52 protein-coding genes and 1 riboswitch (1 of these 53 running past the window's edge) are annotated in these 55,229 nt (G+C 64.3%); of the genes, 26 read left to right on the top strand and 26 right to left on the bottom strand.

Annotated elements, in window-relative coordinates:
* On the bottom strand, positions 1 to 796 hold the 5' portion of the coding sequence (locus U5A65_RS00260) for an NAD(P)-dependent alcohol dehydrogenase (RefSeq protein ID WP_321945102.1). It extends 221 nt beyond the left edge of the window; 796 of the gene's 1,017 nt are visible here — the first part of the coding sequence; its start codon is at positions 794 to 796; the stop codon falls past the left edge of the window.
* Positions 797 to 906: 110 nt separating this feature from the next.
* On the opposite strand from U5A65_RS00260, the gene U5A65_RS00255 reads away from it, so the two are divergent.
* The 4 genes from U5A65_RS00255 (at position 907) to U5A65_RS00240 (ending at position 5,216) form a co-directional block, all read left to right on the top strand.
* Positions 907 to 1,863, top strand: a complete 957-nt coding sequence (locus U5A65_RS00255) for a LysR family transcriptional regulator (protein WP_321945101.1) — start codon at positions 907 to 909, stop codon at positions 1,861 to 1,863.
* Between the two features lie 108 nt (positions 1,864 to 1,971).
* Entirely contained in the window at positions 1,972 to 3,066 is a 1,095-nt protein-coding gene (locus tag U5A65_RS00250; protein WP_321945100.1) for a fatty acid desaturase family protein, read from the top strand.
* 19 nt (positions 3,067 to 3,085) lie between these two features.
* A complete protein-coding gene (locus U5A65_RS00245) occupies positions 3,086 to 4,333 on the top strand; it encodes an NAD(P)/FAD-dependent oxidoreductase (RefSeq protein WP_321945099.1) in 1,248 nt (415 codons plus the stop codon).
* 16 nt (positions 4,334 to 4,349) lie between these two features.
* Positions 4,350 to 5,216: a sugar phosphate isomerase/epimerase gene (locus tag U5A65_RS00240; protein WP_321945098.1), complete on the top strand. Its 867-nt coding sequence runs from the start codon at positions 4,350 to 4,352 to the stop codon at positions 5,214 to 5,216.
* Positions 5,217 to 5,226: 10 nt separating this feature from the next.
* Here the strand turns inward: U5A65_RS00240 and U5A65_RS00235 are convergent, their stop codons facing one another.
* A complete protein-coding gene (locus tag U5A65_RS00235; protein ID WP_321945097.1) occupies positions 5,227 to 6,291 on the bottom strand; it encodes a LacI family DNA-binding transcriptional regulator in 1,065 nt (354 codons plus the stop codon).
* A 214-nt stretch (positions 6,292 to 6,505) separates the two neighbouring features.
* On the opposite strand from U5A65_RS00235, the gene U5A65_RS00230 reads away from it, so the two are divergent.
* From U5A65_RS00230 to iolG, 5 genes are all read left to right on the top strand, one after another.
* Positions 6,506 to 7,351 (top strand): TIM barrel protein, encoded by an 846-nt coding sequence (locus U5A65_RS00230; protein ID WP_321945096.1) that lies wholly within the window; start codon positions 6,506 to 6,508, stop codon positions 7,349 to 7,351.
* A gap of 159 nt (positions 7,352 to 7,510) precedes the next feature.
* Positions 7,511 to 8,437 carry a sugar ABC transporter substrate-binding protein gene (locus tag U5A65_RS00225; protein WP_321945095.1) on the top strand — a complete coding sequence of 309 codons (927 nt, stop codon included), beginning with the start codon at positions 7,511 to 7,513 and terminating at the stop codon, positions 8,435 to 8,437.
* A 57-nt stretch (positions 8,438 to 8,494) separates the two neighbouring features.
* On the top strand, positions 8,495 to 10,039 hold the full coding sequence (locus tag U5A65_RS00220; protein ID WP_321936997.1) for a sugar ABC transporter ATP-binding protein: 1,545 nt from the start codon (positions 8,495 to 8,497) through the stop codon (positions 10,037 to 10,039).
* A 50-nt stretch (positions 10,040 to 10,089) separates the two neighbouring features.
* The gene (locus U5A65_RS00215; protein ID WP_321913308.1) at positions 10,090 to 11,112 is read left to right on the top strand and encodes an ABC transporter permease; all 1,023 of its coding nucleotides are present in this window, start codon (positions 10,090 to 10,092) and stop codon (positions 11,110 to 11,112) included.
* A gap of 68 nt (positions 11,113 to 11,180) precedes the next feature.
* Positions 11,181 to 12,203 (top strand): inositol 2-dehydrogenase, encoded by a 1,023-nt coding sequence (gene iolG, locus U5A65_RS00210; RefSeq protein WP_321945094.1) that lies wholly within the window; start codon positions 11,181 to 11,183, stop codon positions 12,201 to 12,203.
* A 136-nt stretch (positions 12,204 to 12,339) separates the two neighbouring features.
* Here the strand turns inward: iolG and U5A65_RS00205 are convergent, their stop codons facing one another.
* Positions 12,340 to 13,851: a CoA-acylating methylmalonate-semialdehyde dehydrogenase gene (locus U5A65_RS00205; protein ID WP_321913310.1), complete on the bottom strand. Its 1,512-nt coding sequence runs from the start codon at positions 13,849 to 13,851 to the stop codon at positions 12,340 to 12,342.
* Positions 13,852 to 14,036: 185 nt separating this feature from the next.
* Between U5A65_RS00205 and U5A65_RS00200 the strand changes: the two genes are divergently transcribed.
* Positions 14,037 to 14,978 (top strand): LysR family transcriptional regulator, encoded by a 942-nt coding sequence (locus U5A65_RS00200; protein ID WP_321945093.1) that lies wholly within the window; start codon positions 14,037 to 14,039, stop codon positions 14,976 to 14,978.
* A 109-nt stretch (positions 14,979 to 15,087) separates the two neighbouring features.
* Positions 15,088 to 16,275: a phytanoyl-CoA dioxygenase family protein gene (locus U5A65_RS00195; RefSeq protein WP_321945092.1), complete on the top strand. Its 1,188-nt coding sequence runs from the start codon at positions 15,088 to 15,090 to the stop codon at positions 16,273 to 16,275.
* A 130-nt stretch (positions 16,276 to 16,405) separates the two neighbouring features.
* Here U5A65_RS00195 and U5A65_RS00190 read toward each other — a convergent pair whose 3' ends face one another.
* Positions 16,406 to 17,299, bottom strand: a complete 894-nt coding sequence (locus U5A65_RS00190; RefSeq protein WP_321913313.1) for an SDR family oxidoreductase — start codon at positions 17,297 to 17,299, stop codon at positions 16,406 to 16,408.
* A gap of 80 nt (positions 17,300 to 17,379) precedes the next feature.
* Between U5A65_RS00190 and U5A65_RS00185 the strand changes: the two genes are divergently transcribed.
* Entirely contained in the window at positions 17,380 to 18,225 is an 846-nt protein-coding gene (locus U5A65_RS00185; RefSeq protein ID WP_321945091.1) for a helix-turn-helix transcriptional regulator, read from the top strand.
* Between the two features lie 141 nt (positions 18,226 to 18,366).
* Here U5A65_RS00185 and U5A65_RS00180 read toward each other — a convergent pair whose 3' ends face one another.
* Both U5A65_RS00180 and U5A65_RS00175 read right to left on the bottom strand, forming a co-directional pair.
* Positions 18,367 to 19,335, bottom strand: a complete 969-nt coding sequence (locus U5A65_RS00180) for a hypothetical protein (protein WP_321945090.1) — start codon at positions 19,333 to 19,335, stop codon at positions 18,367 to 18,369.
* A gap of 285 nt (positions 19,336 to 19,620) precedes the next feature.
* The gene (locus U5A65_RS00175) at positions 19,621 to 20,112 is read right to left on the bottom strand and encodes an LEA type 2 family protein (RefSeq protein ID WP_321913316.1); all 492 of its coding nucleotides are present in this window, start codon (positions 20,110 to 20,112) and stop codon (positions 19,621 to 19,623) included.
* A gap of 275 nt (positions 20,113 to 20,387) precedes the next feature.
* Here U5A65_RS00175 and U5A65_RS00170 point away from each other — a divergent pair, with 275 nt between their 5' ends.
* The 4 genes from U5A65_RS00170 to U5A65_RS00155 all read left to right on the top strand — a co-directional run bounded on the left by U5A65_RS00170 (position 20,388) and on the right by U5A65_RS00155 (position 24,211).
* Entirely contained in the window at positions 20,388 to 21,518 is a 1,131-nt protein-coding gene (locus U5A65_RS00170; RefSeq protein WP_321937006.1) for a GGDEF domain-containing protein, read from the top strand.
* Positions 21,475 to 21,957, top strand: a complete 483-nt coding sequence (locus tag U5A65_RS00165; RefSeq protein WP_321945089.1) for a hypothetical protein — start codon at positions 21,475 to 21,477, stop codon at positions 21,955 to 21,957. Before U5A65_RS00170 ends, U5A65_RS00165 begins: the two co-directional genes overlap by 44 nt.
* 155 nt (positions 21,958 to 22,112) lie before the next feature.
* A complete protein-coding gene (locus U5A65_RS00160; protein WP_321913319.1) occupies positions 22,113 to 23,144 on the top strand; it encodes a GGDEF domain-containing protein in 1,032 nt (343 codons plus the stop codon).
* A 287-nt stretch (positions 23,145 to 23,431) separates the two neighbouring features.
* The gene (locus U5A65_RS00155) at positions 23,432 to 24,211 is read left to right on the top strand and encodes an ABC transporter substrate-binding protein (protein WP_321913320.1); all 780 of its coding nucleotides are present in this window, start codon (positions 23,432 to 23,434) and stop codon (positions 24,209 to 24,211) included.
* Positions 24,212 to 24,308: 97 nt separating this feature from the next.
* Here the strand turns inward: U5A65_RS00155 and U5A65_RS00150 are convergent, their stop codons facing one another.
* On the bottom strand, positions 24,309 to 25,205 hold the full coding sequence (locus tag U5A65_RS00150) for an AraC family transcriptional regulator (RefSeq protein ID WP_321945088.1): 897 nt from the start codon (positions 25,203 to 25,205) through the stop codon (positions 24,309 to 24,311).
* Positions 25,206 to 25,357: 152 nt separating this feature from the next.
* Here U5A65_RS00150 and U5A65_RS00145 point away from each other — a divergent pair, with 152 nt between their 5' ends.
* The gene (locus U5A65_RS00145; RefSeq protein ID WP_321945087.1) at positions 25,358 to 26,137 is read left to right on the top strand and encodes an SDR family NAD(P)-dependent oxidoreductase; all 780 of its coding nucleotides are present in this window, start codon (positions 25,358 to 25,360) and stop codon (positions 26,135 to 26,137) included.
* Between the two features lie 9 nt (positions 26,138 to 26,146).
* On the opposite strand, the gene U5A65_RS00140 is transcribed toward U5A65_RS00145, so the two are convergent.
* Positions 26,147 to 26,350, bottom strand: a complete 204-nt coding sequence (locus U5A65_RS00140; RefSeq protein ID WP_321913323.1) for a DUF3079 domain-containing protein — start codon at positions 26,348 to 26,350, stop codon at positions 26,147 to 26,149.
* 203 nt (positions 26,351 to 26,553) lie between these two features.
* Between U5A65_RS00140 and U5A65_RS00135 the strand changes: the two genes are divergently transcribed.
* The 3 genes from U5A65_RS00135 to U5A65_RS00125 all read left to right on the top strand — a co-directional run bounded on the left by U5A65_RS00135 (position 26,554) and on the right by U5A65_RS00125 (position 32,358).
* Complete coding sequence (locus U5A65_RS00135) at positions 26,554 to 29,064, top strand: penicillin acylase family protein (RefSeq protein ID WP_321945086.1); 2,511 nt, start codon at positions 26,554 to 26,556, stop codon at positions 29,062 to 29,064.
* A gap of 66 nt (positions 29,065 to 29,130) precedes the next feature.
* Positions 29,131 to 29,202: riboswitch (Fluoride riboswitch) on the top strand.
* A gap of 91 nt (positions 29,203 to 29,293) precedes the next feature.
* Entirely contained in the window at positions 29,294 to 30,583 is a 1,290-nt protein-coding gene (locus U5A65_RS00130) for a voltage-gated chloride channel family protein (RefSeq protein ID WP_321945085.1), read from the top strand.
* 221 nt (positions 30,584 to 30,804) lie between these two features.
* On the top strand, positions 30,805 to 32,358 hold the full coding sequence (locus U5A65_RS00125; RefSeq protein WP_321937015.1) for a methyl-accepting chemotaxis protein: 1,554 nt from the start codon (positions 30,805 to 30,807) through the stop codon (positions 32,356 to 32,358).
* Positions 32,359 to 32,375: 17 nt separating this feature from the next.
* Here U5A65_RS00125 and U5A65_RS00120 read toward each other — a convergent pair whose 3' ends face one another.
* The gene (locus U5A65_RS00120; protein WP_321913327.1) at positions 32,376 to 33,968 is read right to left on the bottom strand and encodes an EAL domain-containing protein; all 1,593 of its coding nucleotides are present in this window, start codon (positions 33,966 to 33,968) and stop codon (positions 32,376 to 32,378) included.
* Between the two features lie 273 nt (positions 33,969 to 34,241).
* Between U5A65_RS00120 and U5A65_RS00115 the strand changes: the two genes are divergently transcribed.
* Positions 34,242 to 34,754, top strand: coding sequence for a hypothetical protein (locus U5A65_RS00115; RefSeq protein ID WP_321937018.1), 513 nt, complete (start codon positions 34,242 to 34,244; stop codon positions 34,752 to 34,754).
* Positions 34,755 to 34,812: 58 nt separating this feature from the next.
* Here the strand turns inward: U5A65_RS00115 and U5A65_RS00110 are convergent, their stop codons facing one another.
* The 7 genes from U5A65_RS00110 to U5A65_RS00080 all read right to left on the bottom strand — a co-directional run bounded on the left by U5A65_RS00110 (position 34,813) and on the right by U5A65_RS00080 (position 41,765).
* Positions 34,813 to 35,703, bottom strand: coding sequence for a transporter substrate-binding domain-containing protein (locus U5A65_RS00110; protein WP_321945084.1), 891 nt, complete (start codon positions 35,701 to 35,703; stop codon positions 34,813 to 34,815).
* A complete protein-coding gene (locus tag U5A65_RS00105; RefSeq protein WP_321913330.1) occupies positions 35,696 to 36,574 on the bottom strand; it encodes an ABC transporter permease in 879 nt (292 codons plus the stop codon). The genes U5A65_RS00110 and U5A65_RS00105 overlap by 8 nt, the downstream gene beginning before the upstream one ends.
* Positions 36,567 to 37,397, bottom strand: coding sequence for an ABC transporter ATP-binding protein (locus U5A65_RS00100; RefSeq protein ID WP_415764025.1), 831 nt, complete (start codon positions 37,395 to 37,397; stop codon positions 36,567 to 36,569). The genes U5A65_RS00105 and U5A65_RS00100 overlap by 8 nt, the downstream gene beginning before the upstream one ends.
* A complete protein-coding gene (locus U5A65_RS00095; protein WP_321945083.1) occupies positions 37,394 to 38,479 on the bottom strand; it encodes an ABC transporter substrate-binding protein in 1,086 nt (361 codons plus the stop codon). The genes U5A65_RS00100 and U5A65_RS00095 overlap by 4 nt, the downstream gene beginning before the upstream one ends.
* Positions 38,480 to 38,701: 222 nt before the next feature.
* Positions 38,702 to 40,141, bottom strand: a complete 1,440-nt coding sequence (locus U5A65_RS00090; RefSeq protein WP_321945082.1) for a 3-deoxy-D-arabino-heptulosonate 7-phosphate synthase — start codon at positions 40,139 to 40,141, stop codon at positions 38,702 to 38,704.
* A gap of 116 nt (positions 40,142 to 40,257) precedes the next feature.
* Positions 40,258 to 40,785, bottom strand: a complete 528-nt coding sequence (locus U5A65_RS00085; protein ID WP_321945081.1) for a DUF6496 domain-containing protein — start codon at positions 40,783 to 40,785, stop codon at positions 40,258 to 40,260.
* Positions 40,786 to 40,853: 68 nt separating this feature from the next.
* The gene (locus tag U5A65_RS00080; RefSeq protein WP_321937026.1) at positions 40,854 to 41,765 is read right to left on the bottom strand and encodes a LysR family transcriptional regulator; all 912 of its coding nucleotides are present in this window, start codon (positions 41,763 to 41,765) and stop codon (positions 40,854 to 40,856) included.
* A 121-nt stretch (positions 41,766 to 41,886) separates the two neighbouring features.
* Here U5A65_RS00080 and U5A65_RS00075 point away from each other — a divergent pair, with 121 nt between their 5' ends.
* Entirely contained in the window at positions 41,887 to 42,825 is a 939-nt protein-coding gene (locus U5A65_RS00075) for an alpha/beta hydrolase (RefSeq protein WP_321937027.1), read from the top strand.
* Between the two features lie 7 nt (positions 42,826 to 42,832).
* On the opposite strand, the gene U5A65_RS00070 is transcribed toward U5A65_RS00075, so the two are convergent.
* The 6 genes from U5A65_RS00070 to U5A65_RS00045 all read right to left on the bottom strand — a co-directional run bounded on the left by U5A65_RS00070 (position 42,833) and on the right by U5A65_RS00045 (position 47,403).
* A complete protein-coding gene (locus U5A65_RS00070) occupies positions 42,833 to 44,380 on the bottom strand; it encodes a transglycosylase SLT domain-containing protein (protein WP_321945080.1) in 1,548 nt (515 codons plus the stop codon).
* Between the two features lie 140 nt (positions 44,381 to 44,520).
* Positions 44,521 to 44,898, bottom strand: coding sequence for a hypothetical protein (locus U5A65_RS00065; protein ID WP_321913337.1), 378 nt, complete (start codon positions 44,896 to 44,898; stop codon positions 44,521 to 44,523).
* 131 nt (positions 44,899 to 45,029) lie between these two features.
* On the bottom strand, positions 45,030 to 45,431 hold the full coding sequence (locus U5A65_RS00060) for a hypothetical protein (protein ID WP_321913338.1): 402 nt from the start codon (positions 45,429 to 45,431) through the stop codon (positions 45,030 to 45,032).
* 145 nt (positions 45,432 to 45,576) lie between these two features.
* Entirely contained in the window at positions 45,577 to 45,840 is a 264-nt protein-coding gene (locus tag U5A65_RS00055; RefSeq protein ID WP_321913339.1) for a pentapeptide MXKDX repeat protein, read from the bottom strand.
* Between the two features lie 91 nt (positions 45,841 to 45,931).
* Positions 45,932 to 46,708, bottom strand: coding sequence for a molybdopterin-dependent oxidoreductase (locus U5A65_RS00050; protein WP_321913340.1), 777 nt, complete (start codon positions 46,706 to 46,708; stop codon positions 45,932 to 45,934).
* Between the two features lie 56 nt (positions 46,709 to 46,764).
* Positions 46,765 to 47,403 carry a cytochrome b/b6 domain-containing protein gene (locus U5A65_RS00045; RefSeq protein WP_321913341.1) on the bottom strand — a complete coding sequence of 213 codons (639 nt, stop codon included), beginning with the start codon at positions 47,401 to 47,403 and terminating at the stop codon, positions 46,765 to 46,767.
* A 418-nt stretch (positions 47,404 to 47,821) separates the two neighbouring features.
* Between U5A65_RS00045 and U5A65_RS00040 the strand changes: the two genes are divergently transcribed.
* Positions 47,822 to 48,367 (top strand): sigma-70 family RNA polymerase sigma factor, encoded by a 546-nt coding sequence (locus U5A65_RS00040; protein WP_321913342.1) that lies wholly within the window; start codon positions 47,822 to 47,824, stop codon positions 48,365 to 48,367.
* Positions 48,364 to 49,005, top strand: a complete 642-nt coding sequence (locus tag U5A65_RS00035) for a DUF1109 domain-containing protein (RefSeq protein ID WP_321913343.1) — start codon at positions 48,364 to 48,366, stop codon at positions 49,003 to 49,005. The genes U5A65_RS00040 and U5A65_RS00035 overlap by 4 nt, the downstream gene beginning before the upstream one ends.
* A gap of 33 nt (positions 49,006 to 49,038) precedes the next feature.
* Here U5A65_RS00035 and U5A65_RS00030 read toward each other — a convergent pair whose 3' ends face one another.
* The 3 genes from U5A65_RS00030 to U5A65_RS00020 form a co-directional block, all read right to left on the bottom strand.
* Positions 49,039 to 50,346: a chloride channel protein gene (locus U5A65_RS00030; protein ID WP_321945079.1), complete on the bottom strand. Its 1,308-nt coding sequence runs from the start codon at positions 50,344 to 50,346 to the stop codon at positions 49,039 to 49,041.
* 128 nt (positions 50,347 to 50,474) lie between these two features.
* A complete protein-coding gene (locus U5A65_RS00025; RefSeq protein ID WP_321913345.1) occupies positions 50,475 to 51,221 on the bottom strand; it encodes a glucose 1-dehydrogenase in 747 nt (248 codons plus the stop codon).
* Between the two features lie 220 nt (positions 51,222 to 51,441).
* Positions 51,442 to 52,437: an aldo/keto reductase gene (locus U5A65_RS00020; RefSeq protein ID WP_321945078.1), complete on the bottom strand. Its 996-nt coding sequence runs from the start codon at positions 52,435 to 52,437 to the stop codon at positions 51,442 to 51,444.
* A gap of 297 nt (positions 52,438 to 52,734) precedes the next feature.
* Between U5A65_RS00020 and U5A65_RS00015 the strand changes: the two genes are divergently transcribed.
* Both U5A65_RS00015 and U5A65_RS00010 read left to right on the top strand, forming a co-directional pair.
* Positions 52,735 to 53,052, top strand: coding sequence for a microviridin/marinostatin family tricyclic proteinase inhibitor (locus tag U5A65_RS00015; protein WP_321945077.1), 318 nt, complete (start codon positions 52,735 to 52,737; stop codon positions 53,050 to 53,052).
* 96 nt (positions 53,053 to 53,148) lie between these two features.
* Positions 53,149 to 54,150 carry an MvdC/MvdD family ATP grasp protein gene (locus tag U5A65_RS00010; RefSeq protein ID WP_321945076.1) on the top strand — a complete coding sequence of 334 codons (1,002 nt, stop codon included), beginning with the start codon at positions 53,149 to 53,151 and terminating at the stop codon, positions 54,148 to 54,150.
* A 42-nt stretch (positions 54,151 to 54,192) separates the two neighbouring features.
* Here the strand turns inward: U5A65_RS00010 and U5A65_RS00005 are convergent, their stop codons facing one another.
* The gene (locus U5A65_RS00005; protein WP_321945075.1) at positions 54,193 to 55,017 is read right to left on the bottom strand and encodes a hypothetical protein; all 825 of its coding nucleotides are present in this window, start codon (positions 55,015 to 55,017) and stop codon (positions 54,193 to 54,195) included.
* Between the last annotated feature and the right edge of the window lie 212 nt (positions 55,018 to 55,229).

The raw sequence follows: 55,229 nt of genomic DNA, 5'->3' as shown, positions 1-55,229 counted from the left end.
CCGCGAAACTCGTCACGCCGCCGATGATCGAAACGAGCCCGCCCATCTTCGCGGCGGCCACCGAGCGCGGCAGCGTATCGCGGCCGCCCACCTCCACGACGATATCCGCGCCTTCGCCGCCTGTGAGCTTCAGCACTTCGTTCTGCCATTCGGGGTGCGAACGATAATTGATCGTCTCGCTCGCGCCAAGCGAGCGCGCGCGCTCGAGCTTCTCGTCGCTCGACGAAGTGACGATGGTCCGCAAGCCCGCCGCGTGGGCGAGCTGCAGCGCCCAGATCGACACGCCGCCGGTGCCGAGCAGCACGACGGTCGCGCCGGGCTTCGCCTCGCCATCGACGAAGATCGCGTTCCAGGCCGTGATGCCTGCGCACGAGATCGTCGCGGCCTCCTCGTAGCTCAGGTGCGCGGGAATCGAAACGAGCGAGGTTTCGTCAGCGACGAAGCGTTCGGCCAGCACGCCGTCGAATTGCGCGCCGGGCGTCTCGCGCACTTTCGAGGGCGTGGGCGCGCCGTCCACCCAATGCGGGAAGTAGGTGTTGATCACGCGGTCGCCGGCTTTGAAGCGCGTGACCGCCGCGCCGACTTCGACCACTTCGCCGGCGCCGTCGGCAACCGGCACGAGCGCCGCGTCGCCGAGCCCCAGGTAATCGCCGCGCGCGAACATCAAATCGCGATAGTTGAGCGAAGCCGCGTGAATCTTCACGACCACGTCATGCGGGCCGGGCGCGCGCGGCGTGAAGTCGGTGCGCGCGAGTGCGCCATGGCCGCTGCCGGCCTTGAGTTTCCATGCGTTCATGACTGCTCCAGTACGAGTGGGAGCACCTATGATAGTGTTGCTTGTGTGGCGACATTGGTGAGATTTTTGACCTTCGTTGTTGCTGAAAGGGATACAAAGGAGTCAGCGTAATGGATGATCGTCTGAGCGGCGTGGCCGAATTCGTGGACGTGGTGGACGCGGGCAGTTTCTCTGCCGCGGGCGAGCGCCTTGGCGTGACGCGCTCTGCGGTCGCGAAGATCGTGGCGCGGCTCGAGCAGCGCCTGGGCGTGCGTTTGCTGCAGCGGACCACGCGCAGTTTGAGCCTCACCGACGAAGGCCACGCCTACTACGAGCAGTGCCGCCGCGTGCTGAGCGAGCTGAGCGCGGTGGAAGCCGCCTTCGACCATGGCCGGCGCGAGCCTTCGGGGCGCTTGCGGATCAGCGCACCGGTGCTGTTCGGGCGTCAGTGCGTCGCCCCCGTGGTGCGGCGGCTCGTGGAGGACTATCCGCGTCTGAATGTCGAACTTTCGTTTAGCGATCGCGTGGCCGATCTCGTCGAGGACGGCTTCGATCTGGCCGTACGCATCGGCACGCTGCCCGATAACGGCACGCTCGTCGCGCGTAGGCTCGGCGTGCAGCGCATGGGCATCTGCGCGTCGCCTGCGTATCTCGCGCAGCACGGCAAGCCCGCGGACGTCGCCGCGCTCGCCACGCATACCGGCATCGCGTATGGCCGCGCCGGGCAGAGTCCGCCGTGGCGTGTGCGCGGCCCCGGCGGCGAAGTCGAGGAGTGCCGGCTCGCGTCGCGGCTGTACTTCGACGACCTGCTGGCGATTGCCGATGCGGCGGCCGCCGGCGCCGGTGTCGCGTGGCTGCCGTGCTGGCTTATGGCCCCGTACTTGAGCGACGGACGGCTCGAACTCGTGATGGACAGCAAGAGCGTGCTGGGCGGCGAAGTTCACGTCGTGCGGCAGAAGGCGCGGCACATGCCGTCGAAGGTGCGCGTGGCCGTGGACGCGCTCGTCGCGGATATCTCGCGCATGCTCGGCGCCGAACAGGAGCACGTGGATTTCACCCACAAGCTCGCCCACCTGGACGCAAGTTGACGAAATTTCATCAAGGTTTCCGTTGAGCGCGACCGGCGCGCCGCTTATGTTTGATCCCAGAAAGACGTTGCTGCTCGAAGCACGGACAACCGGATCAAGGAGACATCGGTGTCGAACACGGAAACCAGCGCAAGCGGAGCCGGTCGTGACGCGTACAGGCTGATCGGCGGAGCAGGGGAAGCGGCGCGCGCCGCGGGGCTCGTCAATGCCGAGTGGTACAAGTGCCCGGTGCCGCGCGCCACGATGAAAGCGCTCATGCAGCGCGGCGACGCCCGCGCCATGCGCGACACGTTAATCTGGTACGCGGCCATCGTCGCGAGCGGCGTGCTCGCATGGTTCGCGTGGCACGCCCATTCGCTGTGGGCGATTCCCGCGTTCTTCCTCTACGGCACGCTCTATTGCAGCCCCGCCGATTCGCGCTGGCACGAATGCGGACACGGCACGGCGTTCAAGACGCGCTGGATGAACACCGTGGTCTACCAGCTCGCCTCGTTCCAGGTGTTCCGCCGCCCGACCGTCACGCGCTGGACCCATGCGCGCCACCATACCGACACGCTCGTCGTCGGCCGCGACCCCGAGATCGCCGCGCCGCGCCCCACCGACTGGGCCGCGCTGCTGCTCAACGTTTTCGCGATCAAGCATGTGGCGGGCGAAGTGCCGAAGATCGTCGCGTGCGCGTTTGGCCGGATCGGTGCGGAAGAAAGGACCTATGTGCCCGCTTCCGAGTGGCCGAAGGTCGTGCGCGAAGCACGGCTCACGCTGCTCGTCTATGCGATGGTGATCGGCGCGTGCATCGCGCTGCGCTCGCCGCTGCCGCTCCTCTATATCGGTCTGCCGAGCCTGTACGGCGCGTGGCTCTATCTCTACTTCGGGCTCACACAGCACGCGGGGTTGCCCGAGAACGTGCTCGACCATCGCAAGAACTGCCGCACGGTCATGATGAATCCCGTGTTCCGCTTTCTCTACTGGAACATGAACTATCACGTCGAGCACCACATGTTTCCGATGGTGCCGTTCCACGCGTTGCCGCGACTGCATGAGGTCGTCAAGCCTGACATGCCGCCTTCATACAGCAGCACGATCGCGGCTTACGCGGAGATCTTGCCCGCGCTCGTACGCCAGACTCGCGATCCCTCACATCACGTGAAGCGGCCTGTGCCGGGCGCCGAGTGGAACGCATTCAAGCAGCCGGAAACGGTGTGAAAACCGGGGGAGACACAAGATGACGGCCACGGAACGAGTGATGGCGATCGTCGGGGCGGGCCATGTTGGCGGGCGCGCCGCCCAGACGTTGCGCGAAGCGGGGTGGCGCGGCCGCATTGCGCTGATCGGTTCGGAGCCGCATTTGCCGTATGAGCGCCCGCCGCTTTCCAAAGCACTCCTGACGGGTGAGCGCAGCCCCTCGCAATGCGGCCTGCGCTCGCCCGAAGCCTGGCGCGAGGATAACGTCGAGCACATCGTGGCGACTGTGCAGGCGATCGATCCCGTGGCGCGCGCGCTGCAACTGGGCGACGGCGCGACGCTCGCCTACGAGGCGCTGCTGCTGGCAACGGGCGGTCACGCGAGGCGGCTCACGATTCCGGGTGCGACGCTCGCGAATGTGCTGACCCTGCGCACGCTGGACGACGCAGCGGCAATCGGGCCTCGGCTTGCGGCGGGGTCGCGCATCGTCGTCGTGGGCGGCGGGTTCATCGGGCTCGAAGTTGCGGCCTCGGCCCGCGCGCGCGGCTGCGGCGTCACGCTTATCGAAGGTGGTGCGCGACTCATGGGCCGCGCCGTGCCCGCTGTGATCGCGGCGCGCGCTCATGCGCTGCATGAGCGCAATGGCGTTCGCGTGCTGCTGAACTGCGCGCCGCAGGCAATCGAGCGGCTGAGCGACGGCACGCTCGACATGCTGCTGGAAAACGGCGATACGCTGCGCGCCGATACGGTGATCGTCGGTATTGGCATCGAGCCTGCCGATGGGCTCGCACGTGCGGCCGGCATCGAAGTCGAGCGCGGGATAGTCGTGGACGAGGAACTCGCGACCTCCGTGCGCGGCATTTATGCCGCCGGTGACGTGGCGCTGTTTCCGAGCCGCTTCGGTTCGCATCGCATTCGCCAGGAGACCTGGCACAACGCGGAAACCCAGGCACGCGTAGCGGCGCAAAACATGCTCGGTGCTCACGACGCGTATCGCGAGTTGCCCTGGTTCTGGTCCGATCAGTACGATCACCAGTTGCAGGTTGCGGGCGAGCCGGCGCTTGGCGTGAGTTCGGTCGTGCGCCCCCTGGCTGGCGACGCGGAAATCCACTTCGAACTCGCTGGCGACCAACGCCTCGTTGGTGCGAGCGGATTCGGACCGGCCAGTGCGCTTGCCAAAGAAATGAAGCTGGCGCGCATGCTGGTGGAGCGCGGTGTGGCGATTGCGCCGGCGCAGTTGCCCGATGCGTTGGCCAACCCCGAGGTCAAGCTCAAGAGCCTGCTTTGATACAAAAAACGGAGACATGATGGCGCAACGACTGCTGGTGTTCCAGTCGCTCTGGTCGATGGAACGCCGCCACACCGATGGCTACGAGCGCACGCTCGAAGACAACGTGCGGATGATCGCCGAAGCGGGGTTCGACGGCGTGAGCGCGCATTGCACGAATCGCGAGGACGTAAAACGCCTCGCGGAACTACGCAAGACATACGGGCTGGCGGCGGAGGGCCAGTGCTTCCCTGCGACCGTGGACGACCTGCAGCCGGTGCTCGAGCTTGCCACCGAATTCGGTCTGCACCATGTCGACCTTCAACCCGACGTGCGCCCGCGCACGCAGCGCGAGGCGCTCGCGTTGCTGGACGGCTGGCAGCGCCTGGCCGACCAGGTGAACATACCCGTCTACATCGAAACGCATCGCGACCGCATGACGACGGACCTGTATTTCACGCTCGATCTGCTCGACGCGCGCCCCGACCTCAAGCTGCTCGGCGACATATCGCACTACCTCGTGGGGCGCGAATTCGCATGGCCGGTTTCGGAGGAGAATCACGCGCTCATGCATCGCATCCTCGACGCTTCCTGGGCGTTTCATGGCCGCGTGGCGAGCCGCGAGCAGGTGCAGATCGAGCTATCGTTCGCGCCGCACCGCAAATGGGTCGATCTCTTTCTCGACTGGTGGCGCTATGGCTTTCACTCGTGGCGCAAGCGTGCGGGCGCGGACGAGACGCTCGCGTTCACCTGCGAGCTGGGGCCGCAGCCTTACGCGATCATCGGTCCGGACGGCAACGACACGACCGACCGCTGGCGCGAATCGCTGCTCATGCGCGACTGGATTCGCGAGCTGTGGCTAGAGGTCGAAAAGGAATCTGCGCGCGAAAGCGCCGCAGCCTGAAACGGGAAAGTCAATTCCCGACACCCAGATACGGATTGCGTCGCACATTCGCCGAGCAGAAAATGCGGAACTCCACCGGCCCCGGAGGCGCGGGCGTTTCGAGCACGCCGCATGCGTTGAGCGCATGCTGCAGCGCTGAGATGACCTGGCCGTCCGGGTCCTGGTCGATGGCGATATCCATCGTCCCCTGCTCGATGTACTGGCGGTGCAGGTCGAGCATTTCGTGGCCTGCCCATACGATTTTTCCCACCGCGCCCACCTTGCGCAACGCGGCCTCGATGCCCGCCGACGCATAGCCGCTGTTGTAGATGCCGACCACGCCGCCGCGTTTGAGCGACTTGAGCACCGCGCGATGGCATTGGTCCACGTCGTCGAGCGTTTCCACCGCTTCCTCGTCGCAAACGAGGTGCGGAAACGATTCGGCCAATTGCTCGCGGCACCCGCTGATCCGCTCGATATGCGCGTGATAGTCCTTGCGCGAGCAGATCAGCAGCACGCGGCCCGGCGCTTTCGCAAGGCGCCCGACGAAATAGCCCGCCGTGCGTCCCGCAAGCCGGTTGTCGATGCCCGCGTAATGCACGCGCTCGACCGCATCGATATCGGTGACCATCGTCACCACGGCCTCGCCCTGGGCGATCACGGTGCGCAGCGCGTCGCGCACTTCCGCCGTATCGTGCGTCGTGACGATCAGGCCCGCGCGTTTGTAATTCGGCTTCAGGATGGCGCGGGTAATCACGGTGTCGTCGGCTTCGGGCAGGAACTGCCGGTGCAACACGATGCGCCGGTCGAGCATTTGCATGGAGCGTTCAAGGCCCTGCGTCAGCCGCTGGAAAAACGGCGTGTTGTTTTGCGGCAGCAAAACGTCGATATGCACGAGCCCGTGATGCGTTTCGGGTAACACACGCGGCACGCCGAGCTGGCGCGCGGCCGCGACGACGCGCGCGCGCATCGCGGCGGACACGCTGCCGCGCTCGTTGAGCACACGGTCGACCGTGGCGGGGCTCACGCCCGCGGCTTCGGCAATCTCCACGAAACGCGCCGTGCGCTTGCGGCGCGGCGAAGCGGTGTCCGTCATGGGGCGTCTCCATCTGTTTTGTTTTCCTGCCGGCATTTGAAAACTCGCGCGCGGCGTTGTGGCATTGCAGCACGAAGTGCAGTTTTTTGCCGCGCTGCCGCTGACGAAAAATCATCAATCTTTTCGTTGAGGCGCGTCAATGGGTCGCCTACCTTTTCTACATCGCGCAGGCAGATGAAGAAACCAACAGCTTGGCAATCGACAGGAGACAACGATGCGAGACGTGCAGCAGTTTTCCCTCAACCGCATGAGCGCGCCGAAGCTCGGCTTTCCCGAGTATGTGGGGCTGTGCCAGCGACTGGGCATCGATGCGATTGAGATCCGCAACGATCTGCCGGGCATTGAAATGACCGATGGCACGCCCGCCGCGCAAATCAAGGCGGCATGTGAGGCGGGCGGGCTCACCATTCTCTCGATCAACGCGCTGCAGCGCTTCGAGCAATTCGATGCGACGCGCATGAGCGAAGCCGTTGCGCTCGCACGCTATGCCGCCGATTGCGACGCGAAGGCGCTCGTTCTGTGCCCCACCAATTCGCTGCTCGACAAACGCACGCCGGGCGAGCGTCATGCCGATCTCGTGGCCGCGCTCACGCAACTCAAGCCGGTTCTCGAAGACCACGGCCTCCTTGGACTCGTGGAAACGCTCGGCTTCGAAGAGTGCGCGCTGCGCCGCAAGTCCGACGCGGTAAAGGGCATTTATGACGCGGCAGGCGAGCGTCATTTCAAACTCGTGCACGACACCTTTCATCATCACCTTGCGGGCGAAGACATCTTCTATCCCGATCTCACCGGCCTCGTGCACATCTCGGGCGTGGAGATAAACACGCTGAAAGTCGACGAGATGCGCGACGGCCATCGCGTGCTCGTGGGCCGCGACGACCGCCTCGGCAACGTGCGTCAGCTTGCGGTGCTGCGTGCGCGTGGCTATCGCGGTTACGCCTCGTACGAACCGTTCGCCGATGAAATCGCACAGGCCAGCGATATCGAACAGCGCCTCGCGGCGAGCATGAGCCATATCCGCGAAGCACTCGAAGCCGCGAGCTTGCGCGAGGCCGCTTAAGGCTGATTCGCGGTTTATCTGCACCACCCCGCAGTACCGAAGTCGTCACTGACCGTGCGCAGTTGACCCTGCCTCGCACGGCAGCAGAGGTTTTGCGCGCCGGAAAAAGCGCTCGGCCATTAACCAGCGCGCGAAACCGACAAACATACGGAGACAGCCATGAACATCCTCACCCGCTCGCTGCTCGCGTTCGCGCTGGCAGCCGCCATCCCCCTTTCAGCTTCGGCCAACTCGACGATAGGCGTGACCATGGCGCACTTCGACGACAACTTCCTTACCACCGTGCGCGAGTCCATGGCCGCGGAAGGAAAGGCGAAGAACGTGACCCTCGACTTCGAAGACGCGCAAGGCGACGTGGGCCGCCAGGTGAGTCAGGTCGAAGCGTTCGTCGCGCAGCATGTGGCGGCCATTATCGTGAACCCGGCCGATGCGTCCGCAACGAAACGCATGACCAACGCCGCGCGCAAGGGTGGCATTCCGATCGTGTACGTCAACCGCAAGCCCGACGAGCCGATGGGCAACGGCGCGTATTTCGTGGGGTCGGACAGTCTCGTAGCGGGCCATCTGCAAATGGAGTACCTCGCGAAAAAGCTGGGCGGGCACGGCAATATCGCGGTCATGCTCGGCGAACTCTCGACCGACGCCACGCGCGACCGCACACGCGGCGTGAAGGACATCCTCTCGAAGAATCCGGGCATTCATATCGTCGCGGAGCAGACGGCGAATTTCGACCGCAGCCAGGCGATCAATCTGATGAGCCAGTGGCTCAGCGCGGGCAAGAAGTTCGACGCCATCGCCGCCAACAACGACGAGATGGCGCTCGGTGCGCTGATCGCGATGCGCCAGGCCGGGGTCTCGCCGAAGACGGTGCTGGTGGGCGGCGTCGACGCCACGAAGGACGCCTTGTTTGCGATGTCGAAGGGCGACCTCGCCGTGACCGTGTTTCAGGACGGCAAGGGCCAGGGCAAGGCCGCCGTCGACATGGCAGCGAAGGTCGCCGGCGGCGACAAGAGCGTGCAGAGCGAAGCGTGGATTTCCTATCAGCTTGTGACGCCTGATAACTACAAGGGCTTCGTGAACCGCTAAGCCGCGCTCGCTCCGGGCAGTTTGTCTTCTCAAGCAGTTTTCCAGGCGAGAGCGATCATGCCAGATTCGACTATCGCAGCACCGGCGGCGCACGCAACGCAGGCCGCCTTCTTCGTCCCGCTACTTGCGGCGCAGCACGTCCGCAAGGCATTTCCCGGCGTGATTGCGCTCCATGATGTTTCCATCGACATCCATGCGGGACGCGTTCATGCCTTGATGGGCGAGAACGGCGCGGGCAAGTCCACGATGATGAAGATCATCGCAGGCGTGTATGCGCCCGATGGCGGAACGTTGCGCTTCAAAGGCGAGCCCGTCACGCTGAAGTCGCCGCGCGACGCGCTCGACCGCGGCATTGCCATGATTCACCAGGAGCTGAACCTGCTGCCCGACATGACGGTGGCGGAAAACATCTGGATACGGCGCGAGCCGCGCAACCGCATTGGCCTGGTCAACCACGGCGCACTGAACCGGCGCACGCGCGAACTGTTCCAGCAGCTTGGCATCGAGATCGATCCGGAAATACAGTTAGGCAAGCTGAGCATTGCGAACCGGCAGATGGTGGAGATCGCGAAAGCCGTGTCGTTCGACTCCGACCTGCTGATCATGGACGAGCCGACTTCGGCGATCACGGACAAGGAAGTCGAGCACCTCTTTCGCATCATTGCGCAGCTGAAAGCACGCGGCAAGGCGATCATCTACATCACCCACAAGATGGACGAGGTGTTCCAGATCGCGGACGACATTTCGATCTTCCGCGACGGACACCATATCGTCACGCGCGCCGCGTGCGAATTCGACAAGCCGTCGCTGATCGCCGCGATGGTCGGGCGCGAACTGACGCAAGTGTTCCCGAAGGAGACGGTGCCGATTGGCGAAGTGGCGCTTTCGGTGCGCCATCTCGGCCGGCGCGGTGCTTTTGCGAATGTGAGTTTCGACGTGCGCTACGGCGAGATTCTCGGCGTGGCGGGGCTAATGGGCTCGGGCCGCACCGAGGTCATGGAATCGATCTTCGGCATGTACCCCGCAGATGAAGGCGAATTGCTGTTCGACGGTAAGGCAAAAGCAATCCGCTCGCCGGCAGACGCCATTCGCGCCGGCGTGGCGTTCCTGACCGAGGACCGCAAGGGCACGGGACTCTTCATGCAGCTTTCCGTGGGCGAAAACATGCAGATTTCATCGCTCAAGCGGCATTGCGCGTTTGGCTTCGTACGGCAGCAGCGCATGGACGAAGAGTGCGCGCGGATGTGCCGAAGCCTGAAAGTGAAAACGCCGGGACTCGCGCAGATCATCGAAAACCTGAGTGGCGGAAATCAGCAAAAGGTGCTGCTCGCCAGGTGGCTGCTCAATCAACCCAGGCTGCTGATTCTCGATGAGCCCACGCGCGGCGTGGACGTGGGCGCCAAAGCCGAGATTCACGCGCTCATCACGCAGCTTGCGCGCAGCGGCGCCGCAATCATCATGATTTCGTCGGAGTTGCCTGAGGTGATCGGCATGAGCGACCGCGTGGTGGTCATGCACGAGCGCACGGTGAGCGGCATTCTTCCGCGCGAGCGCGCCACGCAGGAATTCATCATGACGCTCGCATCGGGCGAGCGGATCTGAATCCGGCACATCGGCAAATCGACAATTCGACGCAAGAGAAGGAGACGGACATGCGAGTATCAGCGATCAACGGCGCCGCCGACGCGGCGGCCGCAGCGCCCCGCAAGTGGCGCTTCCCCCAGGAAACCAGCATTCTCGTCGTGCTCGTAGCCATTGCGCTCGTGTTCGAGGCGCTGGGCTGGATCGAACGCGGCCAGTCGTTTCTCTACAACCCGCAAGGATTGCTGATCATGGTCCTGCGCGTTTCGGAGATCGGGCTCATCGCGGTGGGCGTCACGATGGTCATCATCGCGGGCGGCATCGACTTGTCGTCGGGTTCGCTCGTCGCGTTGTCGGCCATGGTCGCAGGGAGCTTCGCCCAGGCCGGCGGCTTTGGTGCGACCGTGTTTCCCGGCGTGGCCGATTTGCCGGTGTTCGTTCCCGTGCTGGCTGGCGTGCTCGTGGGCGGCGTGTGCGGACTCCTGAACGGTGCGCTGATCGTGCGCTCGAATGTGCCGCCGTTCATCGTCACGCTGGGCATGATGGTGTCGGCGCGCGGCCTGGCGCGCTATTACACGCACGGCCAGCCGATCTCCATGTTCACCGACGCCTATTCGGCCATCGGCTCGGGCGCGCGGCCCGTGGCGATCTTTCTCGTAGCCGCCCTGATCTTTCATGTCGTGCTGCGCTATACGCGCTTTGGCAAATGTCTCTATGCAATCGGGGGCAACGTGCAGGCCGCGCGCGTTTCGGGTATTGGCGTGGGGCGCAACCTGATCGCCGTCTATGCAATCGCGGGGCTGCTGAGCGGGCTGGCGGGCGTGGTGGTGTCGGCGCGCGCACAAACCAGCCAGTCAGGCATGGGCCTTTCGTACGAACTCGACGCGATTGCCGCAGCCGTGATTGGCGGCACGAGTCTCGCGGGCGGAGTGGGGCGCATTACCGGCACCGTGATCGGCGCGTTGATTTTGGGCGTGATTTCGAGCGGCTTCATTTTCCTCGGCATCGACTCCTATATTCAGGAAATTGTGAAAGGCGGAATCATCGTTGCCGCCGTGATCGCCGATCAATATCGCAAGCGCCGCGCGCGTTGAGAGCGTATTCGTAGTTCATTGACATCGCAGTAGAGGCCACGTCTGGAAGAGACATAACGGAGAACGTAATGATTGAGTTTGCTTTGTTCGGTGCGGGTCGAATCGGCAAGATTCACGCTTCAAATCTGGTTCGCCAGCCGGGCGTGCGATTGAAATACGTCGTGGACAGGCATGCGCCTTCCGCGCAGGCGCTCGCGCACGCGCACGGCGCGCAGGTAGCCAGCGTGGCGCAGGCGCTCGAAGATCAGGCCATTGGCGCGGTGGTGATCGCTTCGAGCACGAATACGCATGCGGATTTGATCGTCGCCGCCGCGAACGCGGGCAAAGCCGTGTTCTGCGAAAAGCCGGTCGATCTGACGGTCGCTCGCTCGCGAGAAAGCGCCGAGGCGGTGCGGCGCAATGGCGTGGTTTGCATGATCGGGTTTCAGCGGCGTTTCGATCCGACCTTTGCGGCGCTCAAGGCGCGCATCGAGCAGGGCGAAATCGGCGAACCGGAAATGCTCATCATCACGAGCCGCGATCCGGGCGCGCCGCCCGTGGACTACATCAAGAGTTCGGGCGGCATTTTCAAGGACATGCTGATTCACGACCTCGACGTGTTTCGCTGGATTCTCGGCGACGAAGCGCTGAGCCTGCACGCCACCGGCAGTTGCCTGACCGACCCGAAAGTGGCGGCGGCGGGCGATATCGATTCGACGGCCGTGACCATTCGCACGCGGCGCGGCCTGCTTTGCCAGATCAACACGTCGCGGCGCGCCGCGTATGGCTATGACCAGCGCTTCGAAGTGCTGGGCAGCATGGGCATGCTCCAGGCGGGCAACGTGCGCCCGACGCAGGTAAGTGCGTGGACGGCGGCAGCGGTTTCGACAGACGTGCCCGAGCCGTTCTTCCTCGAACGGTATCGCGAGGCGTATGCCGCGGAAATGGCGCACTTCGTGCAGGCGCTGACGAAGGGCACGCCGGTTCGTACGACGATCGAGGACGGCGTGAAGGCGCTTGAGTTGGCGGAACTCGCGACGTCGTCGTGGAAGACGGGCGCGGCGCTCGATGTCGCAGTGGAAGAGCAGCGCCAGTTGGCCACGGCGGCGTAGGGTGTCTCCAATCGGCTCGCCGGTGTCACCTCTGCTTCCGGCGGGGGCAGCGGTAAAGCAGTGCCTACGTGCTCCTGCGCGACGAACCATAAAAAAAGCCCACATGAAGTGGGCTTTTTGCGCTCAACAACAATCTTTACTTCGCCACCGGCATCGAAAACTCCGCACCCTTTTCGGTGCTTTCCGGCCAGCGCTGCATGATCGACTTCTGCTTCGTATAGAAGCGCACGCCTTCTTCGCCATACGCGTGCATGTCGCCAAAGAGGCTGCGCTTCCAGCCGCCAAAGCCGTGCCATGCCATCGGCACCGGAATCGGCACGTTGATGCCCACCATGCCCACTTCGATCTGGCGGCCGAACTCGCGCGCCACGTTGCCGTCGCGCGTGAAGCAGGCCACGCCGTTGCCGAACTCGTGGTCGTTGATCAGTTGCACCGCTTCGGCAAAGTCCTTGGCGCGCACGCAGGCGAGCACCGGCCCGAAGATCTCTTCCTTGTAGATGCGCATTTCCGGCGTGACGTTGTCGAACAGCGTGCCGCCGGTGAAGAAGCCATTCTCATGGCCGGGGACCTTCAGGCCGCGCCCGTCGACCACGAGCGTCGCGCCTTCTTCCACGCCGGTCGCGATATAGCCTTCGATGCGCTCGAGTGCCTGCTTCGTGACGATCGGGCCCATTTCCGCGTCGGCTTCCATGCCGTTCCTGATCTTCAGCGTGCGGGCGCGCTCGGCAAGGCGCGGCACGATCTTGTCGGCCACGTCGCCCACCAGCACGGCCACCGAAATCGCCATGCAGCGCTCGCCGGCCGACCCGTAGCCAGCGCCGATCAGCGCATCCACGGTTTGTTCGATATCGGCGTCGGGCATCACGACCATGTGGTTCTTCGCGCCGCCCAGCGCCTGCACGCGCTTGCCGTGCTTCGCGCCGGTCTCGTAGATATAGTTCGCGATCGGCGTGGAGCCCACGAAGCTCACGGCCTTCACGTCGCGGTGCGCGAGGAGGGCGTCGACCACGACCTTGTCGCCCTGCACGACGTTGAATACGCCGTCGGGCAGGCCGGCTTCCTTGAGCAGGCGCGCCATGAAGAGCGAAGGGGAAGGATCGCGCTCGCTAGGCTTGAGGATGAACGTGCAGCCCGCTGCGAGCGCCACCGGGAACATCCAGCACGGCACCATGCAAGGGAAGTTGAACGGCGTGATGCCGGCTACGACACCCAGCGGCTGGCGCACGGTCCAGTTGTCCATGCCCGTGGAAACCTGTTCGGTGTAGTCGCCCTTGAGCAGTTGCGGAATGCCGCAGGCAAATTCGATCACGTCGATGCCGCGCGCGACTTCGCCCTGCGCGTCGGAGAACACCTTGCCGTGCTCGGCCGTGATGATGGCCGCGAGTTCGTCCTTGTGGCGGTTCATCAGCTCGAGAAAACGCAGCATGACGCGCGCGCGGCGAATCGGCGGCGTGTCGCGCCAGGCCGGGAACGCGGCTTTCGCGCTCGCCACGGCGGCGTCCACATCGGCCACTTCGCCCAGCACGAGGCGGCGCGCGGCGGCGCCGGTCGCGGGGTTGAAGACCGCTTGCGTACGGTCGCCCGTGCCGCGTTCGGTCTTGCCGCCGATGAAGTGGATCACGTCTGCGGAATCGGTGTAAGCCTGCATGTCATCTCCTCGTCTGGTGAGTACGTGCCGTCAGTCTACGGAGACCGCGGGGCCCGGGAAAGGCTCTGTCGCTGAATTGATTGTTTTCAGTGGTGAACAATCGCTTGCGAAGTCTGTGAAAGATTGCCAGGCGGCATGCTAGTATCGGCGCAGGAATTACGAGCTTTTGGGGCGGACTTTCATTCATGGATACGCAGCGAGTCGAGGCACTCTGGACGCATCTGCACTGGCTCAATGTGCTTGCCACCCAGGGCAGCTATACCGCGGCGGCGGCGCGCCTCGGCGTGAGCAAGGCGGCCGTGAGCCAGCGCATTGCCGAACTGGAGCGGGTAGCGGGGGTGCCGCTTGTGCAGCGCACCACGCGCAGCGTGCGCTTCACGGAGGCAGGGTTGCGCCTCGTGGAAGACACGCGCGCGCAATTCGACAGTATCGCCGCGAGTTTTGCGAGCGTGCGCGAGATGGCCGATGTTGCGCGCGGCACCGTGCGCGTTACCGCGCCCGTGGCCTTCGCGCGCCAGCAACTGGTGCCGCGGCTAGCGCAGTTTTCGCGCGCGCATCCTGAAGTGCGCGTGCAACTGGAACTCTCCGACCGGCTCACCTCGATTGCGAGCGAAGGGTTCGATCTCGCGATCCGCCATAGCGCGCAGGTGCCCGAAACCCACGTGGCGTGGAAACTGTGCGACACGCGCTCGGTCATCGTCGCCACGCGCGCTTACCTCAAGCAGCGCGGCACGCCGCAAACGCCCGCCGATCTCGCGCAACACGACTGTCTGTTCTATCCGCGCGCGTTGGGTGCGGGGGTGTGGTCGTTCGAAAGAGCCGGCCGCCGCGCGGAAGGCGCGCGCGAGACAGTGACGGTGAACGGCCCGGTCTCGGCGAACAACAGCGAAGCGCTGCGCGATGCGGCGCTCGAGCATCTCGGCATCGCGCTGCTGCCCGACTTCAGCGCGCAGGCCGCGTTGCAGGCGGGCAAGCTCGTAGTGCTGTTGCCCAGCTGGCGTCCGGTGGGCGCGTTTGCTTCGCAATTGCACGTCGTGCGGCCGTATGGGGCGCAGGTGCCGCGTGCGGTCAAGCACTTCACGGAGTTTCTGCGGCAGACGTTCAAGGACGGCTTTCCATTGTCGTGACAAGTGTGCGACGCCGTGCCTGCGCCTTGCTGATGTGTTTTCGATAGATTTTTGGTATCCACGGCGCCCGGTGCCAACGTTATGCTTGAGTCAAACTGGAGGCAGACGCATGAATCAGCACGAGACATCTTCGGCGGATTTGGGGCAGCAATGGTACGCCGAACGCGAATGCTCGCTCGATGCATTTGTGAACCGGCTGCGAGACGACGGCAGCCCGTTGCGTTTTGCCAGCGATGTGCGGCAGCGCATTCCCGTGTACGACTGCCAGGCACTCCAGACCGTGCTCGACGACGCGGCGCAGCGCGCGCAGTTGCAGGCCGAGTGGGCGTACGTGCTGTGCGACGGCGCTGGCGTGCTCGTGCTTGAACGCGCTTACGCAAACACGCGGCCCGTGGACGAAGCGACCGCCGTGTTCGAATCGATCATTCGCGACGAGCGGGAGCAGGGCGCAAGCGGTGCAGACCATTTTGCCAAGGCAGGCGCGAACGACCGCATCTGGAATGCGCAACAGAAGCTCTGCCTGAAAGCGCCCGGCGTATTCGTCGATTACTTCGCAAACCTGCCGCTCATGGCCATTTGCGAGGCGTGGCTGGGACCGTGCTATCAGACGACCTCGCAGGTCAACGTCGTGCGTCCTGGCGGCGCGGCGCAGGAGGCGCACCGCGATTATCACCTGGGATTCCAGACGATCGAAGAGGCGCAACGCTATCCGGCGCACGTGCATCGCGTGTCGCCTTTCCTCACGCTCCAGGGGGCGGTGGCGCACAGCGATATGCCGGTCGAGAGCGGGCCGACGAAACTCCTGCCGTACTCACAACGCTATGCAGAGGGCTATCTTGCATGGCGGCGCGTCGATTTCCGTGAGTATTTCGAAGCGCATTGCGTACAGCTGCCGCTCGCAAAGGGCGACGCGCTGTTCTTCAATCCCGCGCTATTTCATGCGGCGGGTGCGAACCGCACGGCCGACGTGCAGCGCATGGCGAACCTGCTGCAGGTTTCGTCGGCTATGGGGCGCGCCATGGAGGCGCTCGACCGCACCAGCATGTGCGAAGCGGTTTATCCCGTGCTGCGCGAGCGCCGCCAGGGCGTTGCAGTCGATCTCGCGACCGTTGCGGCGATCGCGTCCTGCGCGGAGGGCTACCCGTTTCCCACGAATCTCGACCGCGACCCGCCCGTGGGCGGCCTCGCGCCAGAAAGCCAGCAGGCGCTCATGCTGCGCGCGCTGCGCGAGGACTGGGATCCGGGCAGATTCGCGCAGGCGTTGCGCGCGCAGGACGCGCGACGCGACCCGGCATAAGCACTGCGACGGTCTTATCGTGCACGGGTGTGTCTCGTGGCCGCTATCGACCACGAGTCGGCAAGTCTACGAAACTTGAATGGTGAGGATATTCAGGATTGCATAGGAGGCATCCGGCTCGACCTGAGGCTCACACCTCAGCAAAGCGCGCTTCGTTCAGATCGGCAATGAGCGTCGGACCGGTCGGGCGCCAGCCGAGCCGCGCCTGGGTGAGCGCGCTCGAAGCAGGCATGTCCATGCCGACGAACATACCCATCCACCCGAAATGCGCGGCCGCGTCCTCCGGCGCGATCGAAACGGCCGGCAGGCCGAGCCCGCGGCCCAGCGACTCGGCTATTGCGCGGCTGCTCACGCCTTCTTCGCCGACCGCGTGGTAACGCGCGCCGGGCTGTCCTTTTTCCACGGCGAGCCGGTACAGGCGCACGACGTCGGACAGATGGCCAGCCGGCCAGCGGTTCAGGCCGTCGCCCACGTAGGCGCAAACGCCTTTTTCGCGCGCGATCGCGACGAGCGGCGTAATGAGCCCCTGCCGAAACGGATTGTGGACCTGCGGCAGCCGCACCGCGCCCACATTGAGCCCTTGTTCCAGCAGCACGTGCGCGGCCAGTTCGGACGCAATGCGCGGGTTGGGATGGCTCGCATTGAAGACATCTTCGCTCGCTAGTTCGCCGTGCGCGCCGCTGCCGACGCCGGTGCCGGACGTGATGAGCAACGGTCGATCGGAGCCGGCGAGCGCGGCGCCGAGCGCCGCGATGGCGCGCTGGTCCTTTTCGCAGTTCTCGACGAAGCGCGAGAAGTCGTGATCGAAGGCGGTATGGATCACGGCGTCTGCCTGCTCCGCGCCACGGCGCAATGTCTGCGGCTCCTCCAGCGTGCCGCGATGCACGCGCGCGCCCGCCTTGGCGAGCGCCTGCGCGCCGGCTTCCGAGCGGGTCATGCCGATCACCTCGTGGCCGGCTTCGATGAGTTCCGGCACGAGCGCCGAGCCGATGAAGCCGGTCGCACCGGTCAGAAAAATACGCATGGTCATCTCTCCAGGGTCATGACTGGCGTACTATCTCCAAATTTTCTATACCGTTAAAGTAGTGAGCTCATCATATTAAGATGACTAACAGGCTCTCCATTCCGATTCATTCGGCGGGCTCGCTCGGCGACTTCCTGAGGCGTTGCCGCACGCGGCTCGACCCGGCGAGTTTTGGCTTCAGCGGCCGCCGGCGCACGCCGGGGCTGCGCCGCGAAGAAGTGGCGCAGCGCGCCAACATCAGTCCGACCTGGTACACGTGGCTCGAACAGGGGCGCGGCGGCGCGCCTTCGCCGGAGGTGCTCGAGCGCCTATGCGGCGCGCTGATGCTCACCGATCCGGAGCGCGAGCACCTCTTCATGCTGGGGCTCGGGCGCCCGCCCGAAGTCCGCTACAAGGCCGTGGACGGCGTCAATCCTCGGCTGCAACGCCTGCTCGACTCGCTGCGCTTCAGCCCGGCCATCGTCAAGACGGCCACCTGGGAGGTCGTGGCGTGGAATCGCGCCGCCGCCATCGTGCTGACCGACTACGGCAAGCTGCCGCCCGGGCAGCGCAATATTCTGCGCTTTCTGTTCTGCAATCCGGACGTGCGCGCCAAGCAGCACGACTGGGACAGCGTGGCCCGTTTCGTGGTGGGCGCGTTCCGGGCCGACGTGGCGCGCGCGGGCCTCGTTTCGGCGGTAGGTGAACTCGTCGAGGAACTGTGCAGCGTCAGCCCCGAGTTCGACGCCCTATGGCGCGACAACGAAGTGCCTACGCACGCAGAAGCCGACAACGTCAAACGCCTGCACCATCCCACGCTCGGGCTGATCGCGCTGGAGCAGTCGGCGTTTTCCGTCGATGGGCGGCCGGACCTCCACATGATCGTGTACAACCCGGTCGATGCGGAGCAGGCCGAGCGCATCAAGGCGCTAATCGAGCAGTCGTAACGCCGCCGCTTCAATGCCATAAGAGCGCGATGAGAATGATGATCGGGATCGGAACGCCTAGCAGATAAAGAAGAATCGAGCGCATGTCAGCCTCCTCGCGGTTCGGATATTGGCGTCATTGCCATGTCGATAAAGGTCGCTTCAAAACTCGCGCATCCGGCCGCCGATCGTCGCCATCAGGCTCGCGGCAAATGCCCCGATCAGCAGGGAGATGAAGAGCCACAACGTCACGCGGACGCTCGCCTTGCGCGCCGTTTCCACCGCGGCGCGCGCGGCGCTTTCCTCGGCTTGCGCCTTTTCCTGCAAGCGCGACCAGGTGGTCGTGACGCGGGCGCGGGCATCGGCCGGCGCGAGCCCGGCTTTTTGCGCCACGATGCGCGCCACGTAGTCGCTGTCCTCGGGCGAAAGCGCGCCGCTGGCAGGCTGGCTGTTGAGAAAGATGCGCGCAATCTCCTGTTTCTGTTGCGCGGTCGCGAAGACCTGGTCGGCACCCGAGGTGTCTGAAGCGCCTGAAGCGCCCGCCGTTGCGGCGGGTGCCGCAGCGCCTGCGGCCGGGCGCAGCATGCCATCGATCAGATAGCCCATGGGCCAGGTGCTGTAGGCGGCGAGGGCATTGCCGCGGTTGAGCGTGCCAGTGCCGCTCGCCATGCGTTCGGCGCTTTGCGCGCCTACGTTCACGCCCTCGCGCGCGAGCCCTGAAATGGCCGACGTGAGGATAGCGGCGGAGAAGAGTGTGGCGAGCGCCCAGGCAAGAAAGCCGTGCGCGGTGTCGCGAAAGTGGGTCTCGTCGGTGCCGATGCCGGGCCAGTGCCGGCGCAGCCGCCCCGCAAGATAACCGCCAAGGCCGGCGGACATCACTTGCGTGACGCAGATCCAGATAATGGCCGCCACACCGAAGGTTTTCGCGTGCGCGCCGCTCCCGGGCCATGGCGAGAGGGACGAAAGGCCGAGGCCGGTGCCGAGCGTGAGCAGAATGAGGGAAAAGGCGGCCATGCCCACCGCGCCGGCCAGGATCGCGCTCCAGGAAACGGCGGCGCGTACGCGTCCAATTGGCTGCTCCGCGGCGCGTGCCGTGGCGTATTCAGCCGCAAGTCGATCGATGTCTTCCATGGCGCCCCCCTTTTCGGTCGTGAGCCTGCGCAGCGCAGTGAGGCGGTGGCAGGCGGGTCGAGAGTCGCAGCGCAGGAAGCGTGCCGCGCGTCGGGGGCTGGGTGTCGGTATGCTTGTCAGCAGCTTTTGGGCTGGGCGTGCAGATGCCAGTACGGCCGTGAACCGGTCAAGGCCGATGGGTTTCACGAGGTGCCGATAGAAGCCGCTCCGCGCCCGGCTGTGCGGGCGGCTGCGCTTGAGCGGGGCGGCTAGCCGCGGCGGCATATCGCGCCGCCGGCCGCTGCGTCACGGGCCGAGCAGGCCCCCGGTCGGCAGCGAAAGCTTGCCGTGGTCGACGAAGCGCGTGCCGCCGCCTATGCCGCCTGCCAGGCGCCCGCGTATTTCGTAGGGAATGCTGCCCGCCTGCGCCCCGCCCGCAAGAGCGAAAGCCTGGCGCACGGCGGAGAATGCCGGCACGGTCAACGGCACGACGAGCACCGTTTCTCCGAAGCGCGGCACGACGCCGCTTTGATCGCTTACGCCGCTGGCGAACGACTGACCGTTAAGATCGAGTTGCAGCGACACGCCGCTAAATTCGACCGGCGCGTCGTTGGGGTTCTGGATGCGCAGCTTCACGTTGAAGCGCATCTCCATGCCTTCGCCCTGTAGCGGCTCGAGCCCCGCCACGCTGACTTGCAGCGCGTCCTTGCCCAACCCCGCGCATGCGCCGAGCCAGAAGACCACGCAAAGCAGGGCGCAGATAAGTCGAACTGCGCGGCCGGTGTCATGTGCTGGCATGGGAAGTCCCTCGTTCGTAGCGTTCTCAGGAGCCATTTAGTGTAGCGTCGATCCGTCACGGGTTTCACGTAGCTGCATTGATCCAGGCGAAACCTGCGATACGATATGTCCCCGGCGCTTCTGTGTCATGCGTGACTCGCAGCTTAAATTATTTTCAATTAGCTTTCGTCGATCGCGCGCTCCCGCGCGCGTCCCGATTCTCTCCTTTCGTTGCCCGGCCCGTTCTCATGCTCAGCGCCTTCGCTCTATTCGGGATCTTGATCGTATCTTGCCTGATGAGCGTCGCCATTCTGGGCTCGTTGATTCGAACCGCCGTGCCGGGCGTGGTCCGCTGGTGTCTGGGCTATGCGCTGCTCGCCGCCGCCTCCACGTGGATTGTGACCTCCGCGCCGCACGCCGGCGGGATCACGATTGCCGGCGCTTCGATCGCGACCTTGGGCGCCGCGGTGCTGCTCGTGCAGGGCACGCGCCAGTTCTTCGGCCAGCGTGCGGTGTGGGGCGCGGAATCCGTGGCGCTTGTCGTCATTTGTGCGGCGCTCGTGTATTTCACGTGGGTGTCGCCCAACGTCGACGCGAGGGGCGTGCTCGTTTCGCTGGGCCTGATCTACGGGCGGCTCGCGGTGGCCACGCTGGCGCTTCGGCACGCCTCGCGCGAGGGCACGCGCTACGCATGCCGGTTCATCGCCGTGGCCGCCGGGCTCGGCGCGCTCGTGTATGTCGCGCGAATCGGTGCGATTGTCTTCGGCGCCGCGCCGTCACTTTCGTTTGTGCAGCCCTCGCCGTGGAACGTGGCGCTGCTCGGGCTCGCCATCCTCACGTTGCCCTGCATGTCGATCGGCATGGTGATGCTCGCTCACGACCGGATCCTCGGGAGAATGGAAAAGCTCGCGACGATCGACGAACTGACGGGCGCACTCACGCGCCGTGAGTTCATCGCCCGCGCGCAAGTCCTGCTTTCGCAAGCGCGGGAGAAGGGCGATCCCTTGTCGATCGCGATTCTCGACATCGACAATTTCAAGGCCGTCAACGACGGCTTCGGCCACGCGGTGGGCGATCGTATTCTTTCGCACGTTGCCTCGGTCGTCACTGGCCAGTTGAGATCGTGCGATCTGTTCGGCCGGCTGGGTGGCGAAGAGTTCGCGATCCTGTTCGCCTACGCGCAAAAGCACGACGCAGCGACGTTGACGAATGCGCTGAGGCTCGCTGTCGAACGGTCGTCCGCCGAAGGCGTGCACTGCACGCTTAGCGCAGGCGTTGGCCGGTTCGTGCCGGCCGATACACTGGGGAGCGCGATGGTGCGGGCCGACGCTGCGCTTTATGTCGCGAAGGCGGCGGGGCGCAATCGCGTCATCATGACATCGGATGCCGAAGAAGGCGAAGCGCGCTACCTGGCCGAATCCCGTTGAATCGCGCTGCATAAATGCTTGCCTGGTAAATTTATTCCACGGAGAATTCTCGCTGACGAAACCGGCATCGACGCCGGCTTCGTGCGGCCCGGCGCGTCGTACCGGGCAAGTCAATCACTTCTCGGGCAATGGCGTCCGCAACGGTGGTCATGCCGGATATCCGCCCATGTTCAAGCGCATTCTTTTCGAACTCACCCGTGTGTTCGTTCCCGATGAGCGAAACCCCGACTCGCCCGCTTTGATCGATCTTTCGCGCAGCGCTTTCGATACAGCGGCCATCGAGGCGGAAAGCACGCTGTCCCGATTGCGCGACAGTGCGGGCACACGTGCGGCCCGCTCGCGCCGCCGCGTCTGGAGGCTTCGCGAAGTCCGCCGCGAATTTCGCCGCGAAGTCCGTCGCGAATTCCATCACATCGTTCAGCCGGTGCCGCGCTTCTAATGCGCTAATACGCTCGCCCGCAATCAGGGAAAAAGCGAGGGATAAAGCGGCGTGGATTCGTCATAAAAAACCTGCTACTGTAATTCGCACAAAAACCCGGCTGGAAGGACCGTTGCCAAAACAGGGTTTCAATTGTTTTACAGTGAATAGCCAATATGGATGAATTGCTTGAGCGCCTTTCCCAGAAGGTTGTTGCGGCCCAGAATCTGGAAGGTCTCGTGCGGCCGCTTCTCGAGATGCTTGGAATATTGACCGGACTTGAGTCCACCTACCTGACATCGGTCGACTTCAGCCGCGAGGTGCAGACCGTCCTCTATTCGCGCAACGACGGCGACGTGGAGATCATGGAGGGCTTGCAGGTTCAGTGGTTCGACACTTTGTGCAAGCGCAGTCTGGAAAGCGGGCGGCGCGTGGTCAGCAACGTCAGGGACATTTGGGGCGACTCGCGCGCGGCCTCCGAACTCGGGATCTGCACCTATGCCAGCGCGCCGGTCTGCGCGCAAGGCGGCGCCGTCATCGGTACGCTATGCGGCATTAGCCGCGAGAGCCGCGAAGTCAGCTCACGGGCGCGCGGCGCGCTCAACGTCTTTGCCAAACTGATCTCGGAGCATATCGAGCGCGAACGGCTCATCGAACGACTCACGCTCACCAATGAGCACCTGGCGCAACGCGCCCTGATCGACGACATGACGGAGCTGCCGAACCGGCGCGCGCTGCATGAGGAACTCGGCCGCCTGATGGCGCAGGCCGCTTCGGACGGCTCGTATGTCGTGGTTTGCATGATCGACCTGGACGGCTTCAAGGAGCTAAACGATCAACGCGGCCACGCGGTGGGTGACCAGTTCCTGCAATCGTGCGCCGGGCGTTTGCTGGCGGCGACTGCCGATCGAGGTCTGCTTGCGCGCATTGGCGGCGATGAGTTCGCATTCGTTGCATCGGGGCCGGCCGATTACGATCAGGCGGCGAGCATGGCCGAAGCCGTCGCGAGCCATGTTTCCTCAGTGACGGCAGGGGAATACACCTTGCCGAACATGCGTCTGCAATATGGGGGGGCGGCCGCCGGATGCGTGGCGGTTCGCTTCGTGAGCGCGCAGCAGGCGCTCGACCAGGCGGACCATGAGATGTACCGTGTCAAGCGCTTGCGGCGCGCGGCTCGCGCGGGCAAGAGCAACTGGACGTTCGGATAAGCCGCCTTCACTCCTCCTGCGACCGGTTAAGGGTCTTCCCTGCCAGGCAAGCGGGTTGGCCCTATTCGGCCTGCGTTTCTCCCAGGGTTCTCCCGCGCCATAGGTGTTTCCGCGTGTTTTTGACATCTCGACGCGTGTATTCTGGACTGCTACCTTGCCCGGCGCAGGTGCACCCGCAGCGTCGACCACGCTTGCGGCGCGCGCCGCTGGGGAACGTCCGTGCCGCAACCCTGCGGGCGGAGTCCATGTCTTGACCACCCTGTATATCCAGAACCTAGGGGGATCCCATGAAAAAGTTGTTTGCAGCCGTGTCTATTGCCTTGATCTCCGTCACGGCCAGCTCCGGAGCATTTGCGGCGGACACCATTCGCTTTGGTGTCGATGCGAGCTATCCGCCGTTTGAATCGAAAGCACCGGACGGCAAACTGGTTGGCTTCGACATCGATCTCGGCAACGAGATCTGCCACCGTCTGAATGCGAAATGCGTCTGGATCGAAAACGACTTCGACGGCATGATCCCGGCGCTCAAGGCGCGCAAGTTCGACGGCGTGCTCTCGTCGATGTCGATGACCCCCGCACGCAAAGAGCAGATCGCGTTCTCGGACAAGCTGTTCAACACGCCGACGCGTCTCGTCGCCAAGACGGGCTCGGGCATCATGCCGACCGCGGAATCGCTCAAGGGTAAGCGCGTGGGCGTGGAGCAGGGCACGATTCAGGAGACCTACGCCAAGGCCCATTGGGCGGCGGCTGGCGTGGAGGTCGTGCCTTACCAGAACCAGGATCAGGTCTATCAGGACCTGCTGGCCGGCCGCGTAGACGCGGCGCTGCAAGACGCCGTGCAGGCCGAAGTGGGCTTCCTGAAGTCGCCGCGCGGCCAGGGCTACAGCTTCGCGGGCGGCGACCTCGACGATCCGGCGACGCTTGGCAACGGCGCCGGCATCGGCCTGCGCAAGGAAGACACCGCGCTCAAGACGAAGATCGACGGCGCGATTGCCAGCATCATCAAGGACGGTACGTACAAGAAGATCGAGAAGAAGTACTTCGACTTCGACGTGTACGGCAAGTGACGTTTGATCGATGACGCGCACGGCGCGAAAGCGGACGCATCGCTTTCGCGCCGCGTGTCACATACGCCAGTTAAGCCACCTAAGTCACCTATGTCACCTAAGCGGCCTCGCGCATTGCCTTCGCCTGGGTCGAGTCTTTTTTCGGTGGCGCGCCAAACATCCGCGTGTATTCCCGGCTGAACTGCGAGGCGCTCTCGTATCCCACTTCGAATGCGGCGGCCTGTACGCTCATCGAAAGCGAGAGCAGCAGTCGGCGGGCTTCCAGTAGCCGCAACTGCTTCTGGTATTGAAGGGGCGGCAGCCCCGTCAGCGCCTTGAACTGGCGGTGAAACGCCGACGCGCTGAGCTGGGCAAGCGCCGCCAGGTCTTCCACCCGCACGGGCTCGGCAAACCGCTCCCGCAACTTTTCCACCGCGCGCAGCAGGCTGAGAGAAGGGCTTTCGGTCGACGCGAGCCGCGCGATTTCAGATCCATTCGGACCCCTTAGCAGCCAGTAGCAAATCTCGCGCATGAGCATGGGGTACAGCATGGCGATGGCGTCGGGCGTCTCCAGCAGGCGCACGGCGCGCAGCGCGCAATCGGCAAGCGGGCCGTCGAAGTTCGCGACGAACACGCCGCGACTCGCCTCTGCCGCCGGCGCGGGCGCAGGCGACATCTCTTTCGCCACGGCGCGCAGCATGGCCAGGTCCAGTTCGAGAATCAGAACCAGGCAAGGTTTGTCCGGGCTCGCTTCGAACACCCGGCCCCGCGACGGCGTTTGAACGCCGACCACGAGCGCTTGACCTGCCCGGTATTCGAGTTGCGCCCCGCCGAAACTGGCCCATTTGGCGCCTTGAGCGACGATGCACAATGCCGGGCGCGCCGCGCGAAACGTGGGCGGCGCGGGGTGGTCGGAGCGCAGAATGAGCAGTCCGTCGACCGCGGTGCTGTATGGGCTCATGCCGGGCTGCGTTTGCGTGTAGCGCAGCAGGGCGGCGGCCAGTTCGTTCGTCATGGCGGCTCGCTAAGGATCGCTAGAGGGAAAGGGCGCCGAGGCATGTTAGTCAGCGAAGCAGGAATAGGCAAGAATCGGGCAGGTTCGGGTATTCACTCGCCGGTGGCGCCAGGCGGAGAATCGAAGCCATCCACACTAGCGAGAGGTGCTAAATGGCAACGAACAACGGCGGTCAGTCGGGCCCGAAAATCGCGGTTGTCACCGGCGGCAGCCGCGGCATTGGCCGCGACACCGTTCTACGGCTGGCAAGCCGCGGCGTCCGCACGGTCTTTACTTACAACACCAATCGGGCCGAGGCCGAGAAGGTTTGTGCGCAGGTTGCAGAGGCGGGCAGCCAGGCGATCGCCCTGCAACTGAACATGGCGGATTCTGGCGCGTTCGACGACTTCGTTGCGCGCCTGCGAGAAGCGCTCGGAACGCTGAGCGCCACGGGCTTCGATTATCTGGTGAACAACGCCGGAATTTCTTCCACAGCCACGCTTGCAGCCGGCACCGAAGCGGAACTCGACGCGCAGTTCGCGGTGCACTTCAAGGGGCCGTTTCTGTTGACGCAAAAGCTGCTGCCGCTCATTCATGACGGCGGCCGGATTGTGAACGTCTCCTCGGGGCTTGCGCGCTTCGCGTTTCCGGGCCGCGCGATTTATGGGCCGATGAAGGCGGCGGTCGAAGCGCTCACACGCTATATGGCGCTCGAGCTCGCGCCGCGGCGAATCGCGGTCAACGTCGTGGCGCCAGGCGCCATTGCGACCGACTTTAGCGGCGGCATCGTGCGGGACAATCCGGAGGTCAATAAAGCGGTGGCGGAACACACCGCGCTCGGCCGCGCGGGATTGCCGACTGACGTGGGGCCGGTTATCGCGGGTTTATTGTCGGATGACTTTGGGTGGGTGAACGCGCAGCGCATCGAGGTGGCTGGCGGCATGCATATTTGATTTCGCCAGTCACAGCGCGACGCTTTTGCCGGTCGCGTCGACTTCGATGCCCCAGTCGCCTTGTTCGAACCAGTCGTCGCCGAGCAGTTCGGCAGGATGCTGCGTGCGGCTCTGGCCGTTGCCGCATCGCATGTCGCCGGCGGGGCAGTAGTGGTCGCAGCCCCAGCACAGGCGCTCGGGGTGCTGGGGGTGGATCGGAAACTTCTTTGCCATGATGTCGTCCCGGTGCGATCCCGGAAAGGACGCAATATCAACATTGTCGTCCTCGCGCGCCACAGTGGCAGATGGCAGAGTGTCACGCCCAGCAAGCGCGGCTGCTGCAGATTGTCGCAGCGTCATGCTATGGTCGTAAGGCGGCCGGCCGATCCGGTCGCAGCGCCCGGAGGCGCTAATCAAAACGACCCGCATGCGCCGCCATGACCCGTTCGAGCCTTTCTCCGCAAAAGCGCCGCCGCGCGTGGCCGCTGATTGTGTTGTGTACTGTCGTCGTCGTTCTGGTTGCCGGGGTCCTGGCGGGCTGGCTGACATTGCGCGGCAGCTTGCCGCAACTGGACGGCACGCGTGCCGCGCCGCTCTCCGCGCCCGTGACGATCGAGCGCGACGCGCTGGGCGTGCCGACGATACAGGGCAACACGCGCGGCGACCTCGCGTATGCGAGCGGCTTCCTTCACGCACAGGATCGTTTCTTCCAGATGGATTTGCTGCGCCGGGTCGCCGCTGGCGAGATGGCGGCGCTCATCGGACCGGCGGCGTTGCCTCTGGACCGCCGCGACCGGCCCTTGCGCTTTCGCGAACACGCCCAGGCAGCGCTCGCCGCGCTCTCCGCTGACCAGCGGGAACTGATCGAACGCTATACGGCGGGCGTCAACGACGGCCTGCGCTCGCTTCGCGCGCGGCCGTTCGAGTACTGGCTGTTGCGCACGCAACCGGCGCCGTGGCGTCCCGAGGACACGGTGCTCACCGTCTACGCGATGTACTTCGATCTTCAGTACGACCAGGTGAGGCGCGTGCTCTCGCGTGCGGCGCTGCGCGAGCGCGTGCCCGCCGACCTGCTTGCGTTCCTGCTGCCTGAAACGAGCCATTGGGACGCCCCGCTCGACGGGCAGCGCGCATTGCCGCAACCGCCGGCGGCGTTGCCCGCCGCGCCGCCATCGTGGCTTCCGGCAACGCGGTCCGCCGCCGATCTCGATCCCGACGCCACTTCGCTTCTCAGCAGCGTGCCTGGTTTCGTCGGCGGCGAGAACGCGGTCGATTCGATGGTCGGCAGCAACGGTTTCGCGGTCGACGCCGCGCATAGCGCGCACGGCGGCGCGCTGCTCGCGAGCGACATGCACCTGGGACTCGCGCTGCCGAACGTCTGGTACCGCCTCTCGCTCGTGTATCCCGCCCCCGATGGCGGCGAGCGGCGTATCACGGGCGTCAGCCTGCCGGGTACGCCGTCCGTCGTGGCCGGCAGCAACGGCCATATCGCGTGGGGCTTTACGAACAGCTATGCGCGCTTCGTCGATCTGGTCGAACTTCAGCGTGATCCTGCCGATCCCTTGCGCTACCGGGTGCCGGGCGGCGGATGGGACAAGGCGCGGCTGATCCACGAGCGCCTCGATGTGAACGGCGGCGCGAGCGTCGATCTGCCGGTCGTGCAAACGCGCTGGGGGCCGCAACTCGTTGTCGGCGAGCACGCCTATGCATTGCATTGGGTCGCGCAGGATCCACAGGCGACCAACATGAACTTCATGCAGCTCGAAGGCGCCACGAACGTCGCCGACGCATTGCGCGCCGCGCAGACCTTTGGCTTGCCGACGCAGAATTTCATGGTGGCCGACGCGCAAGGCCATATCGGCTGGACGCTTGCCGGGCCGCTGCCGCGCTTCGCGGATGCCGACGGCGGCGCGGCGGCGCTCGCGAGCTTGCCGTACCGCTCCGAAACGTATGCCGGCTGGCAAGGGTACCGTTCGCCCGATGCGTATCCGGTGCGCGTCGATCCGCCGGCCGGGCGCATCTGGACCGCGAACAACCGTACCGTGCCGCTGGAGGACGTGGCGCGCATCGGCGACGCCGGCACGGATCTCGGCGCGCGCGCCACGCAGATTCGCAACGACCTGTTCGCGCTGCCGCATGCGAGCGAGCGCGACCTGCTCGCGGTGCAGACCGACGACCGCGCGTTCTGGATCGAGTACTGGCGACGTGTCGCGCTGGACGCGCTCGATGCGCGCGCACTCGACGGTCATCCCAAACGCACCGAATTCCAGCGGCTGGTCCAGGCGTGGGACGGCCGCGCCGATGTGGATGCCGTCGGCTACCGGCTCGTGCGCGCGTTTTACGACTCGCTCTACCAGGCATGGTTCGGTGTACTGGACAAACAGTTGGCCGCGATTGCGCCGGGCCTCAGCTATCGCGCGGCGAACTCGCGTTACGAAGCGACGATGGAGACACTCGCCGACGATCGCGCCTGGATACCGGGAGCCTTCGCGGACTGGCGCGCGTTCATGCTGGACCGTATCGACCATACGATCGCTAGCTTGCCGCATGGTGCGAATGGCGCGAATGGCACGAAGCTCGAAGACGCACGCTGGGGCGAGCGCAACCGCGCGGCAATTGCGCATCCGTTCGCGCGCATGGTGCCGGAGTGGCTGCCGTGGGTTCGCGGCTGGCTCAGCGCGCCGCATGACCCGTTGCCGGGCGACTCCAACATGCCGCGCGTGCAGTCGCCGGCGTTTGGCGCGTCCGAGCGTTTCGCGGTGTCGCCGGGGCGCGAGCAGGACGGGATCTTCGAGATGCCGGGTGGGCAGTCGGGCAATCCCCTGTCGCCGTATTTTCTCGCGGGACATGAAACATGGGTGCGTGGCGACGCGGCGCCGTTCCTGCCCGGTACGGCCGTTCATACGCTCAAGCTCGTCCCGGCCGGCGCGCAGCAGGCTCAAAACTGAGGGCCGCAGGTTCGCCAGCGCGGCGACGATCCTGTTGCAGCGTCTTATGTTGTCGCATAAAATCACGGGGCTTTCGGAGATGGCATTCCTCCCGTAACCGCCCTGCGTTCCCGCAGCGCTGATGATGCCTACGAGTTCCTGGGTGCAGGAGGTCGTAGGCCGTCCACGCGACGCCCCCTGTCGCCCAGGTGATTTGCAACCGTGCAAGCAAACGCAAACCTGGACCGCAATGAAATCCCTGAAGTCTATCGAGCAGTTCGCGATGGTTCCGTACCTCGCGCGCTGGCTGCTGCTCTCGTCCGTGCTTGGCGCCCTGGCGGGCAGCGCCTCCGCCTTGTTCCTCTATGCGCTCGATCGCGCAACCGACATCCGCGTCGCCCATGCCTGGCTGCTCTGGCTGCTGCCCGTTGCCGGCTTCGCGACCGGCTGGGTCTATCACCGTGTCGGCAAGCCGGTGGAAGGCGGGAACAACCTGCTGATCGACGAAATCCACGACCCGCAAAGAATCGTGCCCAAGCGGATGGCCCCGCTCGTGCTCGTCGCCACCGTGGTCACGCATCTGTTCGGCGGCTCGGCCGGACGCGAAGGCACGGCCGTGCAGATGGGCGGCGCGCTCGCCGACCGGGTGACGCACGCTTTCGGCCTCGACCGCGAGGAGCGCCGCATTCTGCTGATGGGCGGCATTGCAGCGGGCTTTTCGTCGGTATTCGGCACGCCGCTGGCCGGCGCGATCTTCGGGCTGGAAGTGCTCGCAATCGGGCGCCTGCGTTACGACGCGCTGCTGACCTGCGTGGCGTCGTCGCTGGTCGCGGACCAGGTGTGCCGCGCGTGGGGCATCCATCACACGGTCTATAGCATTGCGTTCGTCCCGCATGTCACGCCGCTCGGACTTGGCTCGGCCATTCTCGCGGGCATCGCATTCGGCGTAGTGGGCATGCTGTTCGCCGACTCGACCCACGCGCTCTCGGCGTTCATCAAGCGCAAGATTGCCTACGCGCCGGCGCGTCCGTTCGTGGGCGGTATCGTCGTGGCGCTTGCCGCTACCGCGCTGAACGTGCCGCAGTATCTCGGCCTGGGCATTCCGACCATTGTCGAAGCGTTCAATCATCCGTTGCCCGTCTACGACTTCGCGGGCAAGTTCGGCTTCACCGTCGTGACGCTGGCATCGGGCTTCAAAGGCGGCGAAGTCACGCCGCTGTTCTATATCGGCGCGACGCTCGGCAATGCGTTGGGGCATGTGCTGGCCTTGCCGATGCCGGTGCTCGCGGGCCTTGGTTTCGTTGCCGTATTCGCTGGCGCCGCCAACACGCCGATCGCTTCGACGGTCATGGCAATCGAGCTGTTTGGCGCCGACATTGGCGTGTATGCGGCGCTGGCCTGCGTGGTGGCTTATCTGTTTTCCGGCCACACGGGCATCTACCGCGCGCAGCGCGTGGGGCAGGCGAAGCATCCGCTTTTGCCCGCTGGCATGCGTCTTTCGGACATTCCCGCGTTGCGCCGTGTACGGAGCAGCGATTGAGTCTCCGGCATCGCGTCATCGTTGTCTTGTCCACCTGAAAGCGAAGCGCATCGGGCTCGTTAGCAGAAGTGAGCGGACGACGCCAGAAGCGCTGGCTGATTCTCCCTATATCGGTTCGCCTCCTACCCTTGGTGTGGGGGATGAGTCAAGCTTGCCGCGCTCGCGTCGAGGCAGGGTCTCGCTGTGAGCCACATAACAGGGAATCGATTAAGGGGACAGCCATGAAGTGGCTCGATCGCATGACGGTGTTCAAAAAGCTGCTGACAGCATTCGCCGTTGTGATCGTATTTGCGGTGGCCGTGGGTATTGCCGGCGTCTCGTCGCTGGCGTCGATGCATGATATTGCCGATGAAATCTGCAACCGGCACATGAGCGGCCAGTTCTGGCTGGAGGAAGCGGCGCGCAGCAAGTTGAGCACTGACCTCGACGCGGCGAATCTGGGCTACGCCGATGAAGCGGGGCGCAACCATCTGAAGGAAGACATCGTCGCGCAGCTCAAGCGCATGCATGAGTCGCTCGATCGCTACGCCGGTGCAGGCGTGTCGGCTGGCGACCGTGCGCTCTATGACGACGTGCTCAAGAAGACCTCCGCATGGGAAGCGATCGTGCATCAGCAAATCGGCTTCGCGCCCGTGCCCGCAGGCGTGGACAACGCCGAACTCGTGCGCCGCGCGATTGCGGCGAGCGTTGCGTTGGGCGACAGCGTGGCCGCGCTGATCGATTCGCTGCAACGCGAGGCGAAAAACGCGCAGACCGCAGCCACAGCGCAATTCCAGCATATGCGCGCGCTCGTCATTGCGATTCTGCTCGGGGCGGTTGCGACCGGCGCGCTGCTAGCCTGGTTGATTTCGCGGCGGCTTTCACGCCAACTGGGCGGCGAGCCGGCTTACGCCATGGAAATTGCAGGCCGTATTGCAGCCGGAGACCTTTCGGTATCCGTAACAATGCGACCCGGCGATTCGAGCAGTCTGTTGCACGCGCTGGGCGAGATGCGTGTGCAACTGACTGGCATCGTCGCCAACATTCAAGACTCGAGCGGTTCTATCCTTCTTGCTGCCCGCGAAATCTCGCAAGGCAACACAGATCTCTCGCAACGCACCGAAGAGCAGGCGGCGTCGCTCGGCGAAACCGCGACGAGCATGGAGCAACTGACCTCGACCGTGCGCCAGAATGCCGAGAACGCGAGACAGGTGGGCGGGCTTGCGCGCGGCGCTTCGGAGGTTGCGGCGCGCGGCAGCGAACTGGTGAGCGAAGTGGCGAGGACAATGGGCGAGGTGGCGCAGGACGCGAAGCGCATGACCGATATCATCGCGACGATCGAGAAAATCGCTTTCCAGACCAATATTCTTGCGCTCAACGCCGCCGTTGAATCGGCGCGCGCCGGCGAGCAGGGGCGCGGCTTCGCGGTCGTGGCGGGCGAGGTGCGCGCGCTCGCGCAGCGCAGCGCGGCTTCGGCGCGCGAGATCAAGGAGCTGATCGAAGCCTCGACGGCGGGCGTTGCAAACGGCGCAACGCTGGCGCAGCGCGCGGGCTCGACGATGGTCGAGGTGACGGAGGCGGTGCAGCGCGTCACGGACATCATGGGCGAAATCGTCGCCGCCTCGGGCGAGCAAAGCACGGGCATCGAGCAGGTCAACCGGGCGGTGGCGCAAATGGACCAGGTCACGCAGCAAAATGCGGCGCTGGTCGAGCAGGCGGCCGCTGCCGCAAGCTCGATGGCCGATCAGGCGGCGCAGTTGCAGCAGGCCGTTTCGGTATTCAGGTTTGCGAATTGAGCCGTTCTCTGCTGCGTTTAAATCGCCGGCATGCTGTTCGCCTCACGCGGCACGCGATGCTTGCCCAGCCATTTCGCGAGATCGCCGGCGGACATCGCTTTCGCGTAATACCAGCCCTGTCCGTACTGAACCCCCTTGTTGCGCAGCCACGTCACCTGTGCCCCCGTCTCCACGCCCTCGGCGACGATTTGCAGGCCCAGCTCGTGGGCCATCGAAATGATGTGCGGCGCGACCACGCTAGAAGCGGTGTCCTGGACGATCGTATCGACGAACGACTTGTCGATCTTCAGCACGTCGATCTCGAAGGTCTGCAGATACGCGAGGCTCGAATAGCCGGTGCCGAAGTCGTCGATATAGATGGGATGACCGGCGGCCCGGAACGCCGCAATGACACTGCGCGTGGCTTCCGCGTTCATGAAGCTGCGCTCGGTCGCCTCGATGCGGATTTGCGCGGGCGCGATGCCTGTTCCTTTGAGCGATGCGGTAACGAGGTTCAGAAAGCGCAGGCTTTGCAGATCCTCGCTGCTCACATTGATCGAGACATAAAACGACGGATTGGCGGCCAGCAATTTGCCGAGCTGCGCGATGGTCTTTTCGAGCACGAGATCGGTCAAAGGTTGAATGAGGTGATTGTCTTCGGCCACGCGCACGAAGACGTCGGGCGAGATGGCGCGACCGTTCAGCGTCCAGCGCACCAGCGCTTCGGCGCCGGCGCACTGGTTGTCGGCTAGCCTCACGATGGGCTGGAAAACCACGTCGATCTTGCGCCGTGAAATGGCCCAGGACAGCGTTGCGGGAAACGAGAGCTGCCGCGTAACGCGCTTGTAGGCGAGCCAGCCGAGCGCTGCGCCCGCGAACACGCCGATGGTCAGCCACGCGGCGAGCAGTTTGGGCCAGTCGCCCGCAACGCTGCTGCGCGGCGACTTCACCACGACCCCAAGCGGGCGTGTCGACGACTGCGCGACCGCGTAATTCCAGTCGTCGCTCTTCACGTTGCCGCCATGTTTCCACGCTTCGAGCATGTCGTCCGGATCTGCGCCGGCCGAGACGGCGAGCAGCTTGCCCGTCGTAATCTGGACCACGGCGATGGGGCGTTTCGCCGGATCGATGAGATCGACATAGGAGCCCGGGTCGATGGAGACGTAGTGGCCGTTGCGGCCGATCTGAATGTCCTTGCGGGCCTCGCTTAGCGGGCTCTTCTGCAGGAACCACACCAGGTAGCCGTCGTTGCTGCGATAGTCGGGCGGCGGCAGTGTGAGGTCCTTGTTGCGCACGTCGCCAAGCAGCGGAGAGCAGAGATAGCGCCCTTCGGCGTAGGTGCCGGCGTCCTGAACATACCGGTAGTTGTAGATGACGCGCGCGGCCTGTTCGAGGTTGGACGGCGAACAAGGCGCACCCGGTTCCCGGTCCAGGTCCGAAAGGGCGGCAAAAGCCTGGTACGTGACGAGGTCCGTGCGCATAACCGCCTTGCTGGCGAACTCGCCGAGCTCGTCACGGTCGCGCCGCTGGACGTCCTTGTTGGCGACGTAAAGACTCGTGAAAACGGGGCCGAGGGTGGCGAGGCACCCAAGGGCGACCGAAGCCGCAATCAGCGTGATGCGCTTGATCATTCCGCACCCCGGGGGTAGGGAACGTTAGGGAACGAACCACGGACGGGACGCGCGCGCTCGTGCGGGCGCGCCTCCGGTATTCTGGAGCCCGAACATCAGAGCAAAGCATACACTTTGGCGCTTCGTTTTCAACGGGAAAACGCGTGCGCAACGCTTGCCCGCCACCACCACGGGTGGCTTGGCGGTAGGACCATGGTCCGATTGTCCGCATCTGCCGCGCCCGGCATGATCTGCACGTGTTGCCCGCCAGGCGCGTGGCTCAGGGGTGCGTGAATGGGGACGCTGTCCAACATCGTGAAGCGCGCGTGGCTTGCCGCCGTGATGGCGCTCGTGGCCGGCTGCGCCCAGCCGTGGCAAAGCATCGTGCCCGGCACCGACCAGTCCGCGTTGATCGCGCGCCTTGGGCCGCCGCGCGAAACCTATAACCTGCCGGACGGCGGCAAACGGCTCATGTGGCCGACCCAGCCGATGGGCACGACGAACACCGTTGCCGACATCGACACGAACGGCAAGGTCGTGAGCGTGCGCCAGGTCATGCAGGAGAGCGAATTCAATCGCGCGAGAGTCAACGAGTGGACCCGCGACGATGTCCTGATCAATTTCGGCCGGCCCGCGGAGACGGCATACTTTTCGCGCATGCAGCGGGAAGTCTGGTCCTACCGCTACGTCGAGAACAACATCGACTACATGATGTTTCACTTCTACTTCGACAATCAGGGCATCTTGCGGCTCACGCAAAAGACGCCGGACCCGATGCGCGACCGTAACCTGAGGCGCGGATTCTGAAGCGGGTCCCGTTCAACTGCACGCGCAATTTGGCACGGCTAGTGACGGATGGCGACGGCTAGTGGCAATACAAGTCGTTTTCGGCATTGAACATGTCGAATGCGAGGCTGATTGCCTGATCCTTGCGCACGGTCGCGAGCCAGCGGCTACGGCGCCATTGCGTTACTGTGTCGCCGACAAAGATGGCGCTTGCCGCATCACCCGCGCGCGTCGCGATGAACGCCGCCTGCGCGGCAATCGTTCCGGGCAGCGGGCGGTAGTACGACCAGTCTGCCTGCTTGAGCAGCGCTTCGATGACGAACTCGTCGTCGACCAGTGCGGCGCAGTCGCCTGCCTGGAATGCCAGCAGGGCATCGAGTGGCCGGTCGAAACCGTGCACAGTTGCGTGGTACTCACGCGCCGCGCGCGCGGCATACGGATTGCCTTGCGGCGCGCAAATCGCGCGGCCGCGCAGGTCGCGCCATGCCTGCACATTGCCGTGGTTCAGAACGAGTGCCATGCCAAGTCCGCTCGTGTACGAAGACGGTGCGAATGCCACCTGCGCGTCGGGCGAGAAGCTTAAGCCTACGATGGCGGCATCGGCGTTGCCCGACTGCACGGCGGCGCGCGCGGCGGCCGGTTCGGTCAGCACGAACCGCACGGGCAGGCCCACGCGGCGGGCGAGGTCGGAAGCAAGCGCGGCCGCGAACGGATCGGGCGCGCGCACTGTGCGGTCGACTCGGCCGACGTAAAGTGTAGGCGCGGGTCGCGGCGGCACCGCCACGATCAGCACGCCGCGCGCTGCCGCAGCGGCAAACGGGCGCTCGTTGTCGAGCAGGCTGCGTGGAAAATCGTTCTTCAGCGCCCACGCGAGCAGCGCGAGCAAGGTGAGCGCAGCCGCCAACGTGGTGGCTGGCCAGCGCAAGCGCCGCGGAACTGGCGTGGCTGCGAGCGGTGCGTGCCTAGCCATTCTGCGCGAGCCCGACGCGCCAGCGCAGCAGTTGCCGCTCCAGTATCGACAGACTCTGATTGATCAGCAGTCCAAATATGGCGAGCAGCACGATGCCCGCGTACATGTCGGGAATCTGAAACGTCTCCTGCGAATTGAGCGTATAGAAGCCGAGCCCCGAACGCGCGCCGATCATCTCCGCCGCCACCAGCGCGGTAATGCTGTACGCGCCCGCGAGGCGTACGCCCGTGAGGATCTGTGGCAGCGCGGCAGGCAGCACCACCTTCGTCGCGATGAAGCGTTGCGAAGCGCCCATCGAGCGCGCGCAGTCGATCAGCACGCGCTCGACCTGCTTCACGCCCGCAATGGTATTGAGCAGGACCGGCCAGAACGCGGCCCACACGACAATGGCGATCTTCGACGATTCGCCAATGCCGAGAAACAGCATGAACACGGGAAAGAGCGCGAAGGCCGACACTTGCCTCAGCAGTTGAAAGACGGGGTCGACAACGCGCTCGACGCGCCGGAACCATCCCAGCAGGAAGCCGCACACAATGCCGCCGGCCACGGCGAGCAGCAAACCGCTAATGGAACGCACGGCGCTTGCGCCGATATGCGTCCACGCATCGCCGTTTTCGAACAATCGCGCGATGGCGAGCGCGACCTGCGAAGGCGGGCTCAGGTAAGCCGCATTGACCACGCCGAGCCGCGGCAGCAGCTCCCATAACAGCAGGAAGGCAACGAGCGCAATGGAGCGCTCGACACCCACGGAAAGGTGCACGATGGACGAGCGAACGCGCCCGCGCCGTGCGCCGCGTGGCACGGGCACCAGCACGGGCGATTCGCGGACCGCGCCGGCGTCAGGCATCGAATCGGACATCGCGTTAGACATGGTGAGCTTCCGGTAGTGCGTGGGGTTGCGGCTTTGCGTCGAGCTCTGTGCTGAGGCTTTCCCATGCGCGCTGGCGCAACGCGACGAATGCTGGCGAGTGGCGCAGCGCGGCGTCGCGCGGGCGCGGCAGATCGACCTCGATGATCTCTTTCACGCGGCCGGGGCCACGGCCGAGTATGGCGATGCGATCGGAGAGAAAGATCGCTTCGTCGATGCTGTGCGTGACGAATACGACCGTTGTCGCGCTTTGCTCCCAGATCGCGAGCAATTCCTGCTGAAGCAATTCGCGCGTTTGCGCGTCGAGTGCGCCGAACGGTTCGTCCATGAGCAGAATCTCGGGGCCATAAGCGAGCGCGCGTGCAATGGCCACGCGCTGGCGCATGCCGCCGGAAAGCTGGTGCGGATAGTGATCCGCAAATTCCAGCAGGCCCACGAGGCGCAAAAAGCGCTCGGCCTCGCTGCGTCGCTCGGCGCGCTTCATGCCGCGAATTTCGAGCCCCGCCTCCACGTTCCTGCGCACGGTGCGCCACGGAAAGAGCGCATAGCCCTGAAACACGAAGCCGAGTTTTTGCCGCACGGCGCTCACGGGGTCGCCGTCCACGCGAATGTCGCCCGAGGTGGGCGGCGTGAGGCCCGCGAGCACGTTCAGGAACGTCGACTTGCCGCACCCGCTTGGGCCCAGCAGCGAAATGAATTCGCCTTCGCGCACGGCGAGATCGAAACGCTTGAGCACCGTATGGTGCGTGTCCGTTTGCGCGTGGGTATAAGTGAGCGAGAGGTCGCGCGCGACGATCTTCTCGCGTCGTGCAGTTGCCGTGCTCACGAGCGCGTTCCGTTCGGCAAAGCCGTCACGCTGGCTTGCGCCTCGTGCTTCACGAACGGATTGAAGTCGTTCGTGTAGACATCCTTGACGTTGACCTTGCCCTTCGGAATCTTGCCGGCCTGTTCGAGAATGTCGATGTAGTACTGGATAGGCGGCTCGGTGACCACGAGATTCTGCACGTAGGCATAGCGCTCAACGAGCCGGACGTCGATGCCAAGCCGCTCGGCCGTGAGCTTGCGCGCTTCGTCGGGATGCGCGTTGACCCAGTTGCCCGCCTTCGCGATGGCCGTGACGAAGTCGCGCACCGCCTGCGGGTGGGCGCGCGCAAACGCGCCGTTTACGCTATAAGGCGCCATGCCGCCAAGACCGTGGTCTTCGTCCCAGTCGCTCCACAGCTTGTGCAGCTGCGGATCGGCTTCGGCCGAGCCGGAAAAGGGCGGATGAATGATCGCGACGTCCACGTTCTTCGTGACGAGCGCCTGCTCGGACTGATTGTCGGGCACGACGAGCCAGTTGACCTTCGAGACATCCACGCCGTGCTGCGCCAGATACTTCTTGGTGACGAACTCCGCGCACGCGCCGAAGCTGTTGAACGCCACCGTTTTCCCTTCAAAGTCCTTCGGCCCGAGAATGCCCGAATCCTTGCGCACGAAATACTTCATGTGCGGCGCGTCGGGCAGCGTCTCGCCGCCTGCGGAAATGACCTTGATATCGGCACCGCTGGCAATGGCGGAGATCACGAGCGGCACCATGCGCGTGCCGAAATCGATATCGCCGGTGCCTACGAGCGGAATGATCTGCGGCGCGGAAATCTTGCCGACATATTTGGGCCGCGTGCTCGTGTGGTCGAAATAGCCGAGCTTGTCGGCGAGATAGACGAGGTCGAACGCGGGATTGTCGGGATACTTGAAATAGGTGATTTCCTGCTGCGCCGACGCCTGGCTTTGCGGCGCGGCCGCGCTTTGCGCCTGATCTTCATGCGGCTTGCAGCCGCTCTGGAGAATCAGGACGGCGGCAGCGCACGCGGCAAGCAGGAGGGTGCCGGTGGAGCGCCGACGGATATTTGAGGAGAACGCCTTCATGTTCGCAGGCTCGGCAACGAGCAGGGTAGGTAAGTGAATTGACGATGCCGGATGATTGTCGATCTGCAACGATTTCTGGCAAACCAACGAATTCTGATTTGCTTAGTTGTTCATCTCGGCAATGCGTCAATTGACTATTTCTGCTGGTATGCCTAAATATCCGCTACTGCTGCAACCCTGCGCGCGCCGTGTGAATCGAATGCGAACGCAATGGGCGCGCGCTCAACAAGGCCGGTCGTTCGTCGCGTATTGCTGACACCCCGCCGTGTCGCGAATCGTTGCCATCATGTCTTCGGGGTGCACCATCAATTCGCGCACGAGGCGCAGCGTCGCGTATTGGTGAAGCACGGCATGCCAGCGGGGGGATTGCGTCAGTTCATGCCAGACAGCATCCAGTATTTGCGGATCTGCATCTCGCCCGTCCCACAGGGCACTGGCGAATTCAACGCTCGCCTGCGTGGAGAGAAGCTGCATGCGGCTCGCGGCATTGAGCATTCGCGGGGCGTTTTCGGCAGGTGCGTCGCAGCAGTAAAGAATTGCTTTCATCAAGCCGGACTCTTCGGTGCCAAGCGCGCGTAGCGACACGCCATCCAACTGCACAGGGCCCTGCTGCGTCTCGAACGCATACACGACGTTCTCCTCGGCGTGAGCGAGTAGTCGCAAACCGCGCATGAGCCGCGGCAGGTCAGTCGTCGCGGACTCAACAGATGCCTTCGCTTCGACGAGCAGACGCACGTGCCATACTGGTTCTGCATCGAGGGCCTGCGCATGGGGCCTCTCCAGGAGAACCACGTCCCATTCGGTTTTTGCGCGCTCGTGCTTGCCCGGTATCGAAGATGGAACGCGCATCGAACTCACAACACGGTACGCCTGCGGGTCCTCCTGCGCTGCGTTGAGCCATTGAGCCAGTGCTTCGAGCGCCTGTACGGCCAGCGCTTCGACAGCAGCGCCGCGCTGCTGCGATGCACGGCCTTGCGCGACGGCTGCCGGCGTACCCGGCCGTGGACCGTACGCATCGAGCAATGATACGTACTGCTGGACGAGTGGGTCGGGTGCCAGGGCTTCGAGCCGGCACAGGCGCGCGAGTGCCGCGCTGTCCAGCAGATCAGCCAGTGCGTGCTCGAAATCCGCGTCTTTCGCTTCAAGCTCGGGCACGGCGAGGAGGGCTCGCACCGTATCGTGAAGCCCGGCGTAATTCGCCTGATGGTGCGCGGAAGACGCGGACGCATGCAACTGCGCGAGTGCTTCGCGCAGCCAGGGTTGCGGGGCACGCTGCTGCTTGGCCGGATGCGCGATCGCGTTGACGGCGGCATGGATCTGCCTGCGGTCCTGGTCGGCCTGTGCCGAAAGCGACGCAAACTCGCGCACCTGGGGGGCGCGGTGCCGCAGAACCAGTGCCTGGAATGCGCGGTCGCCGGAGTCGGCGTGCATGGCTTCGGTGATCATGGCCGCGAGTGCGTCGATAAAGCGTTGCTGCAGCGTCGCGCCCGGTGCGCTGCCATGCACCAGGGCCTCACGTGCTTTTTCAATGACGAGTGCGACCGCCGTGGCCGGATTGGCGCTTCCAGACTGCTGCTGTGAAGCCGCGGTTTCTTGCGGCAAGCGATAACGACGGGGGATGTCGCGCAGGATGTTTTCGAGCAGAGGCGTGGAAGAGGACATCGGCGGTTTGCAGCCTGCGTGTGGGGGACGATGAGCCACATAGTCTCATAACCCCGCGTGCGAGCGGTGCCCGGCGGCAAGGTTCGCCTCGCCGCCTGAACCGCGTTGGCGTCGCGCTAGTGGCGTGTTTGCTGCGCTCGTGCGGCGCGTGTCTTCGCCGCCTTTTTTGCCGCGGCGGAACGGCCCGCTGCGCCCTTGGTCTGTGCAGCCTTCTTCGCAGCCGCCGATCGGCTTGCGGCAGGGCGGCGCGCCGCCGCGGTCTTCGCCTGCTTCGACATGGCTTGCGGCGATGCCCCAGCCTGGCTCTCGCGCTTGAGCACTTCCGTCGCCGTGCGCGAACGTTTGGCCTTCGATTCCGTGCTAGCGCGGGTCTTTTTCTCGCCGCGGCCTGCCGCGAGATCCTGCGCGGCCTTCTTGCGCGTCGCTTCGCTGGCCTTGCCCTTCGGCGGCGGCTTCAGGTCGACCCCGGCGCGGCGCGCCTTGGAAAGGCCGATCGCCACGGCCTGCTTCGCGGAGCGCACGCCATGCTTGCCCGCGCGCACGCGCTCAAATTCCTCTTTCACAAACTCGCCGGCCTGGGTGCTTGCGGATTTTCCCGCGCGCTTGTCTGCGCGCGCGCGCTCTATCGTTTTCTTCTCGGGCATTTTGGCTCTCCTGAATGAGTGACTCACTCGTTCCAGCAAGTGCCGTTCCGCGCATGCGCGGCAAACCATCAGACCGGCACAAAAGCCGGGCGCGGATCAGCCGCGAGTGTTTCGGCAACGAAGTCGAGAAACACGCGGGTCTTGGTCGGCAGCCGCCTGCCTGAGGGATGCAGGCCGTGCACAGGCAGCGGCGGCGGCGCGAAATCCTCCAGCACACTGACGACGGCGCCGCTCGCCATCTCCGCTGCGAAGAGCCACGCCGGCGCCTGCACCAACCCCATATGGGCCAGCACAGCAGCGCGGATCTGTTCCGCGTCGCCAGTGCGGAAATTGCCGGACGGAACATACAGGCCCGGCCCTTCGACGTTCCCGAAGCGCCATGCTCGCGGCTCGCGCATGGGCGCGAAAACGACACACGTATGCCGCTCGATATCTTGCGGCCACTCGGGCCGCCCATGCTTGTCGAGGTATTCGGGCGTCGCGACGACAACCACCGGACTCGACGCCAGATGCCTCGAAATCATTGAGGAGTCGGCGAGCGGTCCGCTTTTGATCGAAAGGTCGAAGCCTTCCTCGACGAGATTGACGTTTCGCTCCGTTGCGGAAAGGTCCACCTGCATCTGCGGATATCGGGAGAAAAACACCGGCAGGCGCGGCACGACATACAGCCGGCCAAAAACGGGCGGCACGGTCACGCGAATCAGCCCGCTCGGCGACATCTGGCCGTGCCCGACCGAAGACTCCAGCTCGCTGAAGTCGCCAATGATGCGCAAGCCCGCTTCATAGACCGACTGCCCGGTTTCGGTCAGCGTCATGCTGCGCGACGTGCGCCTGACCAGTTGCGCGCCGAGATGGCGCTCTAGCGAGGCGATCTGCTTGCTGACTGCCGGCTGGCCCACGCCGATGTCGCGCGCCGCCGCCGCGAAACTCCCGCTTTCGACGATGCGGATGAACAGTTTGAGCGCGTCGAGCCGGTCCATCTCTTCCTCCCCAAAACTTCCTGATTGGAATGGATTCTATTCCAATTGACCTTCTTCTATGTCTCGATCGGAATCGATATCGTCATGCCCATCGAGAACGCATTCACGCAACGAAGGAGCCATGATGAGCATTGGAGAACGCGCAAACCTGATCGAAATGCGGCACCGCTTGAGCGACGACGACCGCGACGCCGCGAGGGCCGCGATCGCGCGCATGCAACGCCACTTTGAAGAATTCAACGGAACGATGCGCGAGGCGTATGACGCCATGACCGCGCACACGCCGGTGGCGGAGGGCGCGAGCCTGGAAAGCATCGAGAATGCGGATGTCAAGGGGTGGTGGATTCGGCCACGCAGCGCGCCTGCCCACCGCGCGATCCTGTTCCTGCACGGCGGTGCTTTCGTGCTCGGGTCGGCAACGGGCTATCGCGGCTTTGCGAGTCAGATCGCAGCGCGCGCCGGCGTGGACACTTTCGTTCTCGACTATCCGCTCGCGCCAGAGCATCCGTTTCCCGCGGCGCACGACGCCGTCCTGGCCGCGCTGCGATGGCTGGCGAAAGGCGGCATACGCGAGGTCGCCCTGATCGGCGATTCTGCAGGCGGTGGCCTGGCGCTTGCGGTTCTGGGCGTAGCGGAGCGGCCGGCAGTGAGCATCGCGAGCGTGGCCGCTTTCTCGCCGTGGGTCGATCTTGCGTTCACGGGGCCGTCGTTCCACAGCGAAACGACCCACGACCCGGTCTTGACGCGCCCCGTGCTCGCCAATGCCGCCGCGGCGTATCTCGGCGCCGCCGATCCCGCGGATGGGCGCGCGTCGCCGCTGCATGCCATCGCCGGGCGCCTGCCGCCCATCGCGCTCCAGGTGGGCACGGACGAACTCCTGCTCGACGACGCACGGCGTTATGCAGCGGCTGCGGCGGAGCAGGGCAACACGGTGCAGCTGGAAGTCTACGAAGGCCTGCACCACGTGTTCCAGCGCTCCACCCATGAGCTGGCGAGCGCGCGCTACGCGTTGGATCAGGTTGCGGGATTCATCTCGCGCAACTGGACGCTTGAGGCATAGCCATGCCTCAACCCTGCTTGCGCACCTGCCCGATGGCGCGCTCGCGCTGTGCCTGCGCTTCTTGAACGAGCCGGTAGGCGGCGTAGTACTTGTAGATGTTGCGCACGTAAGTGGTCGTCTCGATCCCGATCTTCTCGCCAACCACGATCTCAACGTTGTTGAACCACTTGTCGGGAGAGAGCCCTCGAGCGGCTGCTTCCTTGCGCATCTTCGCGATCCTCGCCGGACCCGCGTTGTAGCTCGCGAAGGCGAAGAGGGCGCGGTCCGAGTCGGAAAAATGCGCGTCGGGGAAATAGCGGGACATCAGGAGGTCCAGGTATTTCGCACCGGCATGGATATTCGATTCCGTCACACGGATGTCGCCGACAGCCAGTTCCTTGCCGGTTGCCGGCATGAGCTGCATGATGCCGATCGCGCCAACGTGACTGCGGGCACTCTGATCGAGCTGCGATTCCTGGAAGCCCTGCGCAGCAAGCATCAATGGATCGAAGTGATATTGCGAACCGTACTTTTGGAAGAGGCCGACCGTTTGCGTGAAACGCTTCAGTTCCGCTTCCTCGGTATTGCTGCTGATCTGCTTGACGCGCTGCAGTTCCTGCTTCAGCCGCACTTCCGCCACGCTCTGCTTTTTCACGTAGCTCACGTAGAAGTCGTTGATGGCCTGCTGGAGTTTGGGGCTCTGCTTGCGAATCGCCCAGCCGATATAGCCGGCATCGCGCACGGCCATGTCCTCGTGCACCACGATGCCTGGCAGCACCTGCGCCCAGAATTTCGCCTTCCAGTCGTCGACCACGAGAATCTGGACCAGCCCGACGTTGAGCATTTCCATGGCGTCCTCGTCCTCGAGCGCGTCGGGCAGCTTCACCAGCTTCATTGGCGGCTTGCCTTCTTTTTTGAAGCGCGCGTTCAGGGCGGTGAGGCTCTCGAAGTAGCTGCTGCTCGGGCGCACATGCACGGTCTTGCCGCTCAAGTCGTCGAGCTTGGCGAGCGCGGGCGACTTGGGACCGGTGACGACCAGCTCGCGAACCGGCGTGCGGTCTCGCGGCGCGACGAAGTCGACCTGTTTCAGCCGCGATTCCGTGGCGGTCAGATTGCCTGCGGCGATGTCGCCCTTGCCGGCGAGGAGACCCGGAATAAGCTGCTCGCGCGTCGTGGGGATGATCACGAGCGTCAATGGGCGTTTGCCAAGGCTGCTCTGATACTTCTTGTTCAGATAGCCCTCGAAGTCGCGCATGAGTCCGGCGGTCAGCCCGCGCTCATGACCGAGTTCGTTGAAATAGAGTGTCCTGCTGTACGGCACCAGTACGCGGATCAGCCGGCGGTCGAGCATCGCGTCGAAATCGCCGAACCTGGGCTGGTTCGCGAGGTTGAGGTGGCGGGTCGCGGCGGCAGCAGCTGCCGTAGGCGGCGACGGCGCGCTGGCTGGCGCCGCTGTCGCGGCTTGTGATGCAACGGCTTGCGCAGGCGTTTCCTGGGCCGCGAGACAATCTGCCTCGCGGCCGGCAAAACTCATCCCGAAAGCCAGGATGATCAGCAACGTATGAACAATACGCATGGCGCCAGGGCCGGGTGCTCCGCTCGTTCCCATCATGTCACAACCGCATGGGCTGGATATGGGCCGATAGTCCTATAGACCTCTGGAGGCGGCTTTTCGGCGCCGCTCGGGCGCCCGGTAGCGGCGCGCGAGAATCGTCGCTACTTCGCCGGTGTCATGTCGCAGCCGCCGTGGCTGCCGGTGTTTTTCAGGGTAAGCGTAAGCCGGCTGCCCCGGGTCGCCGTGACGATTCCCCCGTAGCTCACCGTGGGAATGAACTGGACATCCGGCGCGACCGCCACGGGAGGATTCCTTGCTCCGTCAACGGTCAGGTCGAGTTCCACGGTGACCGTGTCGATGGTGACGCCCATATCCTGCTTCCGGTCGGCTTGTTCTTTCTTGAAATTACACAGGCCCGTGAGAACCTGCTCGAGTGCGGTCGGGATATCAACCGCCTTACCCGGCGGGATCGGCGGCGTGTTGCAGCCAACGATCAGGAATGGCAAAGCGCAAAGGACCACATATCGGCAAGCGCGCATCGGGTTCCCCTGTTATGAGCCGAAGAATGGCTTTGTGGAAGGGTGCCACGTGTGGATGCCCAGTCAATCGGACCTAAGGCCTAGGGATGCGGTGGTGGCCGCAAGCGCATGCGCCTGCTTTGCCCGGTGAATTACCCGGTCAAGCGTGCCCACAGCGTTCGTATGCGGTGCGCCCGGTTGTCGAACAGCCAGGAGGCCGCGAGCGCAAACAGGCCGGACACGATCCCCGTCGCGATGTGTTCGAGTACATGAACCCGATAGTGACTCGTGTGAGCGTAGGCGTCGCCTAGCACGGTCAGGCAGCCAACCAGCAGCGCGTTGCCATAGCGATTCGCGTACCACTTCGTCGCCGGCGTGAAGGTGAGCAGCACGGCCAGCGCGCCGGTGAAGAGGCCCGTCTTGAATGCGATGGTCCAATGGGCAAGGCTCATGATGTTGCCCCAGCTCCCCGGCATGCAGGTCATGCAGGCGCTGGTTGGCTGCCAGAAGCGCTGGATAAACAGTTTCAAGCGGTGTTGCCATTCGCTTCCCATGACGTGCTCCCGGCGCGGGGTGGGCGGCCCCACCTCGGCGGCCCCCACTGAGATCATATATCGCGAGCGCACAATGGCCACGCGCGCGTTGCGCTCCTGGCGCGGGCCACGCCGGGAGCGCACTGCCAGGGTGCAATGCGAGGGTTCAATGCGCCATGGCGCCCGACGCCGGATGATCCATGCCCATGGCGTCGTTCTTCATGGGCTTGCTCATTTTATCTTTGCTCATCGCATCGCCCTTGCCCATTGTGTCCTTTGACATGGCGCCTTTGCCCATGGTGTCCTTGTGCATCGAGTCTTGTGACATGGCGTCGTTCGACATCGCGCCGCTTGCCTGTGCGAATGCGCCTGCACTCATGCTCAACAGGGCGGCCGAGATGGCGATGGCTGCGAAACGGATCGTGTTCATTTGCGTTGCTCCTTGCTGGGTGGAAAAAGCCGTTGCCCATTTTTGGGCGGAAGTGAAGTGGAACCGTCGCGCGAGCGGCGGCAGGAAGATGTCACGAACCGCCGAACCAGTTGTAGCCCTGGTCGACCCAGTAGCCGCCTGGATAGGTGTTCGTGACGAAAATTTCAACGATGTGCTTGGGGTTCTTGTAGCCAAGCTTCGTTGGCATGCGCAGCTTCATCGGGTAGCCGTATTTCGCGGGCAGCCGCTCGCCGTCGTAGTCGAACGTGAGCAAGGTTTGCGGATGCAGCGCCGTCGGCATGTCGATGCTTTCGTAGTAGCTGTCGGCGCAACGAAAGCCCACGTATTTCGCGGTGAGATCGGCGTCGACGCGCCGCAGGAAATCGGCGAACGGCGTGCCGCCCCAACGGCCTATTGCGCTCCAGCCTTCAACGCAGATATGCCGCGTGATCTGTTCGGCGTGCGGCAGCGCATACAACTCGGGCAGCGTCCAGACGCGCTGGCCCTTGACGAGCCCGCTGATCTTGAGCCGGTAGTCGCCGCCATCGACGATGGGCGCCTCGCTTTCGCTATAGAACGCGTTGAACGGGAACGGGCGCGTGATCTGGGCTTCGGTGTACGTGGGTGCGAGCCGGGCAGGATCGAACAGCCACCCCTGCACGCGGTCGTTGAGCCGCGAAACGGCGGTGAGGAATGTGTTGACCGAGGCGTCGTCGGTGATCGTGCAGCCAGTCAGCAGCGAAAGACCGCCGAGCGTGAGCATGCGCTTGCCGAACAGGCGCCGTGACGGCATGTCGAGTTCGCGCCGTGCGTCGGCGAGAATCGCTGCGCGGTCGAGTTCGATAATCTTGCGGTCTGGCGTTTTCATCTGGAATCCTGATCAACTGATAGGGTTGATATCTCTCGTTTCTGCAGGCCGCGCGTTCAGCGTCCGCGCAGCATGGTGAGCAACGAACGCGGCACGAGTGCGACCATCGTCACGTGAACGAGCACGAACGCCGCGAGCAACGCCATCGCGCAAAAGTGCACCACGCGCGCGCGGTCGTACCCTCCCATCAATTCGCGCAGTAGCGGAAACTGCACCGACTTCCAGATCGCAAGGCCCGAAAGCACGAGAACGACGAGATCGGCGATCGCGACGAGGTAGGCGAGTTTCTGCACGGCGTTGTACTGGCTCAGGTCAGCGTGAGAAAGCCGGCCCGAGAGCGCGGCGCGCAGATCGTGGAATACGGCGCGCGCGCTCAGCGGGAAGAACTTCGTGCGCCAGCGGCCGGTGGCGAGATTCATGCCGAGATAGAAGAGCCCGTTGAAAAACAGCAGCCACATCGCCGCGAAATGCCATTGCAGCGCGCCGCCGAGCCAGCCGCCTAGCGTGATCGACGTGGGAATGACGAATCCCGCAAACACGGGCGACGCATCGTAGATGCGCCAGCCGGAGAACATCATGACGAGTGCCGCGAGCGCGTTGAGCCAATGCGAGACGCGTAGCCAGAGCGGCTGGATCGCGCGTGGCCGGCGAATGCGTGCTTCGAGTGCGGGCGTTTCACCGATCGACGTGTGCATGGCAATTCCTTGTGAGCACGGAGTTGACAGTGAATTCGCCGCGGCGCGCGCGCCGGTTACAGCGCGCCGAGAAAAAAATCGCTCGACCGGGTGCGGCCGGAAATATATCGCTGTAGCTGTAACCGGGCCGGCGCGGCGAACGAATTACCCGCAACGGGCGCACGCGCTCGCGCCACGGGGAGAAGCCAAGGTGGGCTTGACCAGCACATGGGGGACGATGACGGAGGGGGCGGCGCCCGGCGCGCACGCCCTCGGCCCGCATGGCGTTGCGGCGCGCGAAGCGTTCGGCTACGCTCACGCGAGCGGGCGCGAGTGCGGCAGCGTTCGTAATCATTTTGAAAGTTCGCCGTCGCAAGACCGGGCTAGCGCCATGCCCGCAAGCCCGCCAACTTTTCGTCGCGACAATCCAGGACGACCTTTGCACTCAGCGGAAACCCGTCTCAAAGCGCTTTTTGTCCGCGGCCTGGAAGGCGACGCGCAAGCGTATCGCGACTTCCTCGAGGAACTCACGCGCCATTTGCGTGGTTACCTGCGCAGGCGCATTCCGCAGTTGCGCGACGACGTCGAGGACCTCGTGCAGGAGATCCTGCTTGCGGTCCACAACGCACGCCACACATGGCGCCCTGACGAACCGCTCACGGCCTGGGTGCACGCGATCGCCCGCTACAAGCTCATGGACTTTTTCCGCTCGCGCGCACGCCGCGACATGCTCAACGATCCGCTCGAAGATCACACCGATCTCTTCGCCGCGCCCGACGACGAACCCGCGCAGGCGCGCCGCGATATCGGCAAACTGCTCGACCAGTTGCCCGACAAACAGCGCCTGCCGATTGTCCACGTGAAGCTCGAAGGGCTGTCGGTCGTGGAAACGGCGAAGCTCACAGGGCTTTCCGAATCGGCGGTCAAGGTGGGGATTCATCGCGGTCTGAAGGCGCTTGCCGCGCGCATCAGGGGAGCGCGATGAAAACCGACGATCTGATCAATCTGCTTGCCGCAGGCGACACGCGCGTGGACCGCAAGGCCGCGCTGCGCCGCTTCGCAAAGGCGCTGCTGCTCGGTTTTGCAGGCTCGGTCGTGCTGATGAGCGTGGTGTTCGGCGTGCGGCGCGATCTCATGAGTGTCATGCACACGCCGATCTTCTGGGCGAAGCTCGCGTTCCCGCTGTGTGTCGCGGCCGCTGCCGCGCTCGTGGTGAGCCGCCTCGGGCGGCCCGGTCAGCGCGGCGGCTATGCGTGGGCGCTGGTGGCGCTGCCATTCGTCGCCGTGCTGGCGGGTGCGTGGCTCGCGCTTGGCGACGCGGCGCCCGCGCAGCGCGTGCCGCTCGTGCTCGGCCACACATGGCGCACGTGCCCGTTCAATATCGTGCTGCTTTCGGTGCCCACGTTCGTGGCCGTGTTCTGGGCCGTGCGCGGTCTCGCGCCCACCCGCCTGCGCGTGGCGGGCGCCGCGGCCGGGCTCTTTGCGAGCGCGCTCGCAACCATTGCGTATTGTCTCCATTGTCCGGAGATGAGCCCGGCGTTCTGGAGCGTCTGGTATGTGATCGGCATGTTGCTGCCCGCCTGCATTGGCGCGTGGCTCGGGCCGCGCTTGCTGCGCTGGTAACGGCGTGCGCCGCTCAGCGCGAGTTGGCGCACATCACTGCTTCAGGAAGCGTTGCGCGAGGGCTTCGTAAAGCGGCGGTGCGAATAGCCTGGAAACCTGGCTCGAAACGAGCGCCGTTGCCATCAACGAGATCACGAGCGCATGGCCGTCGATCATTTCAATGACGATGACGAATGCCGTGATCGGGCTCTGCGTGACGGCGGCAAGATAGCCGACCATGCCGAGTGCGATCAGCATAGGCAACTGCATCTGCCCGAACAGCATGTGCAGCACGTTGCCGATGCCCGCGCCGATCGCGAGCGACGGCGCAAAGAGCCCGCCCGGCGTGCCAGGCAAATACGAGCCCACCATCGAGGCCATTTTCAGCACGGGATAAGCCACGCCGATCTGCGAGTGGCCTTCGAGCATGCTGCGCGCTTCCGCGTAGCCGCTGCCGAACAGATTGCCGCCGCTGGCCACGCCGAGCACCGCGATGAACAAACCGCATACCGCGCCGAACGCGACGGGCTGTTCCTTTCGGAGGGCGAGCAAGCGGGTGGGCATCCATCGTTCGGTGTTGAGCAGCAGCCAGCAGAACACGCCGCCCGCAACGCCCGTAATCACGCCAACGAGAATGACGGCGACGGCGAGCAGATCGGGCAAATGGCCGGCGATGGCGATCGTGCCGAAATACACATAATTGCCTTGCAGCGCGAGCGAGACGACGCCCGCGAAGATGATTGCCGTGATGATCACGCCGCTCGTTCGCGCCTCGAAGCTGCGCGTGAGTTCCTCGATCGCGAAGACCACGCCCGCGAGCGGCGCATTGAACGCGGCGGAAAGGCCCGCAGCCGCGCCCGCTAGCGCGAGCTTGTATTCGAGGCCGACGCCGTACATGCTGCGCAGACGCGCCGGATAAAAACGTCGCAGGTTGTACATGAGCGCGGCGCCCACGTGGATAGTCGGGCCTTCGCGCCCAATCGTGAAGCCGCCGAGAATGGCGAGGAACGACAGGACGATCTTGCCGACCAGGATGCGCAGCGTGAGCAGGCGCGGGCCGAATTTGCGCACGTCGTGCAACGTAGCAATGACCTGCGGGATGCCGCTGCCCTCCGAACCCGCAAACCAGCGGCGCGTGGCCCAGACACAGAACGCGGAGATTGCCGGCGTGACGAGAAGCGGCAGCCACCGGTAATGCGTGGTCATCTGCAAGAAGAGTGAGTAGCCGAAGTCGATGAGCCGTGCGTACATGACCGCAACGAGCCCCGTAGCGATAGCGCCCAGCCAGAACACGGCGAAATACAGCCAACGCCGCCGGCTGCGCAAGATCGTGCGACTGTCGATAAGGTCGGAAACTCGCATGAAACGGCTTGGCCAAACTCCCTTTTTTGAAGTGTTGCCGGTCGTGCCGCAGCGAGGGCGGTACGACCGATTTTCGGGAGATTACCACGCACGCGATTTTTACCGCCTGCCAGTCCCACCAAAATGCCTTAGCGCATGCCCCCGCTGGCGACGATATGTTCGCCCGTCAACCACTTGGCATCGTCCGATGCGAGGAACACCACGGCCGTGGCGATATCGTCGGGCTGCCCCACGCGTCCGAGCGGCGTCTGGCTGACCGCAAGGCTTTCGAACTCCGAGCCGATGACGCCTGCCGTGTGGGCGCCTTCGGTCTCGATCACGCCGGGATTGATCGCATTCACGCGGATCTTGCGCGGTCCCAGTTCGCGTGCGAGCACGCCGGTGATTGCGTCGACGGCGCCCTTTGTGCCGCTATAGACAGCCGTGGTCGGCGGCGTGAGCGTCGTGACGACCGAACTCACGTTGATGATGCTCGCGCCTTCGCCCAGATGCTTCACGGCCGCCTGCGTGGTGAGCAGCACGCCGAGCACGTTCGTGTCGAACTGCCTGCGGTATTGCGCCTCCGTGAACTCTTCGATCGGCGCGAACTCGTAGACGCCCGAGTTGTTGACGAGGATGTCGAGCCGGCCATAGGTTTCGACGGCCGCGCCGATGATGCCTTGCGCGTCCGCCGCCTTCGAGACGTCGCCGCCAACGGCAACCGCCCGGCCTCCGGCCGCCGTAATCGCGGCGACGACCGTATCCGCGCCCGCCTTGCTGCTCGCGTAGTTCACGACCACCGAAGCGCCTTCGGCCGCGAGGGCCTTGGCAATAGCGGCGCCGATGCCTTTCGACGCACCCGTGACAACCGCGACCTTGCCTGCAAGTTTGCTCATCATGTTCTCCGCACCGTAAGTTGCACCATCTAGAGGAACCGGCGTCTGGCTTGCACGAAGCAATCGGCCGGCGACAAGCACAAATGTAAAGATACGCGCCGCCGCGATAAAGCGGCCGGGCGCGAATTGACTGGCGGGATCAGCCGAACAATCGGGGCAAAGCGGCGCAAACTGGAGTCAGCGTGCGCCGAAACTGCGGTGGCATCGACCGCAAGCGTCTTTACCAGCGCTGGTGGACGTGCGGCGCGATAAGGCGTTCATAAACGTCCCGCGCGCGTTGCATGGCGGCATCGGACAGTGGTGCGAGGTTCGCCGCCGCGGCATTCGACGCCGCCTGGGCCGCGTTCTTGCTGCCCGGAATGATGACCGAGACGGCATCTTCCATGAGTATCCAGCGCAGCGCGAGCTGGGCCATGGAGGCGTTCACCGGAACCAGGTCGCGCAGTTCGTCGACCGCTTTCAAGGCGACGTCATACGGCACGCCCGAGAACGTTTCGCCCACATCGAATGCCTCGCCATGACGATTGAACGCACGGTGGTCGTCCGGCGCGAAAACAGAGTCCGCGGACAGCTTGCCGGTGAGCATGCCGCTCGCCAACGGCACGCGCGCGATGACCGCAACGCTCTTCTTGTGCGCTTCCCGGAAAAACAGGTCGGCAGGACGCTGGCGGAACATGTTGTAAATGATCTGCACCGAAACCACGTTGGGATACTCGATCGCCTTCAGCGCTTCTTCCACCTTTTCGACTGAAACGCCGTAGAAGCGGATTTTGCCGGCGGCGACAAAGTCGTCCATTGCGGCGAACACCTCGGGGCGGTAGTAGACTTCGGTCGGCGGGCAGTGCAGTTGCACGAGGTCGAGCGTGTCGACGCCCAGGTTCGAGAGGCTCCGGTCGATGAAGCCTTCGAGTTCGCGCTTGTTCAGATAGCCGCTGGTCACATGCGGATCGAGCCGGCGCCCGAGCTTGGTGGCCACGATGGGACGCTCGCCGCCGCGCTCGCGCAGCACGTCGCGGATGATGCGCTCCGAGCGGCCGTCGCCGTAGACGTCGGCCGTGTCGATGAACGTGACGCCGCTATCGAGCGCGGCGTTCAGCGCGGCCCTCGCGTCGTCTTCGGCAACGCTGCCCCACGAACCGCCGATTGCCCATGCCCCAAATCCGATTTCGGACACCTTCCAGCCGGTACGGCCGAATTCTCTCTTCGAAAGCGTCATTTATTTGCTCCTCCAGTAGTTTGCCAATTTGATTGCGACGTGACCTCGCCAGCGTTTGCATCGCCTCTGCGCCGGTAGTTTAGCGGGCTGTTGGCGCATTGCCATCTTTTCGCCCCCTCACGTTGGCTTCGCGCCAACGGTTCCGGTTTTGCGTCCCCACCGATTCTCCGCCACTTCGGGCCGCTACGCGCCGCAGCGAGCCACGGGCTTCGCTGGCACGGTGGTTGCAGGAAGTGGCGGCGGCCTATGCCGCCATATTGGTTCCCAATGGCCCACACTTCCAGCGAGGTAAGCATCATGTCTAACGTCAAAATTGAAACTCAGGAACCCGTACCGTTTTTCTCGCATTTCCTGGAAGGGCAGTTCTCCAGAAATCTCACATCGGCTGAGATGCAGACCATACGCGGCGGTGCGGTCGTGACGATGGCGGCGCCGTCCGACCAGGAAGGCGTGCCGGTTGGCGAATTGCCCGATCTATTGGGCATGCTGCGGCATATGGGGTGGCCTATGGCGCCGATGGGACCGATGGGACCGATGGGACCGATGCCCGGCACGCCGTCATCGCCGGTGACGACGATGGCGTATCCTTCGGACGGCGAAAGTGCACCTATTTAGCATTCCTGTTCATTGCCGGGCGGCAACGCCAGGTCCGAAGTCGAGCGTGCGGCGAGGCGCCATCCCGCCGCACGCCTTCAGTCAAGGAGCGCAATCATGTCCGAGCGCCACCCACGGCCCGTGGTACTGATCGTCACCCACAGCAACGACAATGAGAGTATTGCGCTCGTCATGAATGCTGTTGCGGCACAGGGCGGCGTGCCTTACCGGTTCAATACCGACCGCTTCCCGACCGAGATTCGGCATTGCAGCGAATATAGCGGCGAAAAAGAGCGGCACATGATTGCGTGTGAGGACGATGAGTTGGACCTGGATACGGTGTCTGCCGTGTGGTACCGGCGGATCGCTATCGGGCGGTGCATCCCTGAAGCGATGGACTTGCAGCTCAGGCGGGCGGCGATCGAACAATCGCGCGCCACGCTGCACGGCATGATCGCCAGTCTCGATGCGTTTCATCTCGATCCCGTGCACCGTTTGCGCCGCGCGGAAAACAAGCAGCTTCAGCTCAAAATTGCGAGAGAAGTGGGGCTCACCGTTCCACGCACCTTGATCACCAATGTGCCAGAAGCCGTGCGTGGGTTCGCACGCGAATGCAAGCAGGGGATGATCATGAAGACGCTGTCTTCGTTTGCCATTTACGAACAGGGCGAACAGAAAGTAGTCTTCACCAGCACGATTCATGACAAAGACCTCGAGCATCTCGATGATCTTCGTTATTGCCCGGCCATCTTTCAGGAGCAAGTGCCCAAGGCGCTGGAACTCAGGGCCACGATTGTGGGAAACCGGGTGTTCACGGCCTCGATCGATTCCCAACGGTCTGAGAAAACGAGCGTCGACTGGCGTCGCGACGGCATTGGACTAATTGAAGCGTGGGAGTCGTACCGCTTGCCGCCCGAAGTCGAGAATGCGCTGCTGAAACTGATGCATGCGCTGGGCCTCAACTACGGCGCCGCGGATTTCGTCCTCACCCCAGACGGACGCCACTGTTTTCTGGAAGTCAACCCGGTCGGCGAGTTCTTCTGGCTGGAAAAGCACCCGGGATTGCCGCTCTCGGGTGCGATTGCCGACTTGCTCGTTTCGGGCAAAGGCGCTGTGTGACAGAGGGGCGGCGCCGACGCGCACCCCGTCACGGTGTGTGCTTCAAATCGGCTTTTCGACGGCCGGCTGACCGTGCGGCATGACCGTCTGTTGGCCGTCCTTCTCGAAGCCGCTATACGACCAGTCCAGTTTTCCGGCGGTTGTTGCGACCGAGCGGGTCAGACCGATGCCATATTCAGTCAGATACGTTCGACGCGTCTTGTTCTGGACGATGCCATCTTTCGTCTGTTCGCAGTCCAGGTCGATCGCTTTGCCGGTCAGCGCAGTGTTGAACTGCGAAGCCGGATAGTAGCGGCTCGAATGACAGGTCCACGTGAGCGCGCGGAAGTTGACGATCTGGACCGTCGTGCCGTACTTGAACGTTGTCGTATAGGTTTTATCCTCTTGCGGCGCGTTGAAAGCAAACTCGCCGTTGTCGGCGTCGTGCGCGACGAAAGGAATGAACGCTGCCGTCTGCGCGTAGTTCGCCGTTTCTTCTTTCAGGCTGAAAATGTTGAGGTAAGAGAGGCTGAACGTTGCGGCTGCGGGAATACCATTCGCCGAGCTTTCATACACCTGCTGGATCATGCCCGTATCTTGCGCGTTGATCAGCACGGTTTTGAAGTCGCGCTCGATTCCCGCTGCGCCGAAGTGGCCCGATACCTTGCCAAGCACCGTCAAGACCTTGAAGGGCAACGTGTGCGTACCCGCCGCGGGCATTTTATCGCGAACGTTCGTGGGCAACGAGTCCACGCCAAAGTGCGCCGCGAGATAGCCGGGCTTGTCGTTGGCCATATCCTTGACCGGTACGAATTGTGTGCAACCGGACAATAGCGCAGCGGATGTGACGGAAGTGCCGACGAGCAGGCGGGCTATTCTGTTTTGCATCTTTTTCTTCGATTCTCTGACAACGGTTGGGGCGCCGGTCGGACGAGCACGGGCTGGCATGCTTAACGGCGCTGTGGGGGCGTTTCTTTAATCGAAGGTGGGGGCGAGGAGGGGGTGTGGGGCTGGGTGCTTTGGCCTTTCCTTGTGTTCGAGTCGGTATGCCAGCGTTGCCCCTGTGCGGGGCGGCACCTACTTTTCTTTGCAGCGGCAAA

Origin of the sequence: Paraburkholderia sp. J10-1, assembly GCF_905220165.1 — a bacterium.
Lineage (GTDB): Bacteria > Pseudomonadota > Gammaproteobacteria > Burkholderiales > Burkholderiaceae > Paraburkholderia.
Note: the sequence above shows the minus strand (reverse complement) of the source record. Positions and strands in the feature narration are given on the sequence as shown.

What these genes read in the sequence shown, in the direction of transcription:
- U5A65_RS00215 (WP_321913308.1), top strand. Translation starts at nt 10,090, where the DNA reads ATGCGAGTATCAGCGATCAACGGCGCCGCCGACGCGGCGGCCGCAGCG.
- U5A65_RS00045 (WP_321913341.1), bottom strand. Translation starts at nt 47,403, where the DNA reads ATGCACACGTCGATCGGTGAAACGCCCGCACTCGAAGCACGCATTCGC.
- U5A65_RS00120 (WP_321913327.1), bottom strand. Translation starts at nt 33,968, where the DNA reads ATGATCAAGCGCATCACGCTGATTGCGGCTTCGGTCGCCCTTGGGTGC.
- U5A65_RS00005 (WP_321945075.1), bottom strand. Translation starts at nt 55,017, where the DNA reads ATGCAAAACAGAATAGCCCGCCTGCTCGTCGGCACTTCCGTCACATCC.
- U5A65_RS00165 (WP_321945089.1), top strand. Translation starts at nt 21,475, where the DNA reads ATGCCGAAGAAGGCGAAGCGCGCTACCTGGCCGAATCCCGTTGAATCG.
- iolG (WP_321945094.1), top strand. Translation starts at nt 11,181, where the DNA reads ATGATTGAGTTTGCTTTGTTCGGTGCGGGTCGAATCGGCAAGATTCAC.
- U5A65_RS00180 (WP_321945090.1), bottom strand. Translation starts at nt 19,335, where the DNA reads ATGGAAGACATCGATCGACTTGCGGCTGAATACGCCACGGCACGCGCC.
- U5A65_RS00130 (WP_321945085.1), top strand. Translation starts at nt 29,294, where the DNA reads ATGAAATCCCTGAAGTCTATCGAGCAGTTCGCGATGGTTCCGTACCTC.
- U5A65_RS00070 (WP_321945080.1), bottom strand. Translation starts at nt 44,380, where the DNA reads ATGCGTATTGTTCATACGTTGCTGATCATCCTGGCTTTCGGGATGAGT.
- U5A65_RS00225 (WP_321945095.1), top strand. Translation starts at nt 7,511, where the DNA reads ATGAACATCCTCACCCGCTCGCTGCTCGCGTTCGCGCTGGCAGCCGCC.
- U5A65_RS00170 (WP_321937006.1), top strand. Translation starts at nt 20,388, where the DNA reads ATGAGCGTCGCCATTCTGGGCTCGTTGATTCGAACCGCCGTGCCGGGC.
- U5A65_RS00245 (WP_321945099.1), top strand. Translation starts at nt 3,086, where the DNA reads ATGACGGCCACGGAACGAGTGATGGCGATCGTCGGGGCGGGCCATGTT.
- U5A65_RS00105 (WP_321913330.1), bottom strand. Translation starts at nt 36,574, where the DNA reads ATGTCTAACGCGATGTCCGATTCGATGCCTGACGCCGGCGCGGTCCGC.
- U5A65_RS00205 (WP_321913310.1), bottom strand. Translation starts at nt 13,851, where the DNA reads ATGCAGGCTTACACCGATTCCGCAGACGTGATCCACTTCATCGGCGGC.
- U5A65_RS00010 (WP_321945076.1), top strand. Translation starts at nt 53,149, where the DNA reads ATGTCCGAGCGCCACCCACGGCCCGTGGTACTGATCGTCACCCACAGC.
- U5A65_RS00080 (WP_321937026.1), bottom strand. Translation starts at nt 41,765, where the DNA reads ATGGACCGGCTCGACGCGCTCAAACTGTTCATCCGCATCGTCGAAAGC.
- U5A65_RS00150 (WP_321945088.1), bottom strand. Translation starts at nt 25,205, where the DNA reads ATGACGAACGAACTGGCCGCCGCCCTGCTGCGCTACACGCAAACGCAG.
- U5A65_RS00185 (WP_321945091.1), top strand. Translation starts at nt 17,380, where the DNA reads ATGACTAACAGGCTCTCCATTCCGATTCATTCGGCGGGCTCGCTCGGC.
- U5A65_RS00065 (WP_321913337.1), bottom strand. Translation starts at nt 44,898, where the DNA reads ATGCGCGCTTGCCGATATGTGGTCCTTTGCGCTTTGCCATTCCTGATC.
- U5A65_RS00195 (WP_321945092.1), top strand. Translation starts at nt 15,088, where the DNA reads ATGAATCAGCACGAGACATCTTCGGCGGATTTGGGGCAGCAATGGTAC.
- U5A65_RS00135 (WP_321945086.1), top strand. Translation starts at nt 26,554, where the DNA reads ATGACCCGTTCGAGCCTTTCTCCGCAAAAGCGCCGCCGCGCGTGGCCG.
- U5A65_RS00155 (WP_321913320.1), top strand. Translation starts at nt 23,432, where the DNA reads ATGAAAAAGTTGTTTGCAGCCGTGTCTATTGCCTTGATCTCCGTCACG.
- U5A65_RS00110 (WP_321945084.1), bottom strand. Translation starts at nt 35,703, where the DNA reads ATGGCTAGGCACGCACCGCTCGCAGCCACGCCAGTTCCGCGGCGCTTG.
- U5A65_RS00115 (WP_321937018.1), top strand. Translation starts at nt 34,242, where the DNA reads ATGGGGACGCTGTCCAACATCGTGAAGCGCGCGTGGCTTGCCGCCGTG.
- U5A65_RS00090 (WP_321945082.1), bottom strand. Translation starts at nt 40,141, where the DNA reads ATGTCCTCTTCCACGCCTCTGCTCGAAAACATCCTGCGCGACATCCCC.
- U5A65_RS00055 (WP_321913339.1), bottom strand. Translation starts at nt 45,840, where the DNA reads ATGAACACGATCCGTTTCGCAGCCATCGCCATCTCGGCCGCCCTGTTG.
- U5A65_RS00075 (WP_321937027.1), top strand. Translation starts at nt 41,887, where the DNA reads ATGATGAGCATTGGAGAACGCGCAAACCTGATCGAAATGCGGCACCGC.
- U5A65_RS00095 (WP_321945083.1), bottom strand. Translation starts at nt 38,479, where the DNA reads ATGAAGGCGTTCTCCTCAAATATCCGTCGGCGCTCCACCGGCACCCTC.
- U5A65_RS00235 (WP_321945097.1), bottom strand. Translation starts at nt 6,291, where the DNA reads ATGACGGACACCGCTTCGCCGCGCCGCAAGCGCACGGCGCGTTTCGTG.
- U5A65_RS00240 (WP_321945098.1), top strand. Translation starts at nt 4,350, where the DNA reads ATGATGGCGCAACGACTGCTGGTGTTCCAGTCGCTCTGGTCGATGGAA.
- U5A65_RS00050 (WP_321913340.1), bottom strand. Translation starts at nt 46,708, where the DNA reads ATGAAAACGCCAGACCGCAAGATTATCGAACTCGACCGCGCAGCGATT.
- U5A65_RS00230 (WP_321945096.1), top strand. Translation starts at nt 6,506, where the DNA reads ATGCGAGACGTGCAGCAGTTTTCCCTCAACCGCATGAGCGCGCCGAAG.
- U5A65_RS00020 (WP_321945078.1), bottom strand. Translation starts at nt 52,437, where the DNA reads ATGACGCTTTCGAAGAGAGAATTCGGCCGTACCGGCTGGAAGGTGTCC.
- U5A65_RS00015 (WP_321945077.1), top strand. Translation starts at nt 52,735, where the DNA reads ATGTCTAACGTCAAAATTGAAACTCAGGAACCCGTACCGTTTTTCTCG.
- U5A65_RS00030 (WP_321945079.1), bottom strand. Translation starts at nt 50,346, where the DNA reads ATGCGAGTTTCCGACCTTATCGACAGTCGCACGATCTTGCGCAGCCGG.
- U5A65_RS00200 (WP_321945093.1), top strand. Translation starts at nt 14,037, where the DNA reads ATGGATACGCAGCGAGTCGAGGCACTCTGGACGCATCTGCACTGGCTC.
- U5A65_RS00085 (WP_321945081.1), bottom strand. Translation starts at nt 40,785, where the DNA reads ATGCCCGAGAAGAAAACGATAGAGCGCGCGCGCGCAGACAAGCGCGCG.
- U5A65_RS00060 (WP_321913338.1), bottom strand. Translation starts at nt 45,431, where the DNA reads ATGGGAAGCGAATGGCAACACCGCTTGAAACTGTTTATCCAGCGCTTC.
- U5A65_RS00220 (WP_321936997.1), top strand. Translation starts at nt 8,495, where the DNA reads ATGCCAGATTCGACTATCGCAGCACCGGCGGCGCACGCAACGCAGGCC.
- U5A65_RS00175 (WP_321913316.1), bottom strand. Translation starts at nt 20,112, where the DNA reads ATGCCAGCACATGACACCGGCCGCGCAGTTCGACTTATCTGCGCCCTG.
- U5A65_RS00160 (WP_321913319.1), top strand. Translation starts at nt 22,113, where the DNA reads ATGGATGAATTGCTTGAGCGCCTTTCCCAGAAGGTTGTTGCGGCCCAG.
- U5A65_RS00190 (WP_321913313.1), bottom strand. Translation starts at nt 17,299, where the DNA reads ATGCGTATTTTTCTGACCGGTGCGACCGGCTTCATCGGCTCGGCGCTC.
- U5A65_RS00145 (WP_321945087.1), top strand. Translation starts at nt 25,358, where the DNA reads ATGGCAACGAACAACGGCGGTCAGTCGGGCCCGAAAATCGCGGTTGTC.
- U5A65_RS00125 (WP_321937015.1), top strand. Translation starts at nt 30,805, where the DNA reads ATGAAGTGGCTCGATCGCATGACGGTGTTCAAAAAGCTGCTGACAGCA.
- U5A65_RS00025 (WP_321913345.1), bottom strand. Translation starts at nt 51,221, where the DNA reads ATGAGCAAACTTGCAGGCAAGGTCGCGGTTGTCACGGGTGCGTCGAAA.
- U5A65_RS00255 (WP_321945101.1), top strand. Translation starts at nt 907, where the DNA reads ATGGATGATCGTCTGAGCGGCGTGGCCGAATTCGTGGACGTGGTGGAC.
- U5A65_RS00140 (WP_321913323.1), bottom strand. Translation starts at nt 26,350, where the DNA reads ATGGCAAAGAAGTTTCCGATCCACCCCCAGCACCCCGAGCGCCTGTGC.
- U5A65_RS00035 (WP_321913343.1), top strand. Translation starts at nt 48,364, where the DNA reads ATGAAAACCGACGATCTGATCAATCTGCTTGCCGCAGGCGACACGCGC.